Source organism: Pseudomonas sp. 18175 (assembly GCF_050432925.1).
Lineage (GTDB): Bacteria > Pseudomonadota > Gammaproteobacteria > Pseudomonadales > Pseudomonadaceae > Aquipseudomonas.
In genome coordinates, this window is the sequence record NZ_JBKFTO010000028.1 from 1 (window position 1) to 57015 (window position 57015).

Consider the following 57015-nt stretch of genomic DNA (forward strand, 5'->3'; position numbering starts at 1 on the left):
GCAATGGGCCATCCATGGCCCAGTGCGGCTAACCCGGCGTCCTGCCGGGTTGCCCACGGATTCAAGCCTGCGTTCGGCCAGCGTGGTTAACGGGGCGCCTTAGATCAAAAGCCAAATCAAAAGCCAGAGCCAGAGCCAGAGCCAGAGCCAGAGCCAGAGCCAGAGCCAGAGCCAGAGCCAGAGCCAGAGCCAGAGCCAGAGCCAGAGCCTAGCGGGCTTTGTCAGCGTCAGAAATGACGCATACCACCCCATCCATCAACAACCGCGCCGTGCGCATCAGCCCGCAGCTCACCAGTCGCCCCCCGCTCAGGCGCAGTTCCACCGTGAACTCGCCCGTGGGGTGTTCAACCGCCAGTTGCCGCACATCGCCCTCCCCCACGTTGGCCACACCCGCTGCCACACTGCCGTCGATCAGGCACGCCGCCGCCACACTGACTGCGCCAAACACGCCGATGCTGGTGTGGCAACGATGGGGGATGAAGCTGCGGGTACTCAGCGCCCCGCCGTTGTGGGCGGGGGCCACCAGGCACATTTTCGGTACGTTGCGCAGGCTTACATCCCCCAGGTTCATCAGCCGACCAGCTTGCAGGCGGATGGACTCCAGGCGCGCCTTGAGCCGGGTGTCTGCGTCCAGTTGCGCGGGGCTTTCATCGCCACGGCAACCCAGGTCGAGGGCGCGCAGCAGCACCACCGGCATGCCGTTGTCGACGCAGGTGACGTCGATACCGTCAATCACATCCAGCGCGTTGCCGGTCGGCAGCAGCGCGCCACAGCTGGAACCGGCGATGTCTTCGAACTCGACGATCAGTGGCGCGGCGCACCCCGGCACGCCGTCGATGCGCGCGTCTCCGGCATAACGCACCGCCCCCTCGGCGGTGGGTACATGGGCCACTGCGATCTGCCCGGTGTTTTCCATGTAGATGCGCACGGGCGTGACGTCCCCCGTCACCGCCACCAAGCCGCGCTCGATGGCGAATGGGCCGACACCGGCCAAGATGTTCCCGCAGTTCTGGCCATAGTCGACACGCGGTTCGTCCACCAGCACCTGTGCAAATAGGTAGTCCACGTCTGCTTCGGCGCGGGTGGACGGCTGGATGATCGCCACTTTGCTGGTCAACGAGTCGCCGCCGCCGATGCCGTCGATCTGCCGCGCATCTGGCGAGCCCATGGCTGCCAGCAGCACACGGTCGCGTAGCGTAGGGTCTTCGGGTAAGTCACGGGCGAGGAAGTACGCGCCCTTGGACGTGCCACCGCGCATCAGCAGGCAGGGAATGCGGGTCTGGCTCATAGGTCGTCAAGGCTGTTGATATAGCGCAAGCCCTTCTGCGCCAGGCGCCCGCGCATGTTGTAGATGTCCAAGCCAAGTTCGCCATTGGCCAGGCGCACGGCCTTCTGTTCTTCCAGATCAGCGCGTGCACGGCTGGCCTCGACCACCTGCGGCACCTCGGCACGGCGCACGATGACCACGCCATCGTCATCGGCCACCACCACGTCGCCGGGGTAGACCAATTGGCCGCCGCACACCAGCGGCACGTTCACCGAGCCAAGGGTCTCCTTGATCGTGCCTTGGGCGCTGACCGCCTGGGACCACACCGGGAAGCCCATGCCACGCAACGTGAGGGTGTCGCGCACACCGGCGTCGATCACCAGCGCCCGCACGCCACGGGCCTTGAGCGAGGTGGCGAGCAGGTCGCCGAAATAACCGTCGGTGCACGGCGAACTCGGCGCCACCACCAGGATGTCGCCAGGGCGGCATTGCTCCACCGCCACATGGAACATCCAGTTATCCCCGGGCGCCACCAGCACGGTGATGGCCGAACCGCTGATCGCGGTGCCCTGCTGGATCGGTCGGATGGCCGGGCTCATCAGCCCCTTGCGGCCCTGAGCCTCATGGATAGTGGCAACGCCGTAACGCTGCAACTCATCCACCAGCGCCACGTCGGCACGCGCCACGTTGCGCACCACAATGCCGGTCTTGCCGATATGTTCACTCATGCCAGGTTCTCCGTGACGCGCGGGAAGAGGCTCTGGTAACCCTCGCCGTAAACGATGTTGCGGCTGGAGGCGATACCGACGTTGCGCTTGGCCTGCACGCCGCGTTGCAGGGCGACGCGGGTGTAGTACTCCCACAGGTGTTCCTGGCCGGCCATGCACTGAATGGCGGCGTACTTTTTGTCCCACACCTCGGTGATGTCCAGCAGCACGTCGGGGCGCCATTCGCACTGCTCGGGCTGGTGCGGTTCAAAGCTGTACACGGGCGGTGCGCCGATGATTTTCTCCCCCGGCTTGTAGCCTTCGGCCTGGGCAATGATGCGTGCTTCTTGCGCCAGGTGCATGGCCAGCGGGTGGTCGTAGTTGTAGGGGTCTTTGAGGGAATGGCTGAGCACGAACTCTGGCTGGATGCGACGGAACACATCGGCCAGGCGGAACAGGGTGTCCTTGTCGGCGCGCATCGGGTAGTCACCGATGTCGAAGAACTCCACGCTGGCGCCAAGGATATCGGCGGCGGCCTGGGCTTCTTCACGGCGGGCGGCCTTGACGATGGCTTCATTCATCTCGCCCTTGCGCCACAGCTTGGCCGACTCGCCGCGCTCGCCGAACGACAGGCAGACGATGTGCACGTTGTAGCCTTGCTGCGCATGCAGCGCGATGGCACCGCCCGCACGCCAGACAAAATCGGCGGAATGGGCGCTGACGACCAGCGCGGTTTTAGGTGATTGGGTCATTGCGGATGCTCCTCCTGCGGTTGCAATGAGCATCGCATCGGCCTCGCCAACCGAGTAATGCGTTCGAGTGTTCGAGGTATGCGTTTTTTTTATTGCCACGCTAAAGGGGCACGGGCATAGTCCGGCTCGAACGCCGACCTGCGGAGCATGCCCCATGGATTCCAACGAACTGCCCAGCCTGATGCACGTACGCGCCTTTGTGCGGGTGGCCGACCACGGCAGTGTGTCCAAGGCGTCGGTGGCGTTGTTTCGCGCACAATCGGTGGTGACCCGCTCGATCTGCGAACTGGAAGAGCGCCTGGGTGTGGCGTTGTTCGAACGCCATGCCAATGGCATGCGCCCGACTGATTTTGGCGTGCGCCTGCTGCCACGGGCCCGACGGGTGCTAGCGGAGCTGGACACAGTGCCCAAGCTGCTGGACATCGGCGACAAACACGCCGTGGAGCCGTTGTACCTGTTCCAGGCCCGACGCCTGCAAGTGTTCGTCAAACTCTGCGAAACCCGGCACATGCAGACCGTCGCCGGCCTGCTCGGCCTGAGTCAGCCGGCCGTCAGCTCGACCCTGAAGGTACTGGAAAGTGGCTGCGGGCAAACGCTGTTCGAACGCACGCCACGTGGCCTGCAACCGACCCGGGCGAGCCATGAAATCCTGTTCCCGATCCGCCGCGCACTCAATGAGCTGCGCCATCTCGAAACCGATATCACCGCCATCCGCGGCACCTTGCAGGGCGTGGTGCAGGTCGGCGCCCTGCCCCTGGGCCGCACACGCATCCTGCCCGAGGCCATCGTGCGTTTGATGGACGCGCACCCTGGCATCCAGGTGATCACCAACGAGAGCCCTTTCGACCTGCTGGCCACCGAGCTGCGTGCCGGTGATGTGGACTTTATTTTCGGCGCCCTGCGTTCCGCCGCCTATGCCAGTGACCTGGTGGGCGAAGCGCTGTTGACGGAAAAGATGGTGGTGTTGGCGCGACGCGATCACCCGCTGTGCGCCCACACCGCTATTCAGGAAGAACTGGCCCGTGCCCGCTGGGTGCTGCCGCGCGCGGGCTCACCGGCGCGGCAGATGCTCGACGCGTGCTTTACCGGATTCGGCATCGCCGCGCCCCGGCCGGTGGTGGAAAGTGCCGACATGGCAATCATCCGCGGCCTGCTGTTGCGCTCGGACATGCTCGCCGCCGTTTCCGCCCACCAGTTGGAACAGGAAATCGCCTCCGGCGAGCTGTGCATCCTGCCCCTGGAACTCCAGCAAACCAGCCGCGCCATTGGCTTGACCTACCGCAACGGCTGTCTGCATTCACCGGTGGCGCAAGCCCTGATGGGCATGATCCGCCGAGTGACAAGCGAGCCGGCAAGCGATTAAAGCAAGCTTAACGGGTAGCTGACGATCACACGGTTCTCGTCGAACTCGTTGCTGCTGTAGTCGCGACGCAGGCTCGAATTGCGCCAGCGCAGGTTCAAGTCCTTGAACGTGCCGCTTTGCACGGTGTAGCCCAGTTCGGATTCACGCCCCCATTCCTTGCCGTCGGTGACGCTACCGCTGTGCACGTTGTCACCGCTGATGTAACGGTTCATCAGGGTCAGCCCCGGCAGGCCGAGCACCACAAAGTTGTAGTCGTGGCGCAGTTGCCAGGACTTTTCCCGCGCATTGTCATAGCTGTTGTTGTAGCTGTCGTTGGCCAGGGTGCCGCCGCTGGTGCCGTTGACCCGCATCCAGGCATCGTCACCGCTGAGTTTTTGCAGGCCCACGTAGAAGGTGCTGCCGCCGTAACGGGCCGAGAGCAGCGCCGAGAAGGTGCGGTTATCGAGGTCGCCCGCGCGGGCGCTGCCATCCTCACGGCCCCAGAAGTAGCCCAGGTTGGCGCCCAGGGTCCAGTCCCCCAGTGGTTGGCTGTGCACCAGTTGCAGGTATTGCTGCTGGTAGATGTCCTTCAACTGCGCGTTCCACAGGCCAACCAGGGTGCGCTTGTCGTTGAAGCTCAATTCACCGCCGACAAAGTTGAAACGGTCCGAGGTGAAGGCGGTTTTACCCTGCATGAACATGTCGCCCATGCTCGAATCATTGCGCGGGCTGTTCTGACGAAACTGGCCGCCATAGAGGGTCAGGCCGTCGATATCCTTGGACGTCAACTGCCCGCCGCTGAAGGTTTGCGGTAACGAACGGCCATCGTCCGAGCGCAGGATCGGCAATACCGGCATCCACTCGCCCACCTTGAGTTCGGTCTTGCCGATCTTCATCTTGCCAGCCACCGCCAAGCGGCCAAAGTCGTCGGCCGGGCGGCCATCTGCGTCGAGGGGCAACAACTGCGAGCCACCGGTGCCCTTGCCACCGTCGAGCTTGACCGAGTACAGGCCCAACACATCCACGCCAAACCCCACCACGCCTTGGGTGAAGCCCGAACGGGCATCGAGGATAAAGCTCTGGGTCCACTCCTCAGCCTTGCCTTGGGCGTAGCCGTCATTGGTGAAATTGCGGTTGAGGTAAAAGTTACGCAGGTTCAGGTTGACGCTGGCGTCTTCGACAAAGCCTGCGGCCTCGCTGTGCAGGGGTAATCCGCAGGCGACGGCCAAGCTGAGGACGGTACGGGCGTTAGCGGTGATTTTCATTGTTATTGTTATCCGTTTTTTGGCTGAAAAAATCCGCTGCGCCTGGAAATGCCAGGCACAGGGAGGTCGATCAAGGGGACGGTTAAGGGATCAGCGCGGGGTTTTGCCCGCCACCGAGTAGAGCACTTGCTGGTTACGGGTTTTCATGAAGTCTTCAAGGCTTTGGCCGCGCATCGCCGCGTAGACATGCAGGTTGGGCACGCCAAGGACAGCGGCGAGCTTTTCCAGCACGAAGAAGATCGCGCCGTAGTGGATCAAGCCGCGCCAATCGCGGCGGCGCAGCAGGTCGCGCTCTTCTTCCGTGAGCCCGCTTTGTTCGAACAGCGCCTCTGGCGTCTCGAGGAAACGCTGACGCCATTGGGGCTCGATCATGCGGTGCAGGAACTTGTTCAGGCGGTAGCCCTTGGCACTGCGTTCCAAGGTGAACGGGTACGTACCTTCCAGCTTCTCGATGCCCGCCAGTTGGTAACCCATGTGCTGCAAGTGGCGCGCGTTGACCTCGGCAGGCACCGGCTGGTCGAGGTTCTCCAGCAACAAGGTGGCGATGCCGGTCATCGACGGCAGGTAGTAGTCTTGGTGCAGGTTGTTCACCGTGGCCGACAATGCCCCGCGCATGATCAGCCAGGTGATCACCTCGGCGCCTTCCATGCCGCCCAGGGTGGCGAATTCTGCCAGGGTCATTTGCGTCAGGCGCACCGGGTCATTCACCAACAGGTCGATGAACTGCGCATCCCACTGCGGGTTATTGAAGCCGCAACGCTCACCGTGCACCTGGTGAGACACACCGCCCGTGGCGACGATGGCCACCTTCAAATCCTCGGGGTAGCTCTCGATGGCACGGCGCAGCGCCAGCCCCAGCTTGTAGCAACGCAGGGCACTGGGCACCGGGAACTGCAACACGCCGACCTGCAACGGCACGATCTGCACCGGCCATTCGGGATCACAGGGCAACAGCGCCGACATTGGCGAGAAGAAGCCGTGGTCCAGCGGCTTGTCGCGGAAGAAACTCATGTCGAACTCGTCCGCCACCAGGCTTTCGCCGATATGCCGCGACAACCCCGCATGCCCGTTCACACCCGGTAATTCACGTGGGTTGCCGCCTTCATCGGCGACCTCGTAGCGCTCATCCACGCCCAGGGAGAACACGCCGTAGTGATCAAAAAAGAACGACGTCACGTGGTCGTTGAAGATGTAGAACAGCACGTCTGGCTGCTGCTCTTTGAGCCACACCTTGATCGGCTCGAAGCCTTCGAAAATCGGCGCCCAGGCAGCCTCGTTCTGTTTGTCGTGATCAACGGCAAAGCCGATGGTCGGGGTATGGGAGACAGCGAGGCCACCAATGATGCGTGCCATGACGAATTCCTATGTGAATAAATTAGTGCGCCAGCAATGCCCGGTTGACCCGGCGACGTGCATGCCCGTTGGCCAATATCGCCAGCGCGGCGATAAAGGCCGGCACGCTCAGCAGGGCGAACAGCAGCGGCAGGCCAAGCCCTAGGCTGAGGACCGCACCGCCGATCAAGGAGCCGAATATAGCCCCGAAGCGGCCGATGCCCAGCATCCAGCTCACCCCGGTGGCGCGAAAGTCTGTGGGGTAGTAACCCGGCGCAAAGGCGTTGAGGCCGGTCTGTGCGCCGCTCATGCAGAAGCCAGCGGCGACCACGCCAAATGCCAGCAGACTCGACTCCAGGCTGAACGCCCCAAGCAACAGGATGAACGCACCGCCCAAGGCATACGACGTGGCGATCACTGCGTTCGGGTTGCGGCGGTCCATGGCCCAGCCGACCACAATCGCGCCCACCGTGCCGCCAATCTGGAACAGGCCGGTGATGGTTGCCGCACGTTCAATGGACAAGCCACCTTCACGCAACAGCGTCGGCATCCAGCCCATGGTCAGGTAGATCACCAGCAAGCCCATGAAGTAGGTGGCCCACAGTGCCAAGGTGCCAAAGCGGTACTGCTCGGAGAACAGCATACGCAGCGGGGCTTTTTGCTGGGCCTGGGGCTCGGCCAGGACAAAACGGGTGGCCGCGTTGAAACTGCCACCCAACTTGTTCAGCACCTTGGCGATCTGTGCGCTGGAGGCATTACGTGCCGCCAGGAAACGCGCCGACTCCGGCAACAGCGTCCACATGAACGGCAGCAGCAACAGCGGCAAAACTCCACCGGCCAGCAACACCGACTGCCAGCCGTGTTGGGGAATCAGCCAGGCCGCCAGAAACCCACCCAGCCCCGAGCCCATGTTGAAGCCGGTGAACATGAGGGTGATAAACAGCGAGCGATTGCGCTCTGGCAGGTACTCGGACAACAGCGTGGTGGTGTTGGGCAACGCCGCCCCCAGCGCGACTCCGGTGAGCAGGCGCAACCCTGCCAGTTCATAGGGGTTGCGCGCAAAAGCGCAGGCCAGGCTCAGCACGCTGAAACCGGTCACGGCAATCAGCAACACCTTCTTGCGCCCTAGCCGGTCGGCATACGGGCCGGCAGTCAAGGCGCCGATGGCCAGGCCGATCATGCCAGCGCTCATCACCGGGCCGAACGCCGCCTTGGACAGGCCCCACTCCTGAATCAGCGACGGCGCAATAAAGCCCATAACCGCCACATCAAACCCATCAAACAGCACAATGAAAAAACACAGGGCCATGATCAGCCACTGGTAGCGGGCAACCGGCCGGTTGTCGATCCACGCTTTGATATCGACCGTCTCGTTACTCATGCTCTCACCTTCTTATTTTTGTAGAAATTCCGAGCGGTCATGCCTCAACCGGGAACGTTGGGCATGACTCTAAGGCCGCAAGGGCTTGTACCGCCTCTGGGAAATCTTAAAGGGGGTATCGGTTTTTCTTATGATGAGGTGAAAGATTTGGAAGGGAGGGCTGTGCGGGCGTTGCTTTGCTTGCGTAGTGAGCGGGCTTGCCCCGCTCACTACAGGTGATGGCGTCAGTGGGCAATACACACCGACTTCAACTCGGTATACGCCTCGATCACCGCCCGCCCAAACTCGCGCCCCATCCCAGACTGCTTGACCCCGCCAAATGGCATCGCCGGGTCCAGCAGCACGTGGGCGTTGATCCACACCGTGCCGGCCTCAATGCGCGGCACCAGGTTCAGGGCCTTGGTCAGGTCGTTGGTCCATAGGCTGGCGGCCAGGCCGTAGGGGTTATCGTTGGCTTGGGCGATCACCGCGTCTTCATCATCGAAGGGCAGTACCGCCAGCACCGGGCCGAACACTTCTTCGCGGGCCACGGCCATGCTGTGGTCCACATCGGCCAGGATCGTCGGTTGCACGTAGAAGCCCTCGCCGTCCAGCAACTCGCCGCCGCAGACCACCCGCGCACCTTCCTGGCGGGCCTGTTCGATGTGCTTGAGCACGCCCTGTTGCTGCTTGCGCGACACCAGCGGGTTGATCACCGCGTCTGCGTCCATGCCGGCGCCAATCGGCATGGCCGACACCGCCGCGGCAAGGCCTCTGACGAAAGCGTCATGGATCGAACGGTGCACGTAAAAACGCGACGCCGCCGCACACACCTGGCCGTTGTTCAGCAGGCCACCGAGGATTGCACCCTGGATGGCTTTGTCGATATCAGCATCGGCAAGCACGATCATCGGGTTCTTGCCACCCAACTCCAGGGCGAAACGGGTCATGTTCTGCATGCACGCCACGCCGACGCTTTTACCCACGGCGGTGGAACCGGTGAACGACACTTTGCTCACCAGCGGGTGGGTGGTCAGCGTGCCGCCCACCGAGGCGCCACCACCGGTGACCACGTTGAATACGCCAGCCGGAATGCCTGCTTCAATCGCCAGCTCGGCCAAGCGCATAGCGGTCAGCGGGGTTTCCATCGCCGGCTTGATGATCACCGTACAGCCGGTGGCCAGGGCGGGCATCAGCTTCCAGGCGGCGATCATCAGCGGGAAGTTCCACGGCACGATGCCCACTACCACACCCACTGGCTCGCGTTTGGTAAAGGCTGTGAACTTAGCGCCGGGCGGCACTGGGATCGACACGTCGAAGGTCTGCCCTTCGATCTTGGTGGCCCAGCCCGACATGTAGCGCATGAATTCCACGGTGGCGTTCAGGTCCAGAGCCCGCGCCATGTTGATCGACTTGCCCTGGCTCAGGGTTTCCAACTGGGCCAGTTCTTCGGCGTGTTCTTCCACCAGGCGCGTGAAGTTCAGCAGGATGCGTTCACGGTCGGCCGGGCGCAGGGCCGACCACACGCCCGCCTTGAACGCGGCATGGGACGACTGTACCGCCCGTTCCACCAATTCCAGCGGCGCGTCCAGGGTTTGGCACAGGGTCTGTCCGGTGGCCGGGTTGAGCACGGGGATGTGTTGGCCGTCGGCGAATACCCATTGGCCGTCGATGAAGCAGCCGTGGCGGCGGTCAAGGAATGCAGCAACCTGGGGCAGGATTTCAACGTTGCTCATGGTTCACCTTTTGTTCGAATGGTTGGGCAGGGATAGCTTCTATAGGGCTTGACGCGATTGTCGGCGCACACCCCACCGGCGGGTTTTCCCTGCGTGCCAAATGCTTTGGCCCGGCTGCCAAACCGACCTCCCTGGCAAGCACAGTCAAGGCTTTGGCAACCACACACAAGGCAGCAAAAGTTCCACGCCTTAGTATCGAAAAAGAGCGCAAACCTGCGTTCGCGAACAAGAACGGATGCCCCCATGCTCAAGTCCCCCAAGCTTTGTGTGTCGACCCTTGCCCTGTTGGTCAGTGCTGGCCACGCCCAGGCGTACGAACTCTATAGCGATGCCGACAGCCATCTGAACGCCACGCTGGAAGCGGTGTTCGGCGCGTTCCATAGCCAGGAACGCTACGTCCCTTCCGGGCGCCTGAACCCAGGTTCATCCGCGTGGCGCGAGGGCTACATCAAATATGGCCTGAGCTTCGACAAGGGCCTAGAGGGCGCGGGCACTGCCTATGGCGCGGCCAACCTGCTCAGCTCGGGCACCTGGGGCGACGGCGATGCCGCCGGCTTCAGCGATGGTTCGGAACGCACCACGAAATTCGAAGATGCCTACCTTGGCTGGCGCTCCAGCACGTTGTTCGAAGCACTGGGCGACGATGGCGTGGACCTGTCCTTCGGCCGCCAGAACATCGTGGTCGGCGACGGTTTCCTGATCAACGGCGACGCCCTCAACATGGGCAAAGGCATTGGCGAAGGCGACTACAATCGCGGCGGCGCCTACTACCTGGCGGCGCGCAAGGCCTTCGACGAGACCGCCGTATTGCGCCTGGGCGGCAAGCAGGGTTGGCGCAGCGACCTGATGTGGCTTAAGTCCGACAACCGCGCCCAGGCCAAGACCGAGATGGTCATCGCCACCCTGGAGCACGTCGCCGCCGAAGGCACGGTGGGCCTCACCTACATCGACACCACCGATGTGGACAAGCAATACGCCTCGCCCACCCAGCTGGAACGGGACGGCATGAAGACCTACAGCCTGCGCGCCCAAGGCAATGCCGGGGTGACCAACCTGTTCCTGTCCGGCGAATACGCCAAGCAGGACAAACCCCACACCGCCAGCGAAAACGCCTGGTACCTGGAAGCGGGCTGGACCTTCGCCGACCTCGCCTGGGCGCCGAGTGCCAACTACCGCTACAGCCGCTTCTCCAAAGGCTTCGACCCGCTGTTCTACGGCCTCAACCGTGGCTATGGCACCTGGTTCCAGGGCGAAGTGGCGGGCAACTATGCCGGCCCCTTCAACACCAATTCGCGTATCCAGTCGGTCACCCTCAAAGCCTCGCCGTTGGAAAGCGTCAGCATCGGCGCGGTGTTGTTTGACTTCGACACCCTTGATCGCGGGCTGGGCAATACCGATGGTCGTGAGATCGACCTGTTCGCCGAGTGGCGGGTCAATGCACACCTCACGGTGATGCCGCTGGTTGGCCTCTACCAACCGGACAAAAGCGCCGAACACGGCGGCACCCAACTGGGCAATAACGACAAGAACGTCTACAGCCAACTGGTCTTCGCCAGCACTTTCTAACCCCGGCCGGTGCGGTGGCGCAGGCCATTGCACCGCTGCAACAAGGCTATTTCAATGCCGATAAAACCCCTGACGATCCAGAGCAAGATCACCCTGCTCGCCGGCCTCTGCCTGCTGTTGGTGGTGGGGTTGCTGATGGGCTTGTCGCTCTACCAGACCCATCAAAGCCGCCAGCAGGTCGACCAGGCCAGCACCGCCATGCTCGCCAGTGCAGCCAAGCAACATATGCAGGCCCTGGGCAAGCTGCAGGCGATGCAGGTACAGCGCACCTTCATGCAAACCCACGACTACGGCCAAGGCCTGTCGCGCTATGTGCTCTTGCTGCGCCAACTGCACGCCAAAGGCAGCCTGCCCCGTCAGCAACTGCGCGAGCAATTGGTCACTCAAATTCACCAAGCCCTGATCGACAAGCCCGACCTGCTCGGGCTTTACGTGATCTTCGAGCCCGATGCGCTGGACGGTGCCGACCAGGACTTTGCCAACCAGCCCGCACTGGGCAGCAACGACAGCGGGCGCTTTACCCTCTATTGGGTGCAAAACCAACCCGGCGATCTGCAAGCCGTCATCGGTGACGAAGCCCTGCTCGCCAACACCGCCCCTGGTCCCAGCGGCGCGCCCTACAACGCCTTCTACACCTGCGCCCGTGACAGCCGCAAAGCCTGCGTGTTGGAGCCCTATTTCGATGAGTCCTCCGGCAGCCGCAAATTGGTCACCAGCGTCGCCTTACCCTTGCTGGAAAACGGCAAGGTCATCGCCGTGGTCGGCCTGGACATCAACCTCGCCGACCTGCAACGCAACAGCGAAGCCAGCGCACGGCAACTGTTTGATGGCCAGGGCCAGATCAGCGTTGTCAGCCCGCTCGGGGTGACCGCCGCCAACAGTCAGGACGTCAGCCGCCTGGGCCAGCCCGAGCACACCGGCACTGTCGATCCACAACAGGTCAACGTCGTTGAATCCCTGCCACCGATTGCCGATGCGGCGCCCTGGAACGTCGCGGTCAGTGTGCCCCAGTCAGTGCTGATGACGCCGGTCACCGCGTTGCAACACGAACTGGACGGGCAAAGCGCCCGCAGCAAACTGCTGGAACTGCTGCTGGGTGGCGGCTCGGCCCTGCTCGGCCTGTTGCTGATCGGGTACACCGCGTTGCGTATCACCCGACCGTTGCAGGTACTGACCCAGGTCATGGAAGAGATCTCCCTCGGCGAAGGCGACCTGACCCGCCGCCTGCACGTGCACTCACAGGATGAACTGGGACAGTTGGCGACGGCGTTCAACCGCTTTGTGGAGCGTATTCACCACTCGATCCGCGAGGTGTCCTCAGCGGCCCTCGGCGTGAATGAAGGCGCCAAGCGTGTGCTGCTGGCGTCCAACTCATCACTGCGCAACTCAGACGCGCAATCCCTGCGCACCAACAGCGTGGCTGCTGCCATCAACCAACTGGGCGCCGCCGCCCAAGAGATCGCCAGCAACGCTGCCGTCGCCTCACAACAGGCCTCTGCGGCACGCCAACAAGCCAGTGACGGCCACGAAGTGGTGGAGCGCACCATCGAGTTGATCAATGAATTGTCCGGCAAGATCAGCAACTCGTGCGCCAACATCGAAGTGCTGAACGACAAGACCGTGAACATCGGCCAGATCCTGGAGGTGATCAAGAGCATCTCCCAGCAGACCAACCTGCTGGCCCTCAACGCCGCCATCGAAGCTGCCCGCGCCGGAGAAGCCGGGCGTGGTTTTGCGGTGGTCGCCGACGAAGTGCGCAGCCTGGCCCATCGCACCCAGGAGTCGACCCAAGAGATCCAGCAGATGATCGAAGCGCTGCAAGTGGGAGCGCGGGACTCGGTGATCACCATGACCGAAAGCCAGCAGCACAGTGAAGCCAGTGTGAGCACCGTGAACCTGGCGGGCAAGCGGCTGGGTAGCGTGACGCAGCGCATTGGCGAGATCGACAATATGAACCAGTCGGTGGCGGCGGCGACTGAGGAGCAGACAGCGGTGGTTGAGGCGTTGAATGTGGATATTACCGAGATCAACCTGCTGAACGGCCAGGGGGTGGAGAATCTGCGGGCAACCTTGTTGGCGTGTACGGAGCTGGAGCAGCAGGCAGAGAGGCTGAAACAGTTGGTGGGGAGTTTTCGTATCTAGCCTGGGCTTGCCTTAATGCCAGTCTGTTAAGGAAACGAAAGGCCGCCACACTCTTGTGGTGAGCGGGCTTGCCCCGCTCACCACAGAGGCCGTGTTGTCCTTAACTGTCTTGCATTAGGGCTTGCCTACCTGGGTTGGAATAAGCATCCGCGACATGTGTTCAGCGATCCGCATCCTCAGCCACCGCTCCGCCGGGTCATTGTCATGCACCCCGCTCCACACCATCGACAGCTCCGCCGCATCAATCGCAAACGGAGGGTCCTCAGCCCGCAAGGTGGTGCCTTCGGTCAACGCACAGGCGGCGTAATCCGGCACCGTCGCAATAATCTGTGTGCCGGCCAATAACGCCCGCAAACCACTGAACTGTGGCACCGCCAACACCACCCGGCGCGCTCGGCCAATGCGGGCCAAGTCCAGGTCGATATTGCCGCTCAAGTCTCCTGAGAACGACACCATCGCATGGGGCCTTTCACAGTAGTCATCCAGGGTCAGCGGCGCGGCGCCATCGTCTCCGCGCAGTACCTTGCAGGGAATGTCTCGCAGTTTTTTGCGCTTGGCATTCGCCGGCAGTTCGGTGGTGTAGCTCACCCCCACGCTGATCTCACCACTGGCCAGCAGCGATGACATCAGTAGGTAATTGGCGCGACGCACCACCACCACAATCCCCGGTGCCTCTTCGCGCAGTTGGCTGAGCAGCGGTGGGAACAGGCCGAACTCGGCGTCGTCGGACAGGCCGATGCGAAACACCGCGCAGCTGGTTGAGGGGTCGAAGTCCTTGGCGCGGCTGACCGCGCCCGAGATGATGTCCATGGCCGGTTGCAGCTCCTTGAGTATCGCCACGGCACGTGGCGTGGGCTCCATGCCCCGCCCGTTGCGCAGCAGCAACGGGTCGTCGAACAGATCGCGCAGCCGCCCTAGCGCGGCACTCACCGCCGGTTGGCCCATGAACAGCTTTTCGGCGACCCGGGTCAGGTTCTTCTCGAACATCAGCGCCTCGAAAATCACCAGCAGGTTCATGTCGACGCGGCGCAGGTCATTGCGGTTCATGGCTGTATCCAAACGGTTGGCAAGCTCACAGATAAGCACGCAAAACGCTGCCGTGATTGCACACCTGTGCTGTCTTTTCGGCGACTGCACCTGGCGAAATTAACAACGATTAACTCGTCAGCCAGGCGGTCCGGCAACAAGATGAGCCCCGTCTACACTGCATCCATTCACCGGGAACGCTCCCATCGACTGCGGATTTTCGTCATGGCCCGACTAGAGCACAGTGCTCCTCGTTTATCCGCTACCGGCGGCCTATGCCCTCGGCGCGAGCGTATCGCCAAGCAATTGATCCTGGCCAACCTCGGCGAAAGCCTGGCCATTGCCGAACTGGCCCAAGCCTGCGCGCTGTCGCGCAGCCATTTTTCCCGGGCCTTCAAGTGCACCACCGGGCTGTCGCCTCAGGAGTGGATACGCCAGCAGCGCATCCAGCGGGCCAAGGAACTGATCACCGGTTCCGACTTGAGCCTGACGCAAATCAGCCTGGAGTGCGGGTTTTGCGACCAGGCGCATTTCTGCCACATGTTCACCCGTAGCGAGGGCGTCAACCCGATGACGTGGCGAAATCACCAACTGCGCCACAAACCTCACGTGATCGCGGCCTAGTGGTACGTACACACCTGGAATATGCTTGCCCGACCCTTTCCCAGAGCATGGGCAACCATGAGTGACCAAAGCGATCAGGCCGTACACTTCGGCCCCTACCGCGTGCATCCACACCAGCGACTGGTGTTGGAGGCCGGCCGCCCGTTGCGCCTGGGACGGCGAGCGGTGGAGATCCTGCTGATCCTGCTGGAGCAGGCCGGCAATGTGGTGAGCAAACAGGAATTGATCGCCCGCGTCTGGCCCAAAAGTGTGGTGGAAGACGGCAACCTGCGGGTGCACATGGCGGCGTTGCGCAAGGCCCTGGGCGATGGCCAGGCCGGGCAGCGCTATATCGTGACGGTGGCCCAGCGTGGCTACAGTTTTGTTGCGCCACTGAGCATCGAACCGATGAGCCTACCCAACGACGGCGCCCCGCAAAGCCAGGGCCACAACCTGCCGCTACGGCGTACGCGGATGATCGGCCGCCAGGCCCTGATCGACAGCCTGGTGCAGCAGTTGCCCGAGCAACGCTTTATCACCCTGACCGGCGCCGGCGGGATCGGCAAGACCACCGTCGCCTTGCGCGTGGCGGAACTGCTGATCGGCCATTACCGCGACGGCATCCGCCTGCTCGACCTGGCGCCGCTGAGTGCGCCGTCGATGATCCTGCCCAACCTCGCCGCCCTGCTCGACCTCGTCCAAGCCGAGCATGAGCCACTGGCCGCATTCGCCCGCAGCCTGCAAGACAAGCAAGTGTTGCTGGTGATCGACAACTGTGAACACCTGCTGGATGACATCGCGCTGATCAGCGAAACCCTGCTGCGCCATGCGCCCAAGCTGCATATCCTGGCCACCAGCCGCGAAGCCTTGCGCGCCGAGGGCGAATACGTGCAACGCCTTGATCCCCTGGCCTGCCCACCCGCTACCGGCAACCGTGCCCAGGCCCTCGGTTACCCGGCCCTGCAACTGTTGATCGAACGGGCCATGTCCCATCAAGACAGTTTTGAACTGAGCGAAGCCGAACTGCCCCTGGCCATCGATATCTGCCAGCGCCTCGACGGCATCCCCCTGGCCATCGAGTTGGTTGCAGCACAAATCGAACGCTTCGGCCTGCCAGGACTGCTGGTGCAGATGGAAGACAATTTCCGCTTGCTCACCCGTGGTCGACGCAGCGCCCTGCCCCGTCATCAAACCCTGCGGGCCACATTGGACTGGAGCTTTGAACTGCTGACGGCCTGCGAGCAGATTTGCCTGCGGCGCCTGGCGGTGTTTCGGGGTGGGTTCAGCCTGGCCAGCGCAGCGGCGGTGATCGCCGGAGAACAGATCGCACCCACGGAGGTGTTGGGTTCTATCACTCAACTGATCGCCAAATCCTTGCTCAATGTGGAGGCCGGTGATGACGAGATGGTCTATCGCCTGCTGGATATCACCCGCACCTATGCCCTGGAAAAACTCAGCGTTGCCGACGAACTCGACGCCACCCGCGAGCGCCATGCCGAGCGCTGTCTGGCGTTGATGAACCAGGCACAGGACGACTGGGAATGCACCGCCACCCAGGTGTGGATCGACCGCTATGCGCCCCTGCGCGAAGACATCCGCGCCGCCCTCGACTGGGGCCTGGGCGACGGCGGCGTGCACCTGCTGGGCATACGCCTGACGGTGAGCGCCATGCCCTTGTGGCAGGAGCTGTCGCTGTTGCGCGAACACGGCCTGTACGTGGGCAAGGCCCTGGCGCGGCTGGGGCAATCGGATGCACCGAGCCAACGCTTGAACATGGCCTTGCAGTTGGCATTAGGCAGTTTTTCCTATCACACCCAGGGCGGTACGCCGCAGACCATCGAGGCGTTCACCCGCGCCCGCCGCCTGGCGGAGGCCGGTAAGGACCTGGCCGGGCAATTGCGTGCTGTGTCGGGGCATATGGCGGTCAACCTGTGCTGCGCCAACTACCGGCAAGCCCTGGCGCAAAGCCTGCATTTCGACCAGTTGGGGCCGCAGGCCGAGCCCTTGCTGGCCCTCAGCGCCCAACGCCTGCGGGTGTTGGCGCAACACTTTGCGGGCAACCAGGCGCTGGCGCAGCACAACGCCGAACAGGTGATCCAGCGCATGGCCCAGAGCGGCCATCTCAACCGGTTTACCCATGGCTTTGGCGTGCAGTACGACCAGAGCGTCGCCTCGCTGACCATCCTCGCGCGCATCCTGTGGTTGCGGGGTTTTCCCGAGCGCGCCTGGCGCACGGCGAGCCAGGCGCTGGAACTGGCCTTGCAGATCAACCATGGCACCTCGATCTGCTACACCCTGGCCCTGGCCGGCGTGGTCATCCCCCATTACAACGGCGACGCCACTGCCGCCCGCGACAACCTCGACCTGCTGTTGCAGCAAGCGCAAAAGCATTCGGCGCAGTTGTTCCAAACCTGGGCACGCTGCTACGAAGGCACGCTGCGCATCGCCGATGTCGAGGGGTTGGGACTGGTCGAAGACATCCTGGTGACCTTCAACGCCATCGCCGTGCGAGACGCTGTTTTCGAGCGTGCCCGCAACGGTGCGGCGGGCTGGTGCACGTCGGAGATCCTGCGGGTGCGGGCCGAGGCCATGAGCGATGCCCGTGCCGCCGAAGCCTTGCTGCTTGAAGCCCTCGGCCTGGCACATCAGCAAGGGGCACTGGCCTGGGAGCTGCGGTGCGCAGCGTCATTGGCGCGGCTGTGGCAACAGCAAGGGCGCGTGCAGGCGGCTCGCGACCTGCTGAGTTCGGTGTATGAGCGGTTTACTGAGGGCTTTGCGACCCAGGACCTAGTCCGCGTACGCCGCCTGCTCGACGAGTTGCAAGACAAACGGCCGGCCTGAAAACGGCCCCAGGTAATGCCCATAGCCCTGTTGCAAACGTGCCACCTGCAACGGGTCGCGCAGGTGTGCCAGCGCATAGCTGCGCACGCAATTGAGCAGGCGGTAACGCGCATGGCCTGGGCCCGGTTCAAGGCTCAGCAACGAGGTATTGACCAGGCGGCCCAGCAGGTAGGACAGGTCGGCGTGTTCCAACTCCGTACCGGCCACCAACTCGCTCAAGGCCGGCAAGGTGACCGCCATCTTGAACAGGCTCAATTGCAGGAACAGCCAGCGCTCCGGCAGGCTGAGGCGCTCGTAGGTCCAGTCCAGGGCCGCCGCCAGTGACTGGTGGCGCTCCACTGCGGTGCGCCGGCCTCGGGTCAGCACCTGCAAGCCACGCCGCAATTGCGCTTGCAAGCCGCGTATACCCAGGGCGTCCACTTGGGCTGCAGCCAGTTCCAGGGCCAGCGGAATCCCGTCAAGGCGCCGGCAAATGTCCCGCAGCGGCGCCAGGTCCTGGGGCCGCAAGACAAAACCCTGTTGGCTGGCGCACACCCTTGCCACAAACAATTGCACCGCCGGGTACGCCATTGCCTGTTCCACACTGCCCAGCGCCTGGGGTGCGGGCGTTGCCAGACGGGGCACAAGCTGCACCCACTCACCGTCGATCTGCAACGGCTCGCGGCTGCTGAGCAGCACGCTGACATGTGGGGCTTTTTCACGCAGCACCCTTAGCAGATGCCGACAGGCGCCCAACAACAGGTCGGCGCCGTCGAGCACCAGCAACAATTGCCGGGAGGCCAATTGGCGGGACAACTCCGTGGCACTGGCGCAGGGCTCCAGCTGCAACGCCGTGGCCAGGTGGCGCAGCATGGTCATGGGGGCTTGCACGGTGGCCAGGTCCACCCACCACACGCCATCGCGGTAACGCGGCAACACCCGCTCGGCCAGGGCCAGGGCCAGGCTGCTCTTGCCCACGCCGGCGCAACCGGTGAGGGTCATCAGGCGTTGCCCGGACAGGCGCCGCACCAGCACGCCCAACAGCTCATCGCAGCCCATCAACGGGCTGAGCCGCGCCGCCAGGTTATGCCGGGGCGCCAGGTGCTGGATCGCGCCGTGGACGGGCGCGGCAAAGCAATAGCCACGCTGGGGGTCGTTGAGGATAAAGCGCTGGCCATCAAGGGCCCGGCGCAGGGCGACGATATGCACCCGCAGGTTGTTTTCTTCCACCACGCTGCTTGGCCAGACCCGCTCGATCAACGTGGCCTTGCTGATGAACTGCCCAGGCGCTTCCAGCAGCACGGCCAGGATATCCAGCGCACGTCCACCCAACGGCACCGGCCAGCCGGCCTTGCTCACCAGCCGCTGTTGGCGGTGAAAGGCATAGGCACCGAAGCGCACCGTGCCATCAACGTCAATCGCCTGAGGGTTGTTCATGGTCTGTAATAGCGCTGAAACACCCGGCCTTGGGCGTTTGCGCATCCTTTTCCGTGGGCTTGCAGCTATCTTGCCAGCTAGCGATGACAGGACAATGCTGGCACAGGGAGCGACACGGACAATCGGGTGCGCCAGACGGACATCCGGTCGTTAACTGAACTGCTGTCGGTATTGAGTGGGGTTGAGGCCGAGCTTTTCGCTGAATAGAAAGCGCATATAGCGCACGCTGCCGAAGCCTGCGTGGAACGCCACGGTCTTGAGCGGCAGGTCAGTGGTTTCCAGCAACTGGCGGGCACGGTCGATGCGTGCGCCTTGCAGAAAGGCCATGGGGGTCATCTGCACGTCCTTGGCGAACAGCCGCGCGAAGTGACGTGCGCTCATGCCGGCCAGCTCGGCCATGGACTCAATGGTGAAGGGTTGGTCCAGGTGCGCCAGCACATGGTTCTGCACACGGGTGATGGCAGTTTCCTGGGGCGCTACGGCTGCGGTCATCGGGCTGAACTGGGCCTGCCCGCCCTGGCGTTTCATCACCACCAGCAACACCTTGGCCACTTCCACCGCGACTTCCTTGCCATGGTCCTGGGCCACGATCGACAGCGCCAGGTCGATACCGGCGGTGACCCCGCCCGAGGTGATCAAGCGTCCATCCTGCAGGTAGATGCGATCCGTCTCGACCACGGCCTTGGGAAACGCCTTGATCAACCGCTCGGTGTAGTGCCAGTGGGTGGTTACGCGGTGATCGTCCAGCAGCCCGGCGTGGCCCAATACAAAGGCGCCGGTGCAGATCGACCCAAAGCGCCGCGCCTTGGGTGCCGCCGCCTTGAGCCACGGCAGCAACGCGGGGTGGCATTCGTTATAGGCACCGGGGCCGCCCGGAACCAGCAACAGGTCATAGGCGCCGTGGGCCTGGTCCAGCAGCAGGTCGGTGTGCACCACCACGCCATTGGAGGCACGCAGCGGGCCGGGCTCGGTGCCGATGGTGAGGATCTGGTAATGGGCGGCCGCTGGCAGGTAGCGGTTGGCGATGGAAAACACTTCAAGCGGCCCGGCCATGTCGAGCAGGAGGAAGTCCGGGAACAGCGCCATGGCCACGGTTTTCATAGGGCAAAAACATCCATCGAATAATAGAGAGGCAAAGGTGCGGGCCGGGCATTATGGCACGTCTTTTATTGTCAACCTGAACGGGACAGTAATTCAGTTTTCAGCTTCTTAATGAATATTCCAGTAACCATTAATCTTCTTCTCAACGCAGGAGCCCTGCATACCGCAGCCCGCTCCCACTTGAGGACAAGACCATGCTGACCCTTCGCAAAGCTACCGAACGCGGCGCCGCCAATCACGGCTGGTTGAAGTCGTTCCACACCTTCTCGTTCGCCAACTATTGGAACCCCGAGGAGCAGGGTTTTTCCGACCTGCTGGTGATCAACGATGACCGCGTCATCGCCGGTAAAGGCTTCGGCCAGCACCCGCACCGTGACATGGAGATCTTCTCCTATGTGCTCGAAGGCGCCCTGGAACACAAAGACACCCTGGGCACCGGCTCGGTGATCCGCCCTGGCGATGTGCAACTGATGAGTGCCGGCAGCGGCGTGGCCCACAGCGAGTTCAACCACAGCCAGACCCGTGGTGTGCACTTCCTGCAAATCTGGATCGTGCCCGCCGTGGCCGGTGCCGAACCGCGCTACCAACAGGAGCACTTCACCGAGGCACAGAAACGTGGGCGCTTGCAGTTGATCATCTCGCCGGACGGCGCCGACGGTTCCCTGAGCGTGCGCCAGGACGCACGGGTATATGCCGGGCTGTTCAACGGTGAGGAAAACGCAACCCTGGACCTGGCGCCGGATCGCCATGTGTACATCCATGTGGCCCGAGGCAGCGTTGAAATCAACGGCCAGCGCTTGCAGGAAGGTGACGGTGCGCGAGTGCGTGATGAGCGCCAGATTCGCCTCAGCCATGGCGAAGATGCCGAGGTGCTGGTGTTCGACCTGCGCCCCAACGAACTGCCGCAGATGCCATGACCGGCCCTGGGATAGCCCGCAAACACGGGCTATCGCTGGCATCGATAGTCACCATCAGCGCAATGAAGTTCTCTTAAAAAATGCAACGCGTACCATCAAACCCATACCCAGCGACACCCCACTAAAACACTTGGAGCACACACTCATGAAACGCCAAATCTTGCTTAGCCTCGCTTTCTCGGTACTTGCAGCCAACGCTTTTGCCCACCCTGTTGTCGCTGAAGGCGGCGCGGATCGCCTGATGGAAAACCGTGTTGCCGAAGGTGGCTCTGACCGCCTGCTGGAACGCCGTGTTGCCGAAGGTGGCTCCGATCGTGTGTTGGAACGCCGCGTTGCCGAAGGTGGCTCTGATCGTCTGATGGAAAACCGTGTTGCCGAAGGTGGTGCAGATCGCCTGTTGGAACGTCGTGTTGCCGAAGGTGGCTCTGATCGCCTGCTGGAAAACCGCGTTGCCGAAAGTGGTGCAGATCGCCTGCTGAGCACCCGCGTATAACCCCCCACTGCTTGCGGGGCACCCCAAACCGGCCTGATCAGCCGGTTTTTTTTCGCCTGCGGTTACGGCGCAGAGCTAACGCGGGGAGGCGGCCTTTTTCAAGTTGGTTTGCGCATCATTTCTGGCGATATACACAAAGCTTTTACCTTCCTGCGCCTTGAACAGCACTTTCATTGCGAAGAGCTTTTCCAGGTCACTGCGCGCAGTGTTTTCGGTGATGTCATAGTCATGGGTAAGTTCCTTGGCATCTGCTCAATACCGTGGATGGCCGCACTGCTGAATTCGGTAGCGCACAGGAAAAACGCACTGCCGCACTCGCTGCGCAGTTCAAGGGGCTGGCTCGCACAAGCCCGGGACAGCTTGATGGCAGCCCAGGCCGCTTCCTTCTGCACCCCTGGGGCGGGATGCCGCCGAAATTCATCCCAGTGCAAGTACCGGCCTTTGTCGTCGACCGCCTGAATACCCGTGCGAGCTCGAAAACCTTCATGCCATACCTGTTGAGCAAGGCATCGAAATCTGGGGGCACCTGGACTTTGGCCATGACTGAAACTCAATTTTATAAAATTGCGCTGATCGTTGCGCGCAAGCCTTGCAGTGTCAAGCCTTACGCCGCCAGGAAGTCCGCCAACCCCGCCCCTACCGTTTCAAACACCCTCGCAACCCGTGGCACCCGACGCATGTCCTGATGCATGTGTACGGCCACTCCCTTCCCTAAGTGGGCAGGTTTAACCCCTGCCCAGACAAAAAAACCTTTGGGCTAAAATACTTATCGAGCATTAAAAATATGCACTAGCATATGAATAAGCCGTCGTAGTTGCCCTCGCAATAACCACCCTCCCCCGCTGCGCTCGTAAAAACAAAGTGGCCAATGTTAAAATTTGTCACGTTTTGCCGTATTCAATTCGATTAGTATCTAAACGCTAGCAGCGATTGAACTGACGGCCTTGCATGCCGGGAAAGGGAGTAGGGTGATGCATTTTTCCAATGTCCTCGCTATTGCACGGACTCAATCGAAATCGGAGGACTTTCGGGCGCTTATAGCTCGCACTGTACCGGAGCATTTAAAAGTCGATACACGTTGCTACGGACAACTAATTGACGCCCAGGAAAGTCACGTACATTACCGTGCAATTATTATAGAAATTGATACACCCTCCGCCAGCAATCTCACACTGGACATAATAAGAAAGACTCGGGACGAAAACCCTGGCTGCACCATATTTGTCGTGGTGACCTTTGCTTCCACGTTGAGCAAGACTAAATATTACCTGGCCGGCGCAGACTATTGCGTGAAGGTGGTAGAAACTTCCCCGGAAAAAAAACTGAGCCTGTTTGACGCTTTTCTCAGTGAAAATGCGCGACTGAATCAAGGCGGCCTGATATTGGATCAGGACCGCATGTGTATTTATGGCGATGGAAAGAAGTTGGAAATCTCTTTCGTCGAAATGCAAGTCCTTGAGGCACTTATCCAACGCCGCCTGCTCAGCCATAACGAAATCGCGGAGGTGATGGGGCTTAACACCAAGTATTACGATTCACGTGCGTTGGAAAAATCCATCAGTCGCCTGCGCAGCAAAATCAAAGCGCACTACGGCGAAAATATTATTCAAAACATCCGGGGCTATGGCTACAAACTCAGCCGCGGGCTTATTTGCGCCAATCATTTCCAACCCGTCAAGGAGTGGTCGAACCGTGAATAGCATGAACGTCCCACTCGTTGATACCCTGGACTTCATGCTGGTTCGTCAGGCGATTGTGGCGCGCAACCATGCATGGTGGGGCAGTGAAGTCCGTGTGGTCGGCGCACAAGTTGAAGGCGCCTATAACGAGGCGCTGGAGCATATCAGCCCTCGCTGCAAAGCATCCAGGGTTGCCAGCCCCGTGGCCTGTCACAAGTTCTTGCGTATTGCGCAATCGACCTTGATGAATGACGATGCACTCAAGAAGGTTATCCAGGTGTCCCAGGCACTGGCAAAACAAAAACAAACCCTCACCCTCAGCATCGACAACTCGCTGGATACCCTGCCCGGCCCCGTAGAACGTCGGGCGATGGTGCGCCAGTTATACAAGTTGAAAGACCAGAGCGGTATCAACTTGGCCTACAACAACTACAGACTCGATACAAAGCCTGCCGATTTGCTGATTGGCCTGGCACTCTACGATTTTATAAAAATGCCCTTCCCTGACTCCGCGCTGCGGCTGAGCCTGAACACCCGCTTTGACCTGTTCGACCGCCTCTACGACCGCATGCTGGAGCTGATCAGTGCGACCAGGGTGTGCTTCATCGCCGACCATGTTGAGTTTTCCGACAGCGCGATGCTGGCTAAAAACTTGCCGTTCGAATACTTTCAGGGCGGCTATTACTCTCCCGCTGACGCTTTATAACTCCTGCACTTCCTTTCGATTGGTGGACACTATGAGCTCACTCAAGAAACATGCCTTCACGCCGACATTGACGGCCATTGCATTGAAAGACTTCACGCCCAATACAGAGTTATTCCATTACGATTCAAGCGCACCAACGACCGTCGAGAACCGGGATAACAATCGGGTGTTCTCTCACCTGCACATTAGCGCCGGTGATACGCAACCGATCACCCAACGGCATACTACCTATGTCATTACCCACACACTTACCCTGCCCTCACAACCGTTTAATGCGGCGCGACAAGAGTCAAGAACACCTGCGGACAACGTAGCGGATAACCACACTCGCACACAGGATATAAGCCCTGACAGGACTCAATTACACCCACAAGACTTCTGGGTATTGACCCAACATGACCGCACGCTGGTCAAAGGTGGCTTGCGTATTTCACTGACCACGATTGAGTCGGCGCTGGTTAAAAAGATGCTGCACCATGAGGAACGCGTGGTCAGCAAGGAAGAGTTGATCCGTAATATCGGGCGTGAACCCGAACAATATCGCGGGCTGGAAATGTGTTTGAGCCGCCTTCAGGAAAAGTTCAAACGTGCCAACGACGGCGAACGGCTGTTTCGCGCCGTTAGAAACCGTGGTTATTGCCTAACCCAAAAAATCAAAAAGCCCTTCGAACCTGGCCAACCACGCCGTTAAAATAAAAACAGTTAGATATTACTCTTCACCCTGCCTATTACCACGCTCTTCTACCTGCCCTTTTATAACACCCACATTTATAAAACGTGCCTGACCTTGTTATAAGTCGTCAGCCACTGCCCCGCCCCCTTCATTACTATCCTTGGGTACGCGCTCGCGCGTGCCTGTGGTTTTACTTTTGATTGAAGCCGAACTTGGTTAAACCCTGCCATCACGTGCGTGGTTATCCGCGGGAGCAGAACTATGCTTAATAACACTAGAATGCATCGCAACTTAACCCCCAGGGGTTTGACGTTCTGGGGGCAGTGGACATTGGCCTCGACGCTGGTGGTTGCACTGTTGTTCTTATTGGTCATTTCGAAGACCGGCCAATTGGAATATCCCTATCGGGTATTGGCGGCCTTTACGATATTGGCCTCTCTTCCGGCTTATACCCTTTTTGATGTCTATAGCAAAAAAGATGACTATGCCATTGGCTTGGGTCGATTGTTTATGGATTGGCTGATGACGATGGGCATCGTGTTTGCGGTAGGTCTTGCGTGTGATGCCAGTTCGTTGTTTCCGCTGGAGACGCTGCTACTTTGGGCGGCGATCAGTTATCCATTGCTAGCACTTTGTTATACACCCATACATAGTTTGTCCAAGTATTATCACCGTCAACTTCACGCGCGACAGAAATCATTGATTGTGGGTACCGGCAAACTCGCCACCGACCTGGCCAAGACCCTTTCCAGGCAAAAGCGCTCGCCCTTGGTCGGGCTGGTCGGCAGCCGCACCGACGCATCCCCGGACGCCCAGCCGCGGGTACTCGGCGAGCTGCCGCAATTGCCGCAATTGATCAAGCAACATGGCATCCGCCGGCTCTATATCACCCACTCCCTGCAGGAGGCCACCCACATCGAGGCGTTGTACCTCAACCTGCTGGAGATCAGCGTGGACGTGATCTGGGTGCCCGACCTCAACAACATGCTGCTGCTCAACCACTGTGTGGCAGAGGTGGATGGCTTGCCGGCGATCTTCCTCAATGAAAGCCCCCTGACCAGCCGCCCCACTGCCGCCCTGAGCAAGTCACTGCTGGACAAAAGCCTGGCGCTGTTGGCGATCATCGTGCTCAGCCCGGTGCTGTTGTTGTTTGCCCTGCTGATCAAGCTCACCTCCCCTGGCCCGGTGATCTTCAAACAGGACCGCCATGGCTGGAACGGTGAGGTGATCAAGGTCTGGAAGTTTCGCTCGATGCGCGTGCATGACGACCACGACGTACGCCAGGCCAGCCGAAATGACTCGCGCATCACACCGATAGGCCGCTTTATTCGGCGTACGTCTATCGATGAACTGCCGCAACTGTTCAACGTGCTGCAAGGGCATATGGCCTTGGTGGGTCCACGCCCCCATGCGATCGCGCACAACGATTACTACTCGGGAAAAATCCGCGCCTACATGGCACGCCATCGCATCAAGCCCGGCATCACGGGCTTGGCCCAGGTGAATGGTTGCCGGGGCGAGACGGAGACGCTGGAGAAAATGCAAAAACGGGTCGATATCGACCTTCGCTATATCAATACCTGGTCGTTGTGGCTGGACCTCAAGATCCTGGTGAAGACCCCGTTTACCCTGCTCTCCAAAGATATCTACTGATGCGGGGGATTGTTGTGCTGTGGTTGTGGTAAGCGGGCTTGCCCCGCTCACCACAACCACCCCATTCACCACCCCGCTTTCACTCCGTGATCTTGTCGATGTTGTTGTAGAACAACGCACTGTCACGCCCATCCGTCATTGAATGCAGCGAGTACGCACGGTTCAAACGCGCCCCGCCATCGCGGGTCAGTGGTGCCCACACCAGGTTGGCACGGCGCGTGGTCGACAGGCTCATCAGTTCATCGAACGGAATCGACAGGTACAGCCCCTTGTCAAAACTGCCCTCGCCGTATTGCTCCTTGGAGGCCGTGGTCAGGGTGATCCATGCCCCGACGCGTACGCCGTTGTTGAACTGGCGAGACAAGTCGAGGGTGGCGCCCCAGTCCCGGGCCAGGTAGCGGCCCACGCTCAAGGCACCCTGGGTGTTGAACGGCAGGTCACTGTAGCCGGTGATATGCCCGGTCACCGTGTGGTAGCTGCGCAGGCTGAAGTCTTGCTCGAAACCGCGCTGGCGCACGTAGTTCATGTCTGCACCCAACGCCCAACCCTGGCCCATCGGCCGGTACAGCACTTCACTGCCAACACCGGCATACATCGACTCCAGCAAACCGCCGTAGACCATGCCGTACAGGTCCTGGTCCAGGCGCTGGGCATGGTTGAGCTGGAAGGTGGGCAAGGTCACGTCGGAGGCGGTCATGTACTGGCGCAAATCGGTGCGTACGCGCGGCAAGCCGCTGGGTGCATCGTAGGTAAAGCCGTCGTAGTTGTTCAGCAGGTTGACGCTGAGCAAGCCGCTCCACCAGGTGTTGCGGGTAAATCGGTATTCGGCGTCCAGGTCGGCGGTCACCTGGTAGAGCAAGCCATCCGGCCCGCCAACGTTCTGTTTGTAGCCCAGGCCCAGGCCATAGGTGAAGGGTTTGGGCGCCTGGGTGTAGAGCACGGTCTGGGTGGTGTCGCTGGCCCGGTTTATCTCCACCTGGCGGTGCAGGTTTTGCAGGTCTTCGCGGTTATTGACCACATTGCGGAATGTCTCGCGGGGCACGCTGGTTTCTTCGATCGGCATGGCGTAGCGCTGGTTGACCAGGGTGAACCAGTCGATCTGGTCATTCACGCTGTTATCGAGGATACGGCTGGCACGTCCCACCGCCTTGGCGCTGTAGAAATAGCGCTGCTGTTCGCCGTACACCAACAGCTCCGGCCCGCGTTGGGCGATGCGCTGTACGCTGTAGCCGGCATTGTCGTGCAGGCGCTGGGACACGGCGGCCCAATCCACTTGGTCCGGCGGTGTGTCGGGGGCCTTGGCGGGCAGCTTGGGTGCCGGCGGGTCGTAGGTTTTGGCCGGAGCCTTGCGGCTGACGAAGTTGGTGTGCAGGGTGATGCCGAACATCGCCGTGTTGCCACGCTCCCAGGCGGCACTCACGTCGACGGAATCGGCCAGTTTGTAGACCAGGCCCAGGTTGATCGGCGAGTCCTGGCGCAGGGTGTTGTCACGGGGTTCGCTCTGGTAATCGTTGCCCTCATATTCCAGCTTGAGGCTCAACGGCGCCCAGGGGGTTTGGTAGGCGACACCGCCGAACAACGAGGGCCGCCCGCGAAAATAACCGTTGGAGAAATTGCCCGAGCCTTCGGCGGTGGGGCGCGTCTTGAAGCGATCATCCAGCGCCCCCAGCGGGTTGTCGAAATCGCCGCGACTGCCCAGGTAACCCCAGGCGATACCGGCGCTGAAATCCAGATCACCATAGCGCTTGTTGGCCACCACATACTCACTGGAAAACAACCCGGTGCCGCCCAGGTCCATCAGCCCCACCGCGACCTGGGGCAGCCAGTGGCTTTCCTGGGTCAGGCGCACCTTGGCATCCACAGCCTTGTCCTTATAGCTCTGGCCGCCACTGAACGACTCGGCGCCATAAGGGCGGTTGGTGATCGCGGTGTAGCGAAAGGTGCCTTCCAGCCAGTCCAGCGGCTGGGCCGAGAAACTGTAGCGGCTGTACGGCTCGGTACGGTTGGCATTCACGCTGAATTCGCCAGCGGGGGCCATGCGTGCGGTGGGGGTTTGCAGCAAGCCTACGCCGCCAAAATCGCTTTGAGTGTAACGGGGATCGCCATGCACGACGCCACAAGGCACCAGCAGCACGGCCGCAATACATAATTTCAAGGCGTGACCTCAGCCGGGGGTTGGGTGGCGAGAAACTCGGCCAATTGCGGGTTCAGTTCCGGGGTAGGTGGGTCCAGGTCGTCGCTGCGCAGCGGCACCAGCAGCGTGCTGCCGGGTGCCGGTGGCACGCCGTCCTCGCGGTTCCAGGCGGCGATGCCCAGGCGCGTGACATGCCCGTCAGGCTGGACCAGCCACAGGTCGTCAGTGGGCACCAACGGTGGGCAGGCCTTGAGGTAGTCACGCGCCTGTTGCAGCGGCTGGAACACCAAGGTGCACGGCGCTGCGACCGCGCCGAGCACACGCACCGTGTCGGGCCTTGGCGGGTAGATCAGGCGATCGCCCTCACTGACCAACGGGTTGGGCGCAAACCCCACCTCCACCGCGACCGGGTCCAGCACCGCGACCTGGCGGCCCGTCACGGGCAAGGCCTGCACCTGCATGTACACCTGCGCCGCCACGCGGGCACGCTCCTCGGCGCCTGCGGCCAAGGCGGCCTTGTGCAACGTTTCCAAGTCAAACAGCACACCGGCCTTAAGCCGTGCCTGACGCGCTTGCAACGGTCGGTGCAGCCAGGCGGCGCCCAGCCAATAGCCCTCGGCATCTGGTTGCGACGCCGTGATCACATCGAGCAAACGGGCTTGGGGTTGCAGCTCAATCGGTCCTGGGGTACGCACCTGGCCAGTCACCGTCATGGCAGCCTGGCACACACCGGCGCAGCTGCATAAAACGGCCAGCGCCGCGAGTGTTCGACGGCTCATTGGGCGTCCTTGCGGGTGGGTTGCAGTTGGGTGATGGTCAGCGTCAGGCCGAGTGCCAGGTGCTGCTCGCTGTGCACGATAAAACCGTTGGCTGGGTCAACCCAGTAACGGTTTCGCGCCGAAAAACCAGGCGCCTCGACCTCTTCGTCGACCCGCAGCAAGGCATAGGGTTTGTCGAGGATCTCAAGGGTCTCGAGGCCTTTGCGGGTCATGCGACTGGTGAGCGTGACGCCCATCCGATAGCCCTTCACCTCATCCAGCTGGCGCGTGCTGCGATAGCCCTGCGGTACGCGGTGCAGCCCTAGTTGGAACGGCGACTGGCCTTGCCAACGCGTACCATCCAGGTCCACCCCCAACCCCACCGTGCGCACCACCAGGCCATCGCGCAACAGCAGCACTTGCTTGCCGGACGCCACCCAGAATTGCAGCTCGCCTCGCTGGCGAATCAACGCCATCACCCCTTCGCTGGACACCGTAGTGACCTTGATCTGCGCGAAGGGCACCGCGTCCACCTGCGCCTGGGTCAAGGCCAGCGGTGCCGGCCCGGCCACGGCCGCCCTGAACGTATCCACCGAGGCAGTCATCAGCGGGTTGCAGCCACTCAACAGCCACGCCAACCCCGTATAAGTCGTGATTTTCAGACGGTTCACGCAGGTACCACCCTATCGGCTGCTGGCTTCGCTCAGGTTGTTCTGGGCGGAGGCGCCAATGCCGATGATCGAGGCCGACGGCACCAACTGGCTGATAAAGCGGTTCCAGCGCGTGATATTGGCCGGGCCCACAAACACCACGTCCTGGGGCTGTACATCAAAACGCGTGGCCAGGGCCATGGCCGAGGGCGATGCCGCTTCCAGCTGGAACACCTTGGCCGGTTCCACGTCGATGTTCTGCGCGCCACGGATCACGTAGATCGCATCGGCATTGGAGGTGTTCTGGTTGACGCCGCCCACCGAACCGAGCACGTCGGACAGGTTCATGCTGCGGGTCTTGAAGCTCAGCGCGCGGGGCTGCATGACTTCGCCCATCACGTAGATGCGCTTGCGGTCGTTGTAGGCCAGGTAGAGTTGGTCGCCGTCCTTGAGGTAGATGTCATTCAAGCGCGACTGATCAAGGTTGAGGGTGTCCAGGTCCAGGGTGTAGCGCTTGCCGCCACGGGTCAGCGTGAGGTTGGACAGGTCGGCATTGATCGGGTCGACACCGGCGGCGCCGAGGGCTTCCATCACGTTCATCGCAATGGTGGTGATGGGCACCGGCCCGGCCTTGATCACGGCACCGGTGATGACCACTTTCTGGCTGGCGAAACGCAGCACACTGACGTCCACCTGAGGGCTGTCGATATACCGGCGCAGCTTCTCGGTGATCTCGCTGCGCAGCGCTTCAATGCTGCGGCCCTTGGCAACCAACTCACCCACGTAGGGGTAGAACAGGTTGCCCTCGGGGCTCACCAGCCGGCCATTGGCGTCGATCTGCTGTTGTGGCCCCGAGGGTGCGGTCAACTCTGGGTGATCCCACACGGTGATATACAGCGCATCATTGGCGCCGATCAGGTAGGGCCCGGGTTTATAACTCAACAGTTCCGGCGCGATGGAATAAGGCACTTGAGTTGCCGCGTCCATGGCCAATAACTTTGGCGTAATCGGAATTAAATCCACCCGACTGTTTTGCGCGCCGCCGCCCTCGGTCAATGCGGCGGTATCCATATATTGACCTGGGGCAAACATGCAGCCTTGCAACAATGCGGCGGCCACGGCCACCCCAAAAAAAATACGCATCATAGTGTTAGGACACTCGCGATAAACGACAAGAAAAAAAGACCACTTGGACGGGGTTCCGAGTGGTCTAAAAGCGGAAGGTTTATAACTTAGTTGCTCGTACCTGTTGTGCCGGTAGTGCCGGTCGTGCCCGTGGTAGTACCACCGTTGGAACTGCCGCCACTATTGGACACGGCGGCCGCCCCAGCAATAAGGGCACTGCCCACCAGGAGCGTTTCCCCTACCGTCACCGTGCCCGCCACTGGGGTACTGAGCCCCAGTGGCAACTCATCGGCCAACACCGCCGTACTCATGACACTGAGCACAATAATAGCCAGTGCTTTTTTCATAACAGACTCCTTATCGTCAGTGAGTAGTCAGGGCGATAGTGCCATCCCACTAAACAGCGCACCAGACAGATAACGTTTACTGTTAGCTGTTGAAAATAACGTTTTCCTAGCGAGGTGCCCGGCCTTCACTGCATTGCGCCAAATCACGTTATTTAAAACGTTATTAATTGTCGACGTTGATCAGGCCCGACCGTACTTATCTTCAAAACGCACAATATCGTCTTCCCCCAAATAAGAGCCCGACTGCACTTCGATCAACTCCAGGGGAATCACCCCCGGATTTTCCAGGGCGTGCACCTGGCCGATGGGGATATAGGTCGATTCGTTTTCCGAGACCAGGTACGTCTGTTCGCCGTTGGTGACCCGTGCCGTGCCGCTTACCACGATCCAGTGCTCGGCGCGGTGGTGATGCATCTGCACCGACAGCTTGGCCCCAGGTTTTACGGTGATGCGCTTGACCTGGTAACGCTGGCCGTTGTCCACCGAGTCATACATGCCCCATGGCCGGTACACCTCGCGGTGGTTGAGATGTTCGTGTCGCCCGGCCTGCTTGAGCTGCTCGACGATGCCCTTGACGTGCTGCACCTGGTCCTTGTGAGCCACCAGCACCGCGTCCTTGGTCTCGACAATGATCAGGTCCTGCACCCCCACCGTGGCCACCAGTCGGCTGTCGGCGTGCACGTAGGTGTCGCGGGTTTGCAGCGCCAGCCCATCGCCACGGATCACATTGCCGCTGGCGTCCTTTTCACTGGCCTCCCACAGCGCCGACCACGAACCGATGTCGCTCCAGCCCGCCTGCAACGGCACCATCACCGCATCGCTGGTTTTTTCCATCACGGCGTAATCGATGGAGTCGTCCGGGCAAGCAGCAAACGTGGCTGCATGCACACGGGTGAACGGCAGGTCCTGGCTACCGCCTTCCAGTGCCACGCGACAGGCTTCAAGGATCGCCGGCTGGAAGCGCTCCAGCTCTTGCAGGTAGCGGCTGGCGCGGAACATGAACATGCCGCTGTTCCAGTAATACGCGCCGCTGGCCACGTAGGCGGCAGCGGTGGCCGCGTCGGGCTTTTCGACAAAGCGCTTGACCCGGTAACCGCCCTCGCCCGCCGCCGCGCCTTGCTCGATGTAGCCATAGCCGGTGTGGGCGCAGGTAGGCGTGATGCCAAAGGTCACCAGCTTGCCGGCTCGCGCCAGGGGCAACGCCACTTCCAGGCTGGCATGGAACGCCGGGACATCCGCGATCAGGTGGTCTGCCGCGAGCACCAGCAGGATCGGATCAGCGCCATCGCTGAGCGCCTTGCACGCCGCCAGCGCGATGGCTGGCGCGGTGTTGCGCCCCACGGGTTCCAACAGGATGCTCGCCTGCTCCAGGCCCAGTTGGCGCAATTGCTCGGCCACCAGGAAGCGGTGTTGCTCATTGCAGATCAACTGGGGCTGCGCGACATTGGCGCCCGTCAGCCGGGCGATGGTCTGCTGCAGCATCGACAGGTGCGCATCGGTCAGGCGCAGGAACTGCTTGGGGTTCAGCTGTCGCGAGAGTGGCCACAGGCGCGACCCCGAACCTCCCGCCATGATCACGGGTAATAACATGAGGGCATCCTTGGAAGAGAGATTCAGAAATAGGCACGGGTGTTTTCATGCACCCGTGGGCTGAAACGCAGTTCATCCTGCGGCCACCAACGGTATTGCTGGTGCTGCTCGGTGGGCAGCTGCAGGGCCTGGTCCGCGGGCAGTTCCAGGCAGTAGCTGAGCACCACGTAATGGGTGTCCGGCCCGCCACCTGCGTTGGCGAATACGCTGTCATCGTAGAAATGCTCAAACACCCCCAGCAGTCGCGCCGTAGTGCGTTCGAAGCTGCGCCCCAGTTCCTCACGGGTGATGCGCTGGAACGCGCGGTCCAGGCTTTCGTTTTTTTGAATCCGCCCACCGGGCACAAACCAATAGCCATAGGCTGGACGGTTGACCCGCAGGCCCAGCAAGGCCTCGCCTCGGACGTTGCGCACCACCAGGTCAATCGCCACCAACGGCGTCGACGTTACGACCGTTTTGAAGGTCGGTAAATCAAGCCACATACCGGTCAAACCTGTGCCAGAAAACGTTGCAGAATGCGTTCCTTGTCGAGGAACTCCTTGGCGTAATTCAACGCCACCCCATTACGCGCCGGCATCGCCAATACCTGCTCGATCCCGGCGTTCAGCGCCGCCACCGACTCCGGCTCGACCAACACCGCAATGCCCGGGTGCTCTTCGCACAGGCGGCCGAGGGTGGTCTGCGGGTCGGCGGTGATAATGGCGTTGCCGCCCACCGCGAGAATGTTGGTGAGCTTGGACGGCAACACCGCGTCTGCCACCCCGCGCTTCTGGATCACCAGGTGCGCGTCGGCCGAGGCCAACAGCGCCGGCAAATCCTCATAGGCCTGCAAAGGTGCGAACAACACATTGCGCAGGCCATTACGCTGCACGCGGTCCAGCAGGCGCGCCTTGCCGGTGCCCTGCCCGACGATCAGAAACACCAGGTCCTCGCGGTGGACATGGGCCTGCGCAGCATCGAGGATCAGCTCCAGGCCCTGCTTCTCGCCGATGTTGCCGGCGTACAGCAACACCCGCGCTCCCGCCGGCACGCCCAGGTGCGCCAGCAACAGGTGGTTGTGGGCCACTTGGCGAAAGCGCGCGGTCTCCGACCAGTTCGGAAAGAACAGCAAGCGCCGACCCAGCACGCCCTTGCTCCGGGCCTTGTCGAGCATGCCACTGGAAATCGTCGAGACCCGGTCAAAGCGCCGCAACAACCAACGCTCGATGCCGAACGCCAGGCGCCGCAGCAACGAGCCGCCGCCGATCCCGAGGCCGAACATGGCATCCACTTCATAGTCCTGGATATGCAGCACCGATTTGGCGCCACTGAGCTTGGCCAGCAACCACGCCTGGGGCGCGCAAAACAGCGTGGGAACCACCAGAATCACCAGGTCCGGTTTCCAGCGCAGTTGCCCCAGCACCGCCACACCGGAGCTGGCGGAAAAACTCAGCAGGTGCAGCAGGCGTGTCAATGCCGTGGGCTGGCGCGGCACATACAACGGGCAGCGAATCACCGTCACACCGTCGTCCTGTTCGGTGCGATAGCGCCACGGCGAATACCCCTCGCCCACCTGCCATTGCGGGTAGTACGGCGGCGCTGTCACCACCCGCACCGCATGCCCTTGTTCGGCCAGCCAGCGTGCCTGTTCACCGCTGTACTTGCCGATGCCGGTCAGCTCCGGGCTGTAATTGATGCCATACAAGAGGATCTTCATCACTGGCCCCGAGGCTGTTCGAGGGCTGCGAGGTAAGCGTTGTAGGCATCGCGCAGGCCCTCTTCCAACGGCACATAGGCTTCCCAGCCAAGGGCATTGATGCGGCTCACATCCAGCAACTTGCGCGGCGCCCCATCGGGCTTGCTGGCGTCGAAACGCAGGCGCCCCTGGAACCCGGTCACCCGCACCAGCGCCTGTGCCAGCTCGGCGATGGTGCAATCCACGCCGGTGCCGACGTTGAGGTGCGAGCGCATCGGCTGGGTCTGCTCGCGGTAGCGCGCCGGGTCAAGCTCCATCACGTGCACGCTGGCAGCGGCCATATCATCCACATGCAAGAATTCACGGCGCGGACGGCCGCTGCCCCAAATCACCACTTCGTCATCGCCGCGCTGGGTCGCTTCATGGAACCGGCGCAACAAGGCCGCGATCACGTGGCTGTTTTCCGGGTGATAGTTGTCCCCCGGACCGTACAGGTTGGTGGGCATCACGCTGCGGTAATCCCGGCCGTGCTGGCGGTTGTAGCTTTCGCACAGTTTGATCCCGGCAATCTTGGCCACCGCGTACGGCTCGTTGGTGGGCTCCAACGCGCCGTCCAGCAACACCGCTTCGATCATCGGTTGCGGCGCATGCACCGGGTAGATGCACGACGAGCCGAGGAACAGCAGCTTCTCCACGCCATGGCTGTGGGCCGCGTGGATCACGTTGGCCTGGATCATCAGGTTCTGGTAGATGAAATCCGCCGGGTACGTAGCGTTCGCGTGAATCCCGCCGACCTTGGCCGCCGCCAGGTACACCTGGCCCACCCGGTGTTTGGCGAAATACGCCTGCACCGCTGCTGCGTCCAGCAGGTCCAGCTCGGCGCGGCTGGCCGTGAGGATCTGCGTGTATCCCAGCGCCCACAGGCGCCGCACGATGGCCGAGCCGACCATGCCACGATGGCCGGCGACAAAGATCCGCGCATCCAGGTCTCGAGCCATCTCAGTTCTCCACCGCAATCGGCGCGTCATGCCCATGCAGGCGCAGCAAGGCGTGGCGCTGGGCGATCTTGAGGTCTGCACGGACCATCTCCGCGCACATTTGCTGGGCGCTGATCTCAGGCGTCCAGCCCAATAACTGCTTGGCCTTGGCCGGGTCACCGAGCAATGTCTCGACTTCCGCCGGGCGGAAATAGCGCGGGTCGACACGCACAATCACATCACCCACCAGGATGCCGGGGGCCAGGTCGCCGTCGATATGCTCCACCACCGCCACCTCTTCCACCCCCTCGCCCACGAAGCGCAAGCGCAGGCCCAATTCGGCGGCCGACCAGCGAATAAACTCGCGCACCGAATACTGCACACCGGTGGCGATCACGAAGTCTTGCGGCGCGTCCTGCTGCAGCATCATCCACTGCATGCGCACGTAGTCCTTGGCGTGGCCCCAGTCACGCAGCGCGTCCATATTGCCCATGTACAGGCACGGCTCCAGGCCCAGGGCGATGTTGGTCAGGGCGCGGGTGATCTTGCGGGTCACGAAGGTTTCGCCACGACGCGGCGACTCGTGGTTGAACAGGATGCCGTTGCACGCATACAGGCCGTAGGCTTCGCGAAAGTTCACGGTGATCCAGTAGGCGTACAACTTGGCCACCGCATAGGGCGAGCGCGGATAGAACGGCGTGGTTTCTTTTTGCGGGGTTTCCTGCACCAGCCCGTACAACTCGGAAGTGGAGGCCTGGTAGAAGCGGGTCTTCTTTTCCAGGCCCAGCAGGCGGATCGCTTCAAGGATGCGCAACGTGCCCAGGGCGTCCACGTCCGCGGTGTACTCCGGCGAATCAAAACTCACCGCCACATGGGATTGGGCACCGAGGTTGTAGATTTCGTCAGGCTGGATCTGCTGGATGATGCGCGTCAGGTTGGACGAATCCGCCAGGTCGCCGTAGTGCAGGATCAGGTTTTTATGCAGGGCCTGGGGGTCCTGGTAGATGTGATCGATGCGCTGGGTATTGAACGACGAAGAACGGCGCTTGAGGCCGTGCACGGTGTAGCCTTTTTCCAGCAGCAGTTCCGCCAGGTACGAGCCATCCTGACCGGTAATCCCGGTGATAAGCGCGACTTTGTTCATGTCTGTCTCCCAATTGATAGGCGAGCGAAGGCCGACACCCAAACTTGGGTGTTTGTTAAAAACGCTCAGTTACTTCGGTGTGGGCAGGTTCAAGTTATGGCCGGTCAACTTTGAAAGTTCCCGGACAATGGCTTCCTTGTCGTTTAAATGAGCAATCGCGGTTTCAAGTTCCAGCACTTTGGCGCCCACCAGAAAGCGGTACCAATAGCCCTGGAGCAGGTGATAGACCAGGCCGCTGCGGCCATCGAGAAACCCCAGCTGGATGATGTAGCGCCACAAAAAGTACGCCGTGGAACTCAGGGTGAACGGCACACGGTTGTACAGGCGGTTCTTCACCAGACGCTTGGTCTTGGCCTGGAAGGAACTCTGCCCGGTGTGCAGTTCATCGCGGATCGCAAACAGCCCCATGCGCGCATTGAGCACTTCGATGGCTTCACGGGTGGCGTACTGGTTGTGCTTGTGGGTGAAGAAGGTCAGGTCGTGCAGGTTATGGTCGGCGAACCCGCCCTCAAGGGTGATGGTGCGGCCCTCGGCGACCGAGATGTGCTCGTCCATCCAGCGGTCTTCCACGCGGCCCTGGCCGGTGCGCCACAACCGCAGCATCTTCAGCGGGTAGCGCCCGCCGTGGCGTACCCAGCGGCCCATGAAGATGTGCTTGCGCTTGAAGTTGATGCCGGTGATATCGCGCTCCAGCCCTGGCAGCCGGGTATTGATCTGGGCGGCCAGGTCGGCCTCGATGATTTCGTCGGCGTCCAGGCGCAGGGTCCAGTTGCCGGTGATCGGCAAGTGGTCCAGGGCCCACTGGAACTGCTTGGCCTGGTTGACGAACGGGTGCTGCACCACCAGCGCACCATGGCGCCGGGCGATGTCGCAGGTGTCATCGCTGGAGTACGAGTCCACCACCAGCACTTCGTCGCTGAAGGCGCGGGCCGACTCGATGGCCCGGGCAATGTGCAGGCTTTCGTTGTAGGTGAGGATGATCACGCTCACGGTTTCACGCTTCATATCAGCCACCGTGCAGTTGCAGGACTTCAGTGGTCAGCCTGCGCGGTGAACGCGCGGCACGGAAGTGGCTTTCCAGGGGGCGGCCCACGGCGATCATCATGATCAACCGCTCGCTGGCCGGGATGGCGCCAAGGATGCGGATGTTCTTTTCCACCGAGTTGAGGATCGCCAGGTTCAACGGGCAAGCCCCCAAGCCATTGGCATGGCAGGCCAGCAACAGGCCCATGGAAAACAGCGCGCCGTCCACGTAAAGCTGGTTGCGCTGGCCGGCGCCCCCCCAGGCGGTGACTTCGGAGGTGACCACAAACAGGTTGTCCACCGACTGGGCAAAGCCTCGCGAGCCGCCCTGCAGCTCAAGCAATTGCGCGATCAATGCGCGGTCCTGGTACACATGCACCCGCGATGACTGGCGGTTGCATTGGGACGGCGACGACTGCGCCAGTTCCACCAGTTGCGTCAACAGCTGGCTGTCGATCTTGCCGGCCTGGAACATGCGGCAACTGGAGCGCGATTGCAGGAACGCCTTGGCGTCCAGCCCGCCTTCGCCCAGCCAGGTTGCGGCGCGCTTGACGCCGCCGGTGCTTGCGGTGCCGTCGCGCTTGAGGTGCTCCACGTAGGCGTCCAGGTAGAACACGAAGTCATCGCTGATGCCGAGGGTGCGATGCAGGTCGAGGTAACCCTGGAACGCACCGAGGGCCATCTCCACGGGCAACGCCGAATAGCTGCGGTCATACTCGTTGAGCATCTGGATAATGGCGTTGATCTTGTCCTTGCCGAACAACGGCTTGGGCTCCTTGAGGGACAGGCCTTTCTCCACGGTGTGGGTTTCGATCAGGATCTTGTAGAACAGCTTCTTGTTGCGCCCTTCCAGCGGCGAGTAACCGTTGTGGCGAATAAACCTGAGCATGTCGCGAAAAAACTCGCTGACGAACAACATCAACTTCCATGCCTTATCCATCATGCGTTTCACCTGTTTCATAGTGCGATGTCTCTCGGTTTCAAAGGGCGGCACGGCGCACCGACGCAAATCATCCAGGCCGGCAAACTGGCGGTGACCACCGAGCGCGCACCCACCACGCAGCCCTCCTCCAGCACGCAGCCGGGGTGGATAAAGGATTCGGCAGCGACCCACACGTGGTCCTTGATCACGATCTCCCGCGTGACCAGCGGCCGCAGCAGGCTGCGGGTGTCGTGGGTGCCGGTGCACAGGAAGCTGCGTTGGCTGATGGCGACCTTGGAGCCCAGGGTGATGCGGGCCATGGCGTACACATCGACGCCATCGGCGATGGCGGTGTAGTCGCCGATTTCCAGGTTCCACGGCGCCCAGATACTGCACGTGGGCGCAATGCGACAGCCCACGCCGACCTTGGCGCCAAAGCAGCGCAACAACACGCTGCGCCAACGGTGCAGGGCCCAGCGCGGCGTGGGCCGGAACAGCAATTGGTAGACGACTCCCCACAACAGGCGCCGCGCCTTGTTGCTGCGGGGCAAGGTGTCGACGTATTTGAGTTGGGCAAAATCGCTCATGGCTGCAACGCCGCCAGTTGTTCCAACAGGTAGCGTTCACCCACCTGTTGCAAGGCCTGGCGCCGGGCGCGCACGGCTACCCAGTCGATAGGCGCGGCGATCAGGCGCTGCACCTGGCCTGCATCGTCGGCCGGCAGGAAGCGCTGGGACAGTTCGAATTTTTCCAGCAAGTTGCGCACGCGGGCGTTCAGCGAGGCTTTATTGCCGGGCAGGCCGACGGCGATAAAGGGCTTCTCGAAAATGATCGCGAACACCGTGGCGTGAAATGAATTGGTGACTACGTAGGCTGACTCCTTGAGCAGCTTGAGCCAGTCCTGGGGGCCGACCTGCACGGTCTCACCGATCTGCCGCCAGCGCCGGTGCGCGTTATACGGCGAGACAATCGGCCCGGCCACATGCCGGGACAACGCCTGGGCCACTTCACGCACCCCCACGCCGGTACGCAGCGCGTAGCAGAACACGTGGCCGGTGCGGGTCTGGGTGGCGGTGGCCAGCAGCGCCGAATAATCACGGTGTAACAGCGTCGGGTCGGGCACGCACTGGGCGGTGAGCCCCGAGACCTGGTGCACGATGCCCACCCCGCTCTCCTCACGCACGCTGATGGCCGACAGTTGCTTGAGCAGACCCTCAGCTTCGGCGTGGTAGTGGGGCTCCAGGTATTCCTTGCCGAAACTGGCAGCGTAGGAGATGCGCCGGGTCGCCTTGTCGCAGTCGAACGCCAGGAAGTACGCCGGGTCCAGGCCGGTCTGGCCCGAGGGGTTCCAGATCTGGTCACTGCCCGCCACCAGCAACTGCTGGCCGGCCACCGCCTGTTTGAGCTGGTGGGCGTGGGCATAGCGCGGTTCCTGGATATTCAGGAAGCGCGCCTTGAACGCGTGGAACTGGCGCGACTGCGCATTGGGCCCCAACACCCGGCTTTTCAACGCCAGCGCCTTGAGGTACAGCGCCTTGAGATTGGCCTTGAGCTGGCGCGGGTTGAACAGTTGGCGCAGCTCACTGCCGTCCTCCACATAGGCCGGATGGTAGTTGATCAGGCTCACCTGCAAGCCTTGCTGCTGCAACCAGCGTTGCAGGGCGTAGGCTTGCAGCACGGCGCCGAAGTTCTCGCTGAAATGGTAGGTCAGTATCCCGGCCCTGACGGGGCGTGCAGATGCGCTCATGGTCCAGCCTGTTTTAACAAGGAGTTGGGGTAAACGGCCTGGCGCGCAGGCGCGGCGTTGTTGAGCAGGCCGATGATCATCGACCACACCAGCAAATAACTGCCGTCGAAGGTGGTAAAGAACTGGTAGCTGGTCTTGAACGAAAAGATCAGCAGGATCGCCACCACCGCCAGCGACACCGGGGTGCGCGGCAAGGTGCTGAACAGCAGGCCAAACAGCGCCACGCCCACCACCCCAAGCTTGGCGGTAACGCCCCAATAGCCGTTCTCGATATCAAACTTGGAGTTCTCGAACCAACGCTCATCGTTGGTCGGCACGCCGGGGGTCAATTGCTTGGCCAGGCCATTGCCCAAGAACACCGTGGCCGGGCTTTCCAGAAAGGTTTCCTTGGCATGGGCGATTTCGAACGCACGGGTCACGTCCTCGCCTTTCTCCTCGAACAGGTACGTGGCAAAGCGTGACACCGCCAAGGGGCTGGCATAGAACGCCAACGTGCCCAGGGCCGCGATGGCCACCACCAGCACGCCCAGGGACTTGAGCTTGCGCTGGGTGATGGCCGACAACAGGATCATCACGGCCATGGCCGCCAGAATGGTCTTGGAGCCGGCCGCCAGCAGCGTGACCGCCAGGATCAGCATCAGGCCGATCTTGCGTTGGCAGCAGGCATAGAAAAACAACAGCACCGCCGAACTGGTGGGGAACAGCATGATGCGCCCCACCTCGTCACTGGACTTGGACGCGGCGTTGGTCAAGTCGATGCCCACCCCGTACAGGCTGACCTGCAGCAATTGGCCAAGGGCGAACAGGTAGATGATCCGCTCGATGATCCGCCGGTAGTTCGGGCTATGGGCCCGGGCGATCACTTCTACCTTGGCCATGACGTGGTGATACCCCGCCAGCAGCAGCACAAAATAGAAAAACGGAATGCCCGAACGCAGGAACTGATACAGCGAAATCTTCGCGCCGCTGGTCAACAGCACCTGCAACACGCTGGCGCCGATCACCCATGCCAGCAACGCCGCCGCGCGGCTGAACCCGCGCAGCGCATACAGCACAAACGGCGCCAACAGCAGCAGCGCCAAGGGCTGCGACAGGTTGTTGCTCAGCGCCAGGGGCAAGGCGAAAAACGTCAGGGGCAGGTACAGCGTCAAGCGCGCCTGGGACAGCATCATGGCCCCACCTCCGCGCCCCGGATCACCCGCAGGTAAACCAGTACCACCAACTCCGGCAGCGACAACAGCAGCGAGGCGCCCAACAACGGATCGATCCGCTCCTTGCAGGCCAGCCACAGCACCAAGGCCGCCGCGCTGCTCAGGGCGTAGATCAACGAGGTGCGGGTGTGACGGTTGGTGGAAATCAGCATCGCCGCGAGGATGAACCACGCCACGTTGAGGATCGTATGGGAGCCGATCAGCGCCAGGGACACGCGGTCGACCTGCACCAGGCCATGACTCCACAGCCGGATCACCTGCGGCCCGGCCCAGATACCGGCGGCGTACACCAGCACGCACAGGCCCAGCACCAGGGAACTGGCGCGCTGGGTGAAGCGCCGGGCTTCGTCGAACTGCCCGCGCCCGGCCAGCCGTGAAATCTCCGGCGTAAGGGCATTGCTGCAGGTGATGCCCAACTGGATGATCAGGCGCATCAGGGTGCGGGCCATGGTGTAACCCACCACCACCGCCGGGCCGGCGATCTGGTTCAGCACCTGCAAGCCGCCCTGCAGGGTGATGGCCTGGGCCAAGGGGATGGCCGCGCTGCCTACGGCCGGTTTCCAGATCCCGCGGAACTCAGTCCAGGAAGCCGAGGCCAGGCCCAGCAATGGCCACGGCGATATACGCCGCACAAACAGGGTCACCAGCACCACGAACAGCACTTGGCTGAAAAACATGCCTTGGGCCAATTGCAGTTCCGAGCCACCGAGCAGCAGCACGACGATGGACAGCACAATGTCCAGGGTCCGCCGGTTGGCCATGATAAAGACCCCGCCCACGGTGCGGTCGATGGTGCGAAACCAGGCATCAATCGGCCCGCCCAGCAACCGCGTGCACAGGTAGCCGGACATGAACAGCACCACCAGGCTGGCCTGCTCCGGCGCGAGGGTCTTGAGCTTGAGCAGGTCGACCCAGTCGAGCCACTGGCCGAGGGTCAAGGCAAACAGCAACACCCCTGCAACCACCGCCAAGGTAAAGGCCAAGGCGGTCTGCACACTGCGCCGGGCGCCGGGCACATCACCCTGGCTGGCACGCAAGGTGGCGCTGGTGGCCGAGGCTTGGGCGACCCCCAGGTCCAGCAGGCTGAGCAGGGACGGAATCCCGGTGAGCACCAGCCAATCGGCATAGCGCCCGGTGCCCCAGGCATGCAGGAAAAACGGCACCAGCACCAGTTGTGCCGCCAGCGTCACCAGTTGGGTATAGCCATAGCTGAGGACGTTGAGGCGAAAACGCCGCGACAACGAACGAGGGACTTCTAGCACCTTGTCCATGGCGCGTCAGGCCTTGTCGGACTGGTAGGCGTAGCTGTAGTAACCGTAGTCGCCATAGCCGTAACTGGCGGAGCGGCGTTTTTCCACACCGTTGAAGATCGCCCCCTTGATGTCGATGCCGTTCTGATGGAAGCGGCGCAGGGTCAGTTCGATTTCCTTCGCCGAGTTCACCCCGAAGCGCGTCACCATCAGGCTGGTGCCGGCCTGGCGCCCGACAATCGCCGCATCGGTCACCGCCAGCAACGGCGGCGTGTCGATAATCACCAAGTCGTAGCGCTCGCTGACCTGGGTCAGCAGTGTGGCGAAATTGGGGTGCATCAACAGTTCCGAGGGGTTCGGCGGAATCTGGCCTCGGCCGATAAAATCGAAGCGTTCAACGCCGGTGGAGTGGATCGCCTCGTCCAGATCGCAGCGCTGTACCAGCAGGTCGGATAGCCCTGTCTCCACGGTCTTGCCGAGCATCTTGTGCAGGTAGCCCTTGCGCATGTCGGCATCGACCAACAGCACCCGCTGGCCCGATTGCGCCACGATGGCCGCCAGGTTGGCGGAGACAAAGGTCTTGCCCACCTCGGGACTGGGCCCGGTGATCATCAGCCGGTTGTTCTTGGCTTCGAGCATGGCGAAATGCAGGCTGGTGCGCAGGCTGCGCATGGCTTCCATAACCAGGTCGTGGGGATGGTTCAGCGCCAGCAACGGTGGCGTACCGGACGGCTGCTTGGAAGCGTTGGCCTCCTCGGCTTTTTGCAAGGGGCTGAACGGAATCGAGGCATACACCGGCAAGCCGAGTTTTTCGATGTCATCCGGGCTTTCCAGGCCACGGTTGAGCAGGTTGCGCACCAGCACCAGGCCCACCGACAACATGCCGCCAAGCACCATCGCCAACAGCACCACAATGAGTTTGCGCGGCGCCACCGGCTTGGCCAGGTTGGCGTCGGCGCTGTCGATCAGGCGCACGTTGCCCACGGTGCCGGCGCGCATCACGTCCAGCTCCTGGGAACGGTTGAGCAACTGGGTGTAGATCTCGGTGCCCACTTGCACGTCGCGGGTCAGGCTGAGCAATTCCTGTTGGGTGGTGGGCAGGCCTTCGACGCGTTTGGTCATCTGCGCCTGCTTGGCATTGAGTTCGGCAAGCTTGGCGATCAAGGCGCGGTACGCCGGATGCTGGGGGGTGAACTTGCGGTCCATCTCGGCCTGTTGCAGCTTGAGCTCGGAGATGCCGGTGTCCAGGGCCACTACCTGGTCGAGCACGGCCTTGGCTTCCAGGCTGATGTCGATGGATTTGCTACGGGTTTGAAAGCGATTCAGGGCGTTCTCGGCCTTTTCCAGGTCGCGACGCACCTGGGGCAATTGGTCGTTGAGAAACGACAGGCTTTGCGCCGCTTCGGCCGAGGTGCGGTCAACGTTCTGCTTCACGTACAGGTTGGAGATTTCATTGAGGGTGCGGATCGCCAGGGCTGGGCGCGTGCTTTCCAGGGTCAGGCTGATGATCCCCGACTCCTTGCCGCGCTCGATCACGGTGAGCAGGTCCTGGTAGTCGGCCACCGCGTCCAGGCGCGCCTTGCGCACGATCTTGAAATGCGCGCCGGGGTTGGCCCGCAAGTCCTTCACCAGCACTTCGACGCCAGCGCCAGCAAACGGCTCGCCGACACGGCCGGCCGCGATCTGCTGGCCATCTTCATCAAACAAGCTGTAGGCCTGGGCCTCACCGGCCACCAGCACCAGGGTAGTCCCCAGCAGTGCAGTGGGCAGGTTCAAGGTGCTGAGTTCAAGCCGCTCGCCCCCTGCCGAATAGCGGCTGAACCCCAACAGCGGCGGCGCGATGTCGCCCTTGTGCGACGGTGCATAACGCCGCGCCAGAAAGCCGCCAATCAATGGGAAATGCTGGGGCGTGATGGTGATATCCAGCGCCAGGGTATCGACGGTCTTGCCGATGATGGTGCGCGACTTGATCAACTCGATCTCGGTCACCGCCGGCGACTCCTTGCCCAGCAAGCTGCTGACATCGGAGAAGCCGAGCATGTCGTTCTTTTTCGGTTCGACCTGAATCAACGCGTTCGCCTGGAACACCGGCGCCGCCAGAATCGCGTAGGCCGCGCCGACCAGCATGCACGTGCCGGTGATACCCGCGATCAACCATTTGTGATCGATCAGGGTGCCGAGCATGCCGAGCACATCGATCTCGTCACGGTGGGGGCTGTCCGGGGAAGTGTTCTGGGGTGAATACATAAATCGCGTCTTCTTCCTTGCCATCATTTAAAGAGGGAGCATCAGCGCGCCAGGCGCTGGGCCCAGGCCTGGGCGGCCTGTTCAATCAATGCATAGGCCTGCACAAAAGCAGGCTTGCCCTGGCGATAGGGGTCGGTGATCTCGCGGTCGTGCTGCCATTTGCCGAGCAGGAACACCTTGCCCCGCGCTTCGGGGGCCAGGGTGAGCACGCCGTCGATGTGGCGTTGCTCCATCACCAGGATCAGGTCGGCTTCGCTCACCGCCTCGACACTCAGCTGCCGCGCCTTGTGCGCCTGGGGCACATACCCATGCTCGCGCAGCACCTGCCCCGCCAACGGTTCAAGTGGATGGTCACGCAACGCGGCCAGGCCCGCCGAACTCACCGTGATCCCGGCAGGTACCAGCGCGGCACTCAGCACCTGCTGCGCCGTGGGGCTGCGGCAAATATTGCCGATGCACACGATCAGTATGTTTTTGAACAAGGCAACCTCCCACGCACCGCACACTTATTCTTCGGCAAAAGGGACAGCCTTATTAAATAGCGAGCAACTAACGACGGACTAATTATGACCACAGCCGACCAACTACGACCATCTATCGCGCAGGACAAAAAATAACAATCACGCCATTACCGACTAAAAATAACATTCCAGTACTTTTTCACCCGCGCATAATAAAGTGCCCATTAACTGCAACAGCAAGGGGATGGCCATGAACACTTCAAAGTTATTGGTAGAGCGTATTGGCCTGTTTCCGTCTTCGGGGGATATCCATGTAGAGGTGAATAACTCGACCCGTGTCGTGGAGCGCATGCAGGTGTTGTATGCCGACAATTCCCTGGACAGCGACGAGTCCTGCGCCGGGCTGTCGATGGTGTTTGCCGATTGGCGCTTCAAGTTGCAGGTGAGCGACCCGCTGTCGGTGTGCCTGTGCGTGGAAAGCCGTGGCGACAGCCAGTTCATGCAGGTCAAGACCGCCGAACTGCTGGCAAACATCTGCGGCACCGAGGAGCGCCCATGAGCCTGCTTGGTGATTGGCGGCGCAGCTATGCGCTGAGGAAACTCACGGGGATCTTCGAAGGCTTCACCGAACCGGCCCACGGCGCGCAGTACCAGCACAACACCCAGGCAATTGGCCACTGGCTGGACCAACTGCACGGCAGCTCGCCCCTGGACATTACCCATGCGCTGCTCAAGCAGATGAAAGGCGCCAAGCGCCGCAGTGATGCGCGGCGCTTCAACGCCCAGACCGTGCTGCTGGAGTTGATGGTGGACAGCAACCTGGCGCTGGACCTGGCGACTTACTCGGCCTTCGTGTGCGCCGTGTCCAGGCGCCAGGCCGGCTCCTGATGGGCCTGCTCGGCCCCCGACAGGCTGATTGCCACACGGTTGAGCAACAACTCGGCGTTGTACTTGGGCACCAGAGCGCATAACAGCAACAGCACCAGGCCAGCGCCGATAAAGCGCGGGGGAACCTTGATGTCGGCCACTTCAATCCGCCACAGAAACGCGACAGCCGCCACCGCCCCCAACGTGGCGCCGGCCAATGCTTCATTCAATGGGTGGATATAAGGCGCGACACAATAAGCACTGAACCCTACACTGATAAACAACCCGGCCACTGCCGCCGGCCAACGCCATAGCGGGTTGACCTGACGGGCCACCAGACTGGCCCCCACCGTTATCATCAAACAGCTATTCATGGCATGCCCGCTTAATACGGCAATGTCCAAGTATTGGAACGAAAAACCCCAGCCTTTGAATAACAACTTACTGGCGGCCACCAGCGAATAAGTTATACCCACTGTTATTATCCAGGCGCGCAGTGCCCAGGGATTGGAATAGCGCAACCACACGGCAATCATCAGTGCGGCCGGAATCATGACGGTAATACCGCCATACTGTGCAAGTTCTGCCCGCATTATTGCCAACCTGACAAACCGATATCGGCGCCCATCAGACCCTAGTGTTGGGGAAATTACAACGTTATCCAAAGTCAGGCTTTTTAACTGCCCCCCGCAGACACCCGTTAGCTACCAACTCGCCCCCAACCCCAACAACCCCAATATCTGCCGCCGCAGTTCCACCAGATACGGATCATCCCGATGCCGCGGATAGGGCCGCTCAATCGTCAGTTGCGCCTGGATCCGCGCGGGCCGGTCACTGAACACAATCACCCGATTGGCCAGCAGCAACGCCTCCTCCACATCATGGGTCACCAACAACGCCGTATACCCCTGGCGCTGCCACAAATCGATCAACTCCTTTTGCATGGTGATCCGCGTCAGCGAATCCAGCTTGCCCAACGGCTCGTCCAGGATCAGCAAGCGCGGTTGATTGACCAACGCCCGGGCCAGTGCAACGCGCTGGGCCATGCCGCCCGACAACTGCCGGGGATATGCCCGGGCAAATTGGCTGAGGCCGACTTTCTCCAAGGCCTCATCGACCTTGCCTGCATGGGTCTTGAGCAAACCCTGGGCTTCCAGGCCCAGCGCCACGTTGTCCCACACACGGCGCCACGGATACAGCGTGGGGTCTTGAAACACCACCACGCGGCTTGGGTCCGGCCCGGTGATGGCTTCACCCTCGGCCAATAATCGCCCGGAATCTGCAGGCTCCAGGCCGGCCACCAGGCGCAGCAAAGTAGACTTACCGCACCCCGAAGGCCCCAGCAAGGCCACGAACTCCCCCGGTGCCACGTCCAGCGATACCCGTTCCAACACTGGTAGGTGCGCGCCATCCAGGGCAAAGCCATGGCTCAGGTTTTCGATGCGCAGCGCCAACCCTGTGGGCGTCGATACAGCCTGTGGAAGGGCTACCATTTCATGGCTCCTTTCTGCCATGCCAACAAGCGGTCACGCACCAGGAACAACCCGGTGATCAAGCCTGAACAGGCCAACGCCATGATCAGCAACGCGGCGTACATGTTCGCGTAGGCGGCCCAACCCTGGGCCCATTGCAGGTACCAGCCGATGCCGGATTTGACCCCCATCATTTCCGCCACCACCAGGGTGGAAAACGACGCCCCCAAGCCCATGAACAGACCGACAAATACATGGGGCAAGGCGGCCGGAATCGCCACCTTGAAGATCAGGAAACCCTGTTTGGCCCCGAGGGTGCGCGCCACGTCGTAATAGGCTTTGTCCACGCTGGCAACCCCCGACCAGGTCAACACCGTGACCGGAAACCACGTCGCCAGGGCGATCAGGAACACACTGGCGCTCCAACTGCTGGGGAACAGGAAAAAGCACAGCGGCAGCAACGCCGTGGACGGCACCGGCCCCAGGATGCGCAACACCGGGTGCAACCAGTAGCCGATGCGCGTCGACCAGCCAATGGCTACACCGGCGATAAACCCGGTGACCGCCCCCAGCGCCACGCCCGAACCCAGCAATAACGCCGAGTGCAGCAGGCTGTCGGCCAAGCGTGCGTAGTCTTCGACATACACCGCCAGCAACGCCTGGGGCGGCGCAAAAAACGGCACCGGCAACAGCGCCAGCTTGGCGGTGAGCAACTCCCAGATCGCCAGCAACACCGGCAACGCAATCAGCCAAGGCCCGGCCGTGCGCAGGCGCGTGCCCAGCCTGGCCACCCTGCGGCCCAACACGCTCAGCACCACGAACACTGCCGCCACGCCGACGCAGACATTGGCCAAGCCCTGGGTCATCGGCCAGTTGCGTATCGCGTTGGGCCAGTAGCTGATCAACAGCGCGACGGCCAGCCACGCCGCCACCACGGCGACGCCCTGCCCCCAGAATTTGAGGGTCAGGGGCGGGTTGAGGGTGCTGGCGTCAGCTGAAGACATCGGCGGTGATCTCCTTGGCAAACTCCACCGGGTCGGTGCCCTTGCTGATCACTTCGACGGTTTTAAGGTCAGTGACGTAGGTGGTGATCTCTTGGGTCAGCGCGGCACCCACCGCGTGGTGGCCGTGGGTGTGATCGTGAAGAATCGCCTGCACTTCTTCGGTGGAGGTGTTCAAGGCAAACGCCTGGAAGCCCTTGGCGACTTCCTCCGGGTGCTGTACGGAATAGTCGTGGGCTTCCAGGATCGCCTGGGTCAGCGCTGCAACCACACGCTTGTCTTCGCGCACCAACTTGCCAGTGACACCGACCACGCAGCAACTGAGGTTGGCGTACTCCTCCACCAGGTTGGTGGACAGCTCCCGCGCCACGCCAGACTTGATCAAGCGGTACATGAACGGGTCACTGCCGCTCACCGCCTGCACCTCGCCGCGCTCCAGCGCGGTGCCGAGCAGGTCGGCCGGGTACAGGCGCCATTCCACGTCGCGTACCGGGTCGACACCGTGCTTTTTCAGCAGGATCGAGAAGAAATTGCGGTCCGGGCTGGCCATGTCGGTCACGCCGATGGCCTTGCCCTTGAGGTCTTCGAGTTTGGCGACCGTGCCGTTCACCGCACTGAGCAAGCGCAGGCAACCGCCATGGGTGCCGGCGGTGAGCTTCACATCGAAGCCCTGCTCCAGCGCCTTGAGCCAACGCAACGCCATGCCCACACCCGCGTCGGCTTTGCCGGTGGCGATGGCCTCCAGCAGTACCTCGGTGGAGTTGCCGAAGTTGACCAGTTCCACATCCAGATTGTGCTTGGTAAAGAAGCCCTGGCCATGGGCGATGACCACCGGGGCCAGGCACACGGCGTTGAGGTTCACTGCCAGTTTCAATTTGCGCGGTGCGTCGAGCCGGATGAAGTCGCCGGTGCCGGCAGGTTCCTGGGCCGTGTTGTGGCCGGCGTGTTCATCGGCGGCACTACCAAAGCGTGGCAGCGACAGGCTGGCCAGTGTGATCCCGGCCACGCTCAACAGGCGGCGGCGGGTGAGACGGGCGAAATCATCCATGCACAACATCCTCTTATAGAATCAATTCGATTATATAAATGGACGATTATTATGAAAGAAACATATAACTCTATGGTTATGCCCGATTCGTCGAAAGCCGGGAAAAGCGCCCTAAGCTAAGATCGAAAGAGTATTTAACGAATGTTTTTTAGAACTTTATGCTCAGCTCTATTTCGTCCAGGATCGAGCTCGCCATGTCCCTACGTCGTCCCTTCGCCGCAGCCCTCGGGTTGCTGGCCTTTTCTCTCGTCGTAAGCGCCGAGGCCCAGGAAACCGTGCGCATCGGTTACCAGAAATCCTCCACCCTGATCACCCTGCTCAAAACCCAGGGCACCCTGGAAAAAGCCCTCAAGGCCGAGCATATCGACGTGAGCTGGCACGAGTTTCCCAGCGGCCTGCCGTTGTTGGAAGCGTTGAACGTGGGCAATGTGGATATCAGCGCGGATGTCGCTGACACCGTGCCGATTTTCGCCCAGGCCGCCCAGGCCAAACTCACCTACTTCGCCCAGGAAGCGCCCTCGCCTTCGGCCCAGGCCATCGTGGTGCGCAAGGACTCGCCGATCCAACAGCTCAGTGACTTGAAAGGCAAGAAAATCGCCGTGACCAAAGCGGCGGGCACGCACTACCTATTGATCGCTGCATTGGCCAAAGCAGGCTTGGCGTTCGCCGATATCGAACCGGCCTACCTGTCCCCCGCCGATGGCCGCGCTGCCTTTGAAAACAACAAGGTCGACGCCTGGGTCACCTGGGAACCCTTCCTCACCAGCGTGCAGCGCCAACTGCCCACCCGCACCTTGGCCGATGGCGCGGGGCTGGCCAGTTACAAGCGTTATTACCTGACCGGCACGCCCTACGCCAAGGCCCACCCAGAGGTATTGAAGGTGGTGTACGAACAGTTGGACAAGGCTGGCCAATGGGTGAAAACCCACCCGCAGGACGCGGCGAAAGTGTTGGGCCCGTTGTGGGGCAACCTGGATGTGGCCACGGTTGAAGCAGCCAATGCGCACCGCAGCTATCAGGTGCAGCCGGTGACGATTGACCAGTTGGGTGAACAGCAGAAGATTGCCGATGCATTCTTCAAGGCCGGGTTGCTGCCCAAGGCAGTGGATGCGCAGGATGTGCAGACCTGGAAGCCTTAAGCGGATTTAGCCTGAGCCGGTAAACAGTGGTACAACGGAGGGCGCCTTGCATCCCCCTCTGTTGAGACTACCGCTCATGACGTCCCCCCTCGCAAAGCCGCGCACGCTGGTATTCCTGGCCTACCCACAGATGGGTCTACTCGACCTGACCGGCGCCCAGACCGTGTTCTGGGCCGCCACCAAGGCCATGGCCGAACGCGGTTTGCAAGGCTACGCGATCCACACCGCCAGCCTGGCAGGCGGCCTGATGCAAACGGCTGAAGGCTTGAGCGTGGACACGGTCCCGCTGGCGCAGCTCAGTGATTACCCCATCGACACTTTGATTGTGCCCGGCGCACCAGCGATCCAGCAGGCGATGGCGGCCAACGGAGACCTGGTGGACTGGCTGCGCGTGGCGTCCGGCACCGCCACGCGTACCGCGTCGGTGTGCAGCGGCACCTTCCTGCTGGCCATGGCCGGTTTGCTCGACGGACGCCGCGCCGCGACGCACTGGGCAATGTGCGACATGCTCAAGGCCGGCTTCCCGGCCATCGTGGTGGATATGGACGCGATCTTTATCCAGCAAGGCAATGTATGGACCTCGGCGGGCGTCACTGCCGGTATCGACTTGGCGCTGGCCTTGGTGGAAATCGACTGCGGCCGCGACGTGGCGTTGCAAGTGGCCCGTGAGCTGGTGGTGTTCCTCAAGCGCCCCGGCGGGCAGGCGCAGTTCAGCCAGCTGTTGCAGGCGCAAACCGACGACAGTGCAGGCTTTGACACCTTGCACCTATGGCTCGCCGACAACCTGCAAGCGCCCGACCTTTCGGTGGAGCGCCTGGCCCAACAGGCACAGATGAGCCCGCGCAACTTCGCCCGCGTCTACAAACAACGCACCGGCCGTACACCGGCAAAGGCGGTCGAGCTGTTTCGGCTGGAAGCCGCACGGCGCCTGCTGGAAGACTCTGAACGCAACATCGACCAGATCGCCCGGCTCAGTGGCTTCGGTGATGAGGAACGGATGCGCTACACCTTCCACCGCCACCTGGCGATTTCGCCCCGGGAATACCGGGAGCGGTTTTCCCGCTGACCCGCGCTGTAGGCCATGAACGGGCTTGTTGTAGTGAGCGGGCTTGCCCTAATGCCAGTCAGTTAAGGGCAAACACCGTCAGTGTGGCGAGGGAGCTTGCTCCCGCTGGGCCGCGAAGCGGCCCCAGCTCTTTGTTTTGAAAGACTGGGACTGCTACGCAGTCCAGCGGGAGCAAGCTCCCTCGCCACAGGTTAGCTTTTACTCTTTCTAACCCTTAACTGACTGGCATTAGGGCTTGCCCGCTCACTACAACAGCCAGCGGAAGAATCGGTTTTTTGCGGGGGGCTGCGGTTTTTTGAGCACCACGGTATCTCTGATGCCCTCACGCTGATGCTGCAATTTATCCAACGCCATCAACAAGTCACTGCTGTGCTGCAACTGCGCGCCCAACTGCGACTTTTCAATCCGAAACAGCCGCCCGCTGGTGAGGCTACGAAACTGTCCACGGGACCGCCCATCCGCCAGGATGCCCTCCTCGCCCATCACCTCACCGGGCCCCATCCGCCCGGCTTCAACCACGCGCTCACCATCATGGATCGCCACCGAGACCACCCCCGTAGCGATGATCAGCAGGCCATCGGCGATCTCGTCGAACGCCAACAGCACTTGGTTGGCCTGGAAGTCCACCGGGGTCATGGCTTCGGCAAGGCGGTCGCGTTCCTCGGCGCTGAGGGCACGCATCACCCGCGCCTCTTCGAGCAATTGGCGCTGGCGGCTCCAGGCCTGCACGGTCGCGCCCCACGTCACGCCTGCCGCTTGCAGGTGTCGATGGGCCAAGTCGAACATCAGGTTGCGCACACTGCTGCGGGCTGAGCGCGAGGCGACAAACCCCCTGAGTTCATATTCGCTGAACTCCAGCTGCGAGCTTTTGATCGACACTTTGGACGTAGGTGTCGACAACAGCGCCTGGGTGCCCTGCAGGGCTTTCTCCAAGGCCTCCAGCACCCGCCGTGGCGCGACGTTGCTGGGCACTGCGAGGGTAACGGCAACCCCATGCATTGCGCCCGAGCGACTGTGGTTGAGGATCTTCGCCTTGGCCGCCAGCGCGTTGGGCACCACTGCGACGCTGCCCGTCTCAGTCTGCAAGTGGGTGGAGCGCCAGTCGATTTCCAACACCTTGCCTTCGACGCCGTCGATACTGACCCAATCGTCCAACTGATAGGGCTTGGTCGTATTGATCACGATGCCGCTGAATACATCACTCAAGGTACTTTGCACCGCCAGGCCGATAATGATTGCCATCGCCCCGGAGGTTGCCAGCAAGCCCCTGACCGGCAGTTGCAGCACGTATGCCGCCGCACCGACGATGGCCACCAGAAAGATCACGGCGCCTACGACGTCGTGCAACAGGCGCGCACTCTGACCGACACCAGCCGTGAGGCCATGACCGAGGATGACCGTCACGGTACGGGCGGCAAACAACCACCAACCGATGCCCAATACTGTCGCCATCAGGTTGAGCACTGCATCATCGGGCCACGGCGGTGGCTGCAACGGGCTGATGCCGGCGGTCAGCATCACCCAGCAGAACAGCGCGAACACCAACACCCGCAGCACCGTGCGCAAGGTTCGTTTGGGCGGGCCGAGGCAGTGCCAGAGTGTCAGGTCGAGCAGAATCAATGCGCCGCCGAGCAACAAGGGATGGGTATACATGGCAAGTGTTCCTCAGCTGTTGTGGCGAGCGAGCGTTCTGTGGTGAGCGAGCTTGCTCGCGCTGGGCTGCGAAGCAGCCCCAAACCCTGCCACCTCAACCGCTCTGACACACCGCAGTGACCTTATTAGGGCCGCTTCGCGCCCCAGCGCGAGCAAGCTCGCTCACCACAGAGAACTCGGTCACAGGTTCGCCAAGAAACACACTGCACCGCGCCCGCAACCAGCGCTCTCCCGGATCGTTGTGGGTCGTTCCGCGCCACACCAACGCAAGCTCCTGCTCGGGCAATGCCAGCGGCGCGCACTGCGCGCGCAACCCACCTACACCGTCCATGGCGTGGGCCACGTAGTCCGGCACGATGGCGAGCATGTCGCTGTCGGCGAGCAGCACCGGCAAGGCGCTGAACTGCGGCACCGTGAGCACCACTTTGCGCTGGCGACCGAGCACGCCGAGGGCGCGGTCGCAATCGTCGAGCACGTTGCCCATCGACGACACGACGGCATGGGGTCGCTGGCAGAAGTCTTCCAGGCCCAGTTCCCCCGGTCGGTTGTCGGCGCGCAGCAGCATCGGGCGCATCGGCCGCAGGCTTTTGCGCCGCGCGTTGGCCGGCAGCTCCTGGGTGTGGCTAATACCCAAGGAGATTTCGCCGCTGGTCAGCAGTTGCGACATCTGCCAGTGATCAGCACGGCGCACCACCAACGTCATATTCGGCGCTTCGATGCGCAGGCGTCGCAGCAGGCTGGGCAACAAGGCGTACTCCACGTCATCCGACAGGCCGATATGAAACGTCGCCTCGCTGGTGCCTGGGTTGAACGCCTGGCAACGGCTCAGCGCCGCCGCGATGCTGTCCAGCGCGGGGCCCAGGTTGCTGAAAATCTCTTCGGCACGGGAGGTCGGCTGCATCAAACGCCCGGCGCGGATGAACAGCGGATCATCAAACATCAGCCGCAAGCGGCCGAGGGCACTGCTGATGGTCGGCTGGCCGAGGAACAGTTTCTCGCCGACGCGGCTGACATTGCGCTCATGCATCATCGACTCGAACACCACCAGCAGGTTGATGTCAGCACGACGCAGGTCATTTCTGTTCATCATGTTAGCCACCCGGCCGCAGGGCCTTGGAGAGAAATAAGAGCCCCAAGGTTAAGTACGCGGCGCCCGGGTGTCCCTCCTACCTGGGGACAGCCCGGTCATACCAGGGTATAGGGCTTGGCAGGATTTCAGGGTTTTGTGTCCTACTCGCTAAGAACGGATGCTTTTACAGTAAGCGTCCACTGCTCCACCCTCGACAACCCTCAACGGAGTGCCCGGACGCCATGAAAATCACTGCTGCCGCAGGCGCCGGGTTCGGCATCAGCCCAACGCCTGCGATCAATGCCCTGGGCTGGGTGGTGGGGCTGGTGGTGGCCTGCGGTATCTTCGTGATCAACTCCCAAACCCATACCGACTGGGCACCGACGCTGCTCTACATCACCCTGCTATTGATGGCCGCCAATCTGTTTTCGATCAATGTGGTGATTGGTGTCGCGCTGTTTTCCATCGTGTTGCTCACGGCGTTGTTTCTGCTCAATGGCAACTATGCGCAGTGGGACTCGATCACCGGTTTTTTCCGCTGCCTCACGGCGCTTTCGGCGATCACCTTCCTGGCCTTGCGCAGCAAATACGCAGCGGACAGTCTGCGCCATAACCAGGCGTACCTGATCGGAGCCCAGCGTTTGAGCCAGACCGGCAGCGTGAGCTTTCGCGGCGATAGCCAGGCGATGTCCTGGTCAGAAGAATTGGCGCGGATTTTCGAGTACCCGCCCCACCAGCCACCTACGGCGACAATGGTGCTGGAGCGCACCCATCCTGATGACCTGCACCTGGCCCATGAAGTGTTCGAACTCGCTCGCAAGCGCGTGCCGCTGATCGAGGTCAAGCACCGCCTGTTGATGCCGGATGGGCGCGTCAAGCATATCCATATGATCGCCACCCCCGTGGAAACGCGGGGACAGTTTGAATACCTGGGCGCAGTGAAGGACATCACGGCCGACAAACGCGCCGAAGAGGCCTTGTTCCATGCCCAGAGCCAACTGGCCCACGTAACCCGCATCACCGCGCTAGGCGAGCTAGCCGCCTCGATTGCACACGAGGTAAACCAACCACTGACCGCCATCACCAGCAGCGGCGAAGCCTGCCGACGTTGGCTCGATCGGCCGGTGCCAGACCTCGATGAAGCGCGCCAGTCCCTGGACCGCATTGTCTCTAGCGCGTGTCGGGCCAGTGAGGTGATCAGCCGCATCCGTGCGCTGTCACGCAAGTGCGACCCACTGCGCAAGCCCGAGTCACTGGACGCCATCGTCAATGAAACCCTAGGCCTGGTACAGCACGAACTGTCGCGGCACAAAGTCCGCAGCCGCATGGAGTTGAACGTGCTCGATAAGCAGGTCAACGCTGACCGCGTTCAACTGCAACAGGTGATCATCAATCTGATCATCAATGCCTGCCATGCCATGGAAACCATCGCGCCGCGCCAGCGTCTGCTGCGGGTGCGAACCTGGGTGGACGGTAGCGATGTACGGCTGGAAGTGGCCGACCAGGGCGTCGGCATCGACGCCAAGGATATGCCCACCCTGTTCCAACCCTTCTTCACCACCAAGCCCGATGGCCTGGGCATGGGCCTGTCGATCTGCCGTTCGATCATCGACTTCCACGGTGGCCGACTCTGGGCCACCAGCACGCCGGGCCAAGGCACTTCCTTTACCTGCTCACTGCCATTACTGGCCAAGGAGGCCCCATGAACGACCTGCACCCGATGAACCGGGTTATCAGCCACGACCCCTGGGTGTACATCGTCGATGACGACCGGCCGTTGCGCGAGTCCCTCGGCAGCCTGTTGCGCTCGGTGGGCTTGCAGGTACAGCTGTTTGGTTCGGCGGCCGAGTTCATGCATTTTC

The 57015-nt window shown here is 61.8% G+C and carries 52 protein-coding genes (1 of these 52 only partly in view); 18 read left to right on the forward strand and 34 right to left on the reverse strand.

The window, feature by feature from the left end; translation table 11 throughout:
* Positions 1-208: 208 nt before the first annotated feature.
* The 3 genes from ACLD1Y_RS27220 to galB are packed head-to-tail and all read right to left on the reverse strand — an operon-like array spanning position 209 to position 2726.
* Complete coding sequence (locus tag ACLD1Y_RS27220; protein WP_429480792.1) at positions 209-1288, reverse strand: 4-oxalomesaconate tautomerase; 1080 nt, start codon at positions 1286-1288, stop codon at positions 209-211.
* Complete coding sequence (locus ACLD1Y_RS27225; RefSeq protein WP_429480793.1) at positions 1285-1995, reverse strand: 4-carboxy-4-hydroxy-2-oxoadipate aldolase/oxaloacetate decarboxylase; 711 nt, start codon at positions 1993-1995, stop codon at positions 1285-1287. The genes ACLD1Y_RS27220 and ACLD1Y_RS27225 overlap by 4 nt, the downstream gene beginning before the upstream one ends.
* Complete coding sequence (gene galB, locus ACLD1Y_RS27230) at positions 1992-2726, reverse strand: 4-oxalmesaconate hydratase (RefSeq protein WP_429480794.1); 735 nt, start codon at positions 2724-2726, stop codon at positions 1992-1994. The genes ACLD1Y_RS27225 and galB overlap by 4 nt, the downstream gene beginning before the upstream one ends.
* Positions 2727-2880: 154 nt before the next feature.
* On the opposite strand from galB, the gene ACLD1Y_RS27235 reads away from it, so the two are divergent.
* Positions 2881-4089 (forward strand): LysR family transcriptional regulator, encoded by a 1209-nt coding sequence (locus ACLD1Y_RS27235; RefSeq protein WP_429480795.1) that lies wholly within the window; start codon positions 2881-2883, stop codon positions 4087-4089.
* On the opposite strand, the gene ACLD1Y_RS27240 is transcribed toward ACLD1Y_RS27235, so the two are convergent.
* The 4 genes from ACLD1Y_RS27240 to ACLD1Y_RS27255 form a co-directional block, all read right to left on the reverse strand.
* Entirely contained in the window at positions 4086-5333 is a 1248-nt protein-coding gene (locus tag ACLD1Y_RS27240; RefSeq protein ID WP_429480796.1) for an OprD family porin, read from the reverse strand. The genes ACLD1Y_RS27235 and ACLD1Y_RS27240 overlap by 4 nt on opposite strands.
* 90 nt (positions 5334-5423) lie before the next feature.
* Positions 5424-6686 (reverse strand): gallate dioxygenase, encoded by a 1263-nt coding sequence (locus ACLD1Y_RS27245; RefSeq protein WP_429480797.1) that lies wholly within the window; start codon positions 6684-6686, stop codon positions 5424-5426.
* Positions 6687-6708: 22 nt separating this feature from the next.
* Positions 6709-8046: an MFS transporter gene (locus ACLD1Y_RS27250; protein ID WP_429480798.1), complete on the reverse strand. Its 1338-nt coding sequence runs from the start codon at positions 8044-8046 to the stop codon at positions 6709-6711.
* Positions 8047-8270: 224 nt separating this feature from the next.
* A complete protein-coding gene (locus ACLD1Y_RS27255; RefSeq protein WP_429480799.1) occupies positions 8271-9761 on the reverse strand; it encodes an aldehyde dehydrogenase family protein in 1491 nt (496 codons plus the stop codon).
* Positions 9762-10004: 243 nt separating this feature from the next.
* Here ACLD1Y_RS27255 and ACLD1Y_RS27260 point away from each other — a divergent pair, with 243 nt between their 5' ends.
* Positions 10005-11327: a hypothetical protein gene (locus tag ACLD1Y_RS27260; RefSeq protein ID WP_429480800.1), complete on the forward strand. Its 1323-nt coding sequence runs from the start codon at positions 10005-10007 to the stop codon at positions 11325-11327.
* A gap of 273 nt (positions 11328-11600) precedes the next feature.
* Positions 11601-13469 carry a methyl-accepting chemotaxis protein gene (locus ACLD1Y_RS27265; RefSeq protein WP_429480876.1) on the forward strand — a complete coding sequence of 623 codons (1869 nt, stop codon included), beginning with the start codon at positions 11601-11603 and terminating at the stop codon, positions 13467-13469.
* A gap of 114 nt (positions 13470-13583) precedes the next feature.
* Here the strand turns inward: ACLD1Y_RS27265 and ACLD1Y_RS27270 are convergent, their stop codons facing one another.
* Positions 13584-14516 (reverse strand): LysR substrate-binding domain-containing protein, encoded by a 933-nt coding sequence (locus ACLD1Y_RS27270; RefSeq protein WP_429480801.1) that lies wholly within the window; start codon positions 14514-14516, stop codon positions 13584-13586.
* Positions 14517-14720: 204 nt separating this feature from the next.
* On the opposite strand from ACLD1Y_RS27270, the gene ACLD1Y_RS27275 reads away from it, so the two are divergent.
* Both ACLD1Y_RS27275 and ACLD1Y_RS27280 read left to right on the forward strand, forming a co-directional pair.
* Positions 14721-15119, forward strand: coding sequence for a helix-turn-helix domain-containing protein (locus ACLD1Y_RS27275; RefSeq protein WP_429480802.1), 399 nt, complete (start codon positions 14721-14723; stop codon positions 15117-15119).
* A gap of 57 nt (positions 15120-15176) precedes the next feature.
* Positions 15177-17939 (forward strand): ATP-binding protein, encoded by a 2763-nt coding sequence (locus tag ACLD1Y_RS27280; protein WP_429480803.1) that lies wholly within the window; start codon positions 15177-15179, stop codon positions 17937-17939.
* On the opposite strand, the gene ACLD1Y_RS27285 is transcribed toward ACLD1Y_RS27280, so the two are convergent.
* Positions 17886-19355, reverse strand: coding sequence for a winged helix-turn-helix domain-containing protein (locus ACLD1Y_RS27285; protein ID WP_429480804.1), 1470 nt, complete (start codon positions 19353-19355; stop codon positions 17886-17888). The two genes, ACLD1Y_RS27280 and ACLD1Y_RS27285, sit on opposite strands and share 54 nt — an antisense overlap.
* A 150-nt stretch (positions 19356-19505) precedes the next feature.
* Positions 19506-20456, reverse strand: coding sequence for a GlxA family transcriptional regulator (locus tag ACLD1Y_RS27290; protein ID WP_429480805.1), 951 nt, complete (start codon positions 20454-20456; stop codon positions 19506-19508).
* 194 nt (positions 20457-20650) lie between these two features.
* Here ACLD1Y_RS27290 and ACLD1Y_RS27295 point away from each other — a divergent pair, with 194 nt between their 5' ends.
* The 7 genes from ACLD1Y_RS27295 to ACLD1Y_RS27325 all read left to right on the forward strand — a co-directional run bounded on the left by ACLD1Y_RS27295 (position 20651) and on the right by ACLD1Y_RS27325 (position 26577).
* The gene (locus tag ACLD1Y_RS27295) at positions 20651-21373 is read left to right on the forward strand and encodes a pirin family protein (RefSeq protein ID WP_429480806.1); all 723 of its coding nucleotides are present in this window, start codon (positions 20651-20653) and stop codon (positions 21371-21373) included.
* 145 nt (positions 21374-21518) lie between these two features.
* Positions 21519-21866 carry a hypothetical protein gene (locus tag ACLD1Y_RS27300; protein ID WP_429480807.1) on the forward strand — a complete coding sequence of 116 codons (348 nt, stop codon included), beginning with the start codon at positions 21519-21521 and terminating at the stop codon, positions 21864-21866.
* Between the two features lie 260 nt (positions 21867-22126).
* Positions 22127-22552 (forward strand): hypothetical protein, encoded by a 426-nt coding sequence (locus ACLD1Y_RS27305; protein ID WP_429480808.1) that lies wholly within the window; start codon positions 22127-22129, stop codon positions 22550-22552.
* Between the two features lie 285 nt (positions 22553-22837).
* Positions 22838-23566, forward strand: a complete 729-nt coding sequence (locus ACLD1Y_RS27310; RefSeq protein WP_429480809.1) for a winged helix-turn-helix domain-containing protein — start codon at positions 22838-22840, stop codon at positions 23564-23566.
* A gap of 1 nt (position 23567) precedes the next feature.
* Positions 23568-24251: a hypothetical protein gene (locus ACLD1Y_RS27315; RefSeq protein WP_429480877.1), complete on the forward strand. Its 684-nt coding sequence runs from the start codon at positions 23568-23570 to the stop codon at positions 24249-24251.
* Positions 24252-24282: 31 nt separating this feature from the next.
* Positions 24283-24942, forward strand: a complete 660-nt coding sequence (locus ACLD1Y_RS27320) for a winged helix-turn-helix domain-containing protein (RefSeq protein WP_429480810.1) — start codon at positions 24283-24285, stop codon at positions 24940-24942.
* 243 nt (positions 24943-25185) lie between these two features.
* The gene (locus ACLD1Y_RS27325) at positions 25186-26577 is read left to right on the forward strand and encodes an undecaprenyl-phosphate glucose phosphotransferase (RefSeq protein WP_429480811.1); all 1392 of its coding nucleotides are present in this window, start codon (positions 25186-25188) and stop codon (positions 26575-26577) included.
* A gap of 79 nt (positions 26578-26656) precedes the next feature.
* Here ACLD1Y_RS27325 and ACLD1Y_RS27330 read toward each other — a convergent pair whose 3' ends face one another.
* The 18 genes from ACLD1Y_RS27330 to ACLD1Y_RS27415 form a co-directional block, all read right to left on the reverse strand.
* Positions 26657-28732, reverse strand: coding sequence for a YjbH domain-containing protein (locus tag ACLD1Y_RS27330; protein ID WP_429480812.1), 2076 nt, complete (start codon positions 28730-28732; stop codon positions 26657-26659).
* Complete coding sequence (locus ACLD1Y_RS27335; RefSeq protein WP_429480814.1) at positions 28729-29490, reverse strand: capsule biosynthesis GfcC D2 domain-containing protein; 762 nt, start codon at positions 29488-29490, stop codon at positions 28729-28731. The genes ACLD1Y_RS27330 and ACLD1Y_RS27335 overlap by 4 nt, the downstream gene beginning before the upstream one ends.
* Positions 29487-30140: a YjbF family lipoprotein gene (locus ACLD1Y_RS27340; RefSeq protein WP_429480815.1), complete on the reverse strand. Its 654-nt coding sequence runs from the start codon at positions 30138-30140 to the stop codon at positions 29487-29489. Before ACLD1Y_RS27340 ends, ACLD1Y_RS27335 begins: the two co-directional genes overlap by 4 nt.
* A 12-nt stretch (positions 30141-30152) precedes the next feature.
* Complete coding sequence (locus ACLD1Y_RS27345) at positions 30153-31265, reverse strand: polysaccharide biosynthesis/export family protein (protein ID WP_429480816.1); 1113 nt, start codon at positions 31263-31265, stop codon at positions 30153-30155.
* Positions 31266-31351: 86 nt separating this feature from the next.
* Positions 31352-31591: a hypothetical protein gene (locus ACLD1Y_RS27350; protein ID WP_429480817.1), complete on the reverse strand. Its 240-nt coding sequence runs from the start codon at positions 31589-31591 to the stop codon at positions 31352-31354.
* A 180-nt stretch (positions 31592-31771) separates the two neighbouring features.
* Positions 31772-33181: a mannose-1-phosphate guanylyltransferase/mannose-6-phosphate isomerase gene (locus ACLD1Y_RS27355; protein WP_429480818.1), complete on the reverse strand. Its 1410-nt coding sequence runs from the start codon at positions 33179-33181 to the stop codon at positions 31772-31774.
* 23 nt (positions 33182-33204) lie between these two features.
* Positions 33205-33663, reverse strand: a complete 459-nt coding sequence (locus tag ACLD1Y_RS27360) for a GDP-mannose mannosyl hydrolase (RefSeq protein ID WP_429480819.1) — start codon at positions 33661-33663, stop codon at positions 33205-33207.
* A 5-nt stretch (positions 33664-33668) separates the two neighbouring features.
* Positions 33669-34877 carry a glycosyltransferase WbuB gene (locus ACLD1Y_RS27365; protein WP_429480820.1) on the reverse strand — a complete coding sequence of 403 codons (1209 nt, stop codon included), beginning with the start codon at positions 34875-34877 and terminating at the stop codon, positions 33669-33671.
* The gene (fcl, locus tag ACLD1Y_RS27370; RefSeq protein WP_429480821.1) at positions 34877-35854 is read right to left on the reverse strand and encodes a GDP-L-fucose synthase; all 978 of its coding nucleotides are present in this window, start codon (positions 35852-35854) and stop codon (positions 34877-34879) included. The genes ACLD1Y_RS27365 and fcl overlap by 1 nt, the downstream gene beginning before the upstream one ends.
* A gap of 1 nt (position 35855) precedes the next feature.
* Positions 35856-36977 carry a GDP-mannose 4,6-dehydratase gene (gene gmd / locus ACLD1Y_RS27375; protein WP_429480822.1) on the reverse strand — a complete coding sequence of 374 codons (1122 nt, stop codon included), beginning with the start codon at positions 36975-36977 and terminating at the stop codon, positions 35856-35858.
* A 69-nt stretch (positions 36978-37046) separates the two neighbouring features.
* A complete protein-coding gene (locus tag ACLD1Y_RS27380) occupies positions 37047-37982 on the reverse strand; it encodes a glycosyltransferase family 2 protein (RefSeq protein ID WP_429480823.1) in 936 nt (311 codons plus the stop codon).
* 1 nt (position 37983) lies between these two features.
* Complete coding sequence (locus ACLD1Y_RS27385; RefSeq protein ID WP_429480824.1) at positions 37984-38943, reverse strand: nitroreductase family protein; 960 nt, start codon at positions 38941-38943, stop codon at positions 37984-37986.
* 14 nt (positions 38944-38957) lie between these two features.
* Positions 38958-39509, reverse strand: coding sequence for a putative colanic acid biosynthesis acetyltransferase (locus tag ACLD1Y_RS27390; protein ID WP_429480825.1), 552 nt, complete (start codon positions 39507-39509; stop codon positions 38958-38960).
* Positions 39506-40669 carry a polysaccharide pyruvyl transferase family protein gene (locus ACLD1Y_RS27395; RefSeq protein ID WP_429480826.1) on the reverse strand — a complete coding sequence of 388 codons (1164 nt, stop codon included), beginning with the start codon at positions 40667-40669 and terminating at the stop codon, positions 39506-39508. The genes ACLD1Y_RS27390 and ACLD1Y_RS27395 overlap by 4 nt, the downstream gene beginning before the upstream one ends.
* Positions 40666-41841, reverse strand: a complete 1176-nt coding sequence (locus ACLD1Y_RS27400) for an O-antigen ligase family protein (RefSeq protein WP_429480827.1) — start codon at positions 41839-41841, stop codon at positions 40666-40668. Before ACLD1Y_RS27400 ends, ACLD1Y_RS27395 begins: the two co-directional genes overlap by 4 nt.
* On the reverse strand, positions 41838-43151 hold the full coding sequence (locus ACLD1Y_RS27405; protein WP_429480828.1) for a lipopolysaccharide biosynthesis protein: 1314 nt from the start codon (positions 43149-43151) through the stop codon (positions 41838-41840). Before ACLD1Y_RS27405 ends, ACLD1Y_RS27400 begins: the two co-directional genes overlap by 4 nt.
* Before the next feature lie 6 nt (positions 43152-43157).
* A complete protein-coding gene (locus tag ACLD1Y_RS27410; protein WP_429480829.1) occupies positions 43158-45377 on the reverse strand; it encodes a polysaccharide biosynthesis tyrosine autokinase in 2220 nt (739 codons plus the stop codon).
* 41 nt (positions 45378-45418) lie between these two features.
* A complete protein-coding gene (locus ACLD1Y_RS27415; RefSeq protein ID WP_429480830.1) occupies positions 45419-45859 on the reverse strand; it encodes a low molecular weight protein-tyrosine-phosphatase in 441 nt (146 codons plus the stop codon).
* 229 nt (positions 45860-46088) lie between these two features.
* On the opposite strand from ACLD1Y_RS27415, the gene ACLD1Y_RS27420 reads away from it, so the two are divergent.
* On the forward strand, positions 46089-46397 hold the full coding sequence (locus tag ACLD1Y_RS27420) for a phosphomannomutase (RefSeq protein WP_429480831.1): 309 nt from the start codon (positions 46089-46091) through the stop codon (positions 46395-46397).
* Positions 46394-46726: a hypothetical protein gene (locus ACLD1Y_RS27425; RefSeq protein ID WP_429480832.1), complete on the forward strand. Its 333-nt coding sequence runs from the start codon at positions 46394-46396 to the stop codon at positions 46724-46726. The genes ACLD1Y_RS27420 and ACLD1Y_RS27425 overlap by 4 nt, the downstream gene beginning before the upstream one ends.
* On the opposite strand, the gene ACLD1Y_RS27430 is transcribed toward ACLD1Y_RS27425, so the two are convergent.
* The 4 genes from ACLD1Y_RS27430 to ACLD1Y_RS27445 form a co-directional block, all read right to left on the reverse strand.
* Positions 46678-47298, reverse strand: coding sequence for a hypothetical protein (locus ACLD1Y_RS27430; protein ID WP_429480833.1), 621 nt, complete (start codon positions 47296-47298; stop codon positions 46678-46680). The genes ACLD1Y_RS27425 and ACLD1Y_RS27430 overlap by 49 nt on opposite strands.
* 111 nt (positions 47299-47409) lie before the next feature.
* Entirely contained in the window at positions 47410-48198 is a 789-nt protein-coding gene (locus tag ACLD1Y_RS27435) for an ABC transporter ATP-binding protein (protein ID WP_429480834.1), read from the reverse strand.
* Positions 48192-49181 carry an ABC transporter permease gene (locus tag ACLD1Y_RS27440; protein ID WP_429480835.1) on the reverse strand — a complete coding sequence of 330 codons (990 nt, stop codon included), beginning with the start codon at positions 49179-49181 and terminating at the stop codon, positions 48192-48194. The genes ACLD1Y_RS27435 and ACLD1Y_RS27440 overlap by 7 nt, the downstream gene beginning before the upstream one ends.
* Positions 49168-50226, reverse strand: a complete 1059-nt coding sequence (locus tag ACLD1Y_RS27445; RefSeq protein ID WP_429480836.1) for an ABC transporter substrate-binding protein — start codon at positions 50224-50226, stop codon at positions 49168-49170. Before ACLD1Y_RS27445 ends, ACLD1Y_RS27440 begins: the two co-directional genes overlap by 14 nt.
* 194 nt (positions 50227-50420) lie before the next feature.
* On the opposite strand from ACLD1Y_RS27445, the gene ACLD1Y_RS27450 reads away from it, so the two are divergent.
* Positions 50421-51365 carry an aliphatic sulfonate ABC transporter substrate-binding protein gene (locus tag ACLD1Y_RS27450; protein ID WP_429480837.1) on the forward strand — a complete coding sequence of 315 codons (945 nt, stop codon included), beginning with the start codon at positions 50421-50423 and terminating at the stop codon, positions 51363-51365.
* Between the two features lie 76 nt (positions 51366-51441).
* Complete coding sequence (locus tag ACLD1Y_RS27455; protein WP_429480838.1) at positions 51442-52431, forward strand: GlxA family transcriptional regulator; 990 nt, start codon at positions 51442-51444, stop codon at positions 52429-52431.
* Positions 52432-52677: 246 nt separating this feature from the next.
* Here the strand turns inward: ACLD1Y_RS27455 and ACLD1Y_RS27460 are convergent, their stop codons facing one another.
* Together ACLD1Y_RS27460 and ACLD1Y_RS27465 are read right to left on the reverse strand one after the other, a co-directional pair.
* The gene (locus ACLD1Y_RS27460) at positions 52678-54084 is read right to left on the reverse strand and encodes a mechanosensitive ion channel family protein (protein ID WP_429480839.1); all 1407 of its coding nucleotides are present in this window, start codon (positions 54082-54084) and stop codon (positions 52678-52680) included.
* 94 nt (positions 54085-54178) lie between these two features.
* A complete protein-coding gene (locus ACLD1Y_RS27465; protein WP_429480840.1) occupies positions 54179-55174 on the reverse strand; it encodes a LysR family transcriptional regulator in 996 nt (331 codons plus the stop codon).
* Between the two features lie 221 nt (positions 55175-55395).
* Between ACLD1Y_RS27465 and ACLD1Y_RS27470 the strand changes: the two genes are divergently transcribed.
* Positions 55396-56859: a sensor histidine kinase gene (locus ACLD1Y_RS27470; protein WP_429480841.1), complete on the forward strand. Its 1464-nt coding sequence runs from the start codon at positions 55396-55398 to the stop codon at positions 56857-56859.
* Positions 56856-57015 carry the 5' end (the start) of a response regulator transcription factor gene (locus ACLD1Y_RS27475; RefSeq protein ID WP_429480842.1) on the forward strand. 491 nt of this gene lie beyond the right edge of the window, so the window shows 160 of its 651 coding nt (coding positions 1-160); its start codon is at positions 56856-56858; the stop codon falls past the right edge of the window. Before ACLD1Y_RS27470 ends, ACLD1Y_RS27475 begins: the two co-directional genes overlap by 4 nt.

Coding starts and splice junctions, on each gene's coding strand:
- ACLD1Y_RS27470 (WP_429480841.1), top strand. CDS start 55,396: ATGAAAATCACTGCTGCCGCAGGCGCCGGGTTCGGCATCAGCCCAACG.
- fcl (WP_429480821.1), bottom strand. CDS start 35,854: ATGGCTCGAGACCTGGATGCGCGGATCTTTGTCGCCGGCCATCGTGGC.
- ACLD1Y_RS27455 (WP_429480838.1), top strand. CDS start 51,442: ATGACGTCCCCCCTCGCAAAGCCGCGCACGCTGGTATTCCTGGCCTAC.
- ACLD1Y_RS27360 (WP_429480819.1), bottom strand. CDS start 33,663: ATGTGGCTTGATTTACCGACCTTCAAAACGGTCGTAACGTCGACGCCG.
- galB (WP_429480794.1), bottom strand. CDS start 2,726: ATGACCCAATCACCTAAAACCGCGCTGGTCGTCAGCGCCCATTCCGCC.
- ACLD1Y_RS27350 (WP_429480817.1), bottom strand. CDS start 31,591: ATGAAAAAAGCACTGGCTATTATTGTGCTCAGTGTCATGAGTACGGCG.
- ACLD1Y_RS27235 (WP_429480795.1), top strand. CDS start 2,881: ATGGATTCCAACGAACTGCCCAGCCTGATGCACGTACGCGCCTTTGTG.
- ACLD1Y_RS27430 (WP_429480833.1), bottom strand. CDS start 47,298: ATGCGGGCAGAACTTGCACAGTATGGCGGTATTACCGTCATGATTCCG.
- ACLD1Y_RS27270 (WP_429480801.1), bottom strand. CDS start 14,516: ATGAACCGCAATGACCTGCGCCGCGTCGACATGAACCTGCTGGTGATT.
- ACLD1Y_RS27265 (WP_429480876.1), top strand. CDS start 11,601: ATGCAAACCCACGACTACGGCCAAGGCCTGTCGCGCTATGTGCTCTTG.
- ACLD1Y_RS27450 (WP_429480837.1), top strand. CDS start 50,421: ATGTCCCTACGTCGTCCCTTCGCCGCAGCCCTCGGGTTGCTGGCCTTT.
- ACLD1Y_RS27275 (WP_429480802.1), top strand. CDS start 14,721: ATGGCCCGACTAGAGCACAGTGCTCCTCGTTTATCCGCTACCGGCGGC.
- ACLD1Y_RS27365 (WP_429480820.1), bottom strand. CDS start 34,877: ATGAAGATCCTCTTGTATGGCATCAATTACAGCCCGGAGCTGACCGGC.
- ACLD1Y_RS27325 (WP_429480811.1), top strand. CDS start 25,186: ATGCTTAATAACACTAGAATGCATCGCAACTTAACCCCCAGGGGTTTG.
- ACLD1Y_RS27390 (WP_429480825.1), bottom strand. CDS start 39,509: ATGAGCGATTTTGCCCAACTCAAATACGTCGACACCTTGCCCCGCAGC.
- ACLD1Y_RS27355 (WP_429480818.1), bottom strand. CDS start 33,181: ATGTTATTACCCGTGATCATGGCGGGAGGTTCGGGGTCGCGCCTGTGG.
- ACLD1Y_RS27445 (WP_429480836.1), bottom strand. CDS start 50,226: ATGGATGATTTCGCCCGTCTCACCCGCCGCCGCCTGTTGAGCGTGGCC.
- ACLD1Y_RS27260 (WP_429480800.1), top strand. CDS start 10,005: ATGCTCAAGTCCCCCAAGCTTTGTGTGTCGACCCTTGCCCTGTTGGTC.
- ACLD1Y_RS27420 (WP_429480831.1), top strand. CDS start 46,089: ATGAACACTTCAAAGTTATTGGTAGAGCGTATTGGCCTGTTTCCGTCT.
- ACLD1Y_RS27250 (WP_429480798.1), bottom strand. CDS start 8,046: ATGAGTAACGAGACGGTCGATATCAAAGCGTGGATCGACAACCGGCCG.
- ACLD1Y_RS27395 (WP_429480826.1), bottom strand. CDS start 40,669: ATGAGCGCATCTGCACGCCCCGTCAGGGCCGGGATACTGACCTACCAT.
- ACLD1Y_RS27460 (WP_429480839.1), bottom strand. CDS start 54,084: ATGTATACCCATCCCTTGTTGCTCGGCGGCGCATTGATTCTGCTCGAC.
- ACLD1Y_RS27440 (WP_429480835.1), bottom strand. CDS start 49,181: ATGTCTTCAGCTGACGCCAGCACCCTCAACCCGCCCCTGACCCTCAAA.
- ACLD1Y_RS27410 (WP_429480829.1), bottom strand. CDS start 45,377: ATGTATTCACCCCAGAACACTTCCCCGGACAGCCCCCACCGTGACGAG.
- ACLD1Y_RS27240 (WP_429480796.1), bottom strand. CDS start 5,333: ATGAAAATCACCGCTAACGCCCGTACCGTCCTCAGCTTGGCCGTCGCC.
- ACLD1Y_RS27400 (WP_429480827.1), bottom strand. CDS start 41,841: ATGATGCTGTCCCAGGCGCGCTTGACGCTGTACCTGCCCCTGACGTTT.
- ACLD1Y_RS27295 (WP_429480806.1), top strand. CDS start 20,651: ATGCTGACCCTTCGCAAAGCTACCGAACGCGGCGCCGCCAATCACGGC.
- ACLD1Y_RS27405 (WP_429480828.1), bottom strand. CDS start 43,151: ATGGACAAGGTGCTAGAAGTCCCTCGTTCGTTGTCGCGGCGTTTTCGC.
- ACLD1Y_RS27425 (WP_429480832.1), top strand. CDS start 46,394: ATGAGCCTGCTTGGTGATTGGCGGCGCAGCTATGCGCTGAGGAAACTC.
- ACLD1Y_RS27255 (WP_429480799.1), bottom strand. CDS start 9,761: ATGAGCAACGTTGAAATCCTGCCCCAGGTTGCTGCATTCCTTGACCGC.
- ACLD1Y_RS27290 (WP_429480805.1), bottom strand. CDS start 20,456: ATGAAAACCGTGGCCATGGCGCTGTTCCCGGACTTCCTCCTGCTCGAC.
- gmd (WP_429480822.1), bottom strand. CDS start 36,977: ATGAACAAAGTCGCGCTTATCACCGGGATTACCGGTCAGGATGGCTCG.
- ACLD1Y_RS27335 (WP_429480814.1), bottom strand. CDS start 29,490: ATGAGCCGTCGAACACTCGCGGCGCTGGCCGTTTTATGCAGCTGCGCC.
- ACLD1Y_RS27345 (WP_429480816.1), bottom strand. CDS start 31,265: ATGATGCGTATTTTTTTTGGGGTGGCCGTGGCCGCCGCATTGTTGCAA.
- ACLD1Y_RS27220 (WP_429480792.1), bottom strand. CDS start 1,288: ATGAGCCAGACCCGCATTCCCTGCCTGCTGATGCGCGGTGGCACGTCC.
- ACLD1Y_RS27285 (WP_429480804.1), bottom strand. CDS start 19,355: ATGAACAACCCTCAGGCGATTGACGTTGATGGCACGGTGCGCTTCGGT.
- ACLD1Y_RS27300 (WP_429480807.1), top strand. CDS start 21,519: ATGAAACGCCAAATCTTGCTTAGCCTCGCTTTCTCGGTACTTGCAGCC.
- ACLD1Y_RS27320 (WP_429480810.1), top strand. CDS start 24,283: ATGAGCTCACTCAAGAAACATGCCTTCACGCCGACATTGACGGCCATT.
- ACLD1Y_RS27435 (WP_429480834.1), bottom strand. CDS start 48,198: ATGGTAGCCCTTCCACAGGCTGTATCGACGCCCACAGGGTTGGCGCTG.
- ACLD1Y_RS27465 (WP_429480840.1), bottom strand. CDS start 55,174: ATGATGAACAGAAATGACCTGCGTCGTGCTGACATCAACCTGCTGGTG.
- ACLD1Y_RS27385 (WP_429480824.1), bottom strand. CDS start 38,943: ATGATGGATAAGGCATGGAAGTTGATGTTGTTCGTCAGCGAGTTTTTT.
- ACLD1Y_RS27245 (WP_429480797.1), bottom strand. CDS start 6,686: ATGGCACGCATCATTGGTGGCCTCGCTGTCTCCCATACCCCGACCATC.
- ACLD1Y_RS27310 (WP_429480809.1), top strand. CDS start 22,838: ATGCATTTTTCCAATGTCCTCGCTATTGCACGGACTCAATCGAAATCG.
- ACLD1Y_RS27225 (WP_429480793.1), bottom strand. CDS start 1,995: ATGAGTGAACATATCGGCAAGACCGGCATTGTGGTGCGCAACGTGGCG.
- ACLD1Y_RS27315 (WP_429480877.1), top strand. CDS start 23,568: ATGAACGTCCCACTCGTTGATACCCTGGACTTCATGCTGGTTCGTCAG.
- ACLD1Y_RS27380 (WP_429480823.1), bottom strand. CDS start 37,982: ATGAAGCGTGAAACCGTGAGCGTGATCATCCTCACCTACAACGAAAGC.
- ACLD1Y_RS27280 (WP_429480803.1), top strand. CDS start 15,177: ATGAGTGACCAAAGCGATCAGGCCGTACACTTCGGCCCCTACCGCGTG.